Annotated in this window: 47 protein-coding genes (2 of these 47 only partly in view); 17 read left to right on the forward strand and 30 right to left on the reverse strand. The window is 26.5% G+C overall.

The features are described 5' to 3' along the window. Positions 1-2,096: the 3' portion of a BspA family leucine-rich repeat surface protein gene (locus BRSU_RS08440; protein WP_048594903.1), read on the forward strand. The gene continues 274 nt to the left of window position 1, outside the view; 2,096 of the gene's 2,370 nt are visible here — the last part of the coding sequence; the start codon falls outside the window, past its left edge; it ends in the stop codon at positions 2,094-2,096. A 58-nt stretch (positions 2,097-2,154) separates the two neighbouring features. On the opposite strand, the gene BRSU_RS08445 is transcribed toward BRSU_RS08440, so the two are convergent. Beyond that, a complete protein-coding gene (locus BRSU_RS08445) occupies positions 2,155-4,140 on the reverse strand; it encodes a tetratricopeptide repeat protein (protein ID WP_048594904.1) in 1,986 nt (661 codons plus the stop codon). A gap of 140 nt (positions 4,141-4,280) precedes the next feature. Between BRSU_RS08445 and BRSU_RS08450 the strand changes: the two genes are divergently transcribed. After that, positions 4,281-4,943, forward strand: a complete 663-nt coding sequence (locus tag BRSU_RS08450; RefSeq protein WP_048594905.1) for a suppressor of fused domain protein — start codon at positions 4,281-4,283, stop codon at positions 4,941-4,943. A 4-nt stretch (positions 4,944-4,947) separates the two neighbouring features. Here BRSU_RS08450 and BRSU_RS08455 read toward each other — a convergent pair whose 3' ends face one another. Together BRSU_RS08455 and BRSU_RS08460 are read right to left on the reverse strand one after the other, a co-directional pair. Next, the gene (locus tag BRSU_RS08455) at positions 4,948-6,498 is read right to left on the reverse strand and encodes an FAD-binding protein (RefSeq protein WP_245158068.1); all 1,551 of its coding nucleotides are present in this window, start codon (positions 6,496-6,498) and stop codon (positions 4,948-4,950) included. 430 nt (positions 6,499-6,928) lie between these two features. Further along, complete coding sequence (locus BRSU_RS08460) at positions 6,929-8,272, reverse strand: MATE family efflux transporter (protein WP_048594906.1); 1,344 nt, start codon at positions 8,270-8,272, stop codon at positions 6,929-6,931. A 220-nt stretch (positions 8,273-8,492) separates the two neighbouring features. Between BRSU_RS08460 and BRSU_RS08465 the strand changes: the two genes are divergently transcribed. Then, positions 8,493-8,975, forward strand: a complete 483-nt coding sequence (locus BRSU_RS08465) for a GNAT family N-acetyltransferase (protein ID WP_048594907.1) — start codon at positions 8,493-8,495, stop codon at positions 8,973-8,975. Between the two features lie 69 nt (positions 8,976-9,044). On the opposite strand, the gene BRSU_RS08470 is transcribed toward BRSU_RS08465, so the two are convergent. The 6 genes from BRSU_RS08470 to BRSU_RS08495 form a co-directional block, all read right to left on the reverse strand. After that, positions 9,045-9,887, reverse strand: a complete 843-nt coding sequence (locus tag BRSU_RS08470; RefSeq protein ID WP_048594908.1) for an RnfABCDGE type electron transport complex subunit B — start codon at positions 9,885-9,887, stop codon at positions 9,045-9,047. A gap of 38 nt (positions 9,888-9,925) precedes the next feature. Further along, complete coding sequence (gene rsxA / locus BRSU_RS08475; protein WP_008727194.1) at positions 9,926-10,507, reverse strand: electron transport complex subunit RsxA; 582 nt, start codon at positions 10,505-10,507, stop codon at positions 9,926-9,928. Continuing rightward, on the reverse strand, positions 10,500-11,159 hold the full coding sequence (rsxE, locus tag BRSU_RS08480; protein WP_008727193.1) for an electron transport complex subunit RsxE: 660 nt from the start codon (positions 11,157-11,159) through the stop codon (positions 10,500-10,502). The genes rsxA and rsxE overlap by 8 nt, the downstream gene beginning before the upstream one ends. Before the next feature lie 145 nt (positions 11,160-11,304). Continuing rightward, on the reverse strand, positions 11,305-13,233 hold the full coding sequence (locus tag BRSU_RS08485; protein WP_048594909.1) for a methyl-accepting chemotaxis protein: 1,929 nt from the start codon (positions 13,231-13,233) through the stop codon (positions 11,305-11,307). A gap of 637 nt (positions 13,234-13,870) precedes the next feature. Continuing rightward, positions 13,871-16,000, reverse strand: a complete 2,130-nt coding sequence (locus tag BRSU_RS08490) for an ankyrin repeat domain-containing protein (protein WP_048594910.1) — start codon at positions 15,998-16,000, stop codon at positions 13,871-13,873. Between the two features lie 180 nt (positions 16,001-16,180). Next, a complete protein-coding gene (locus BRSU_RS08495; protein WP_048594911.1) occupies positions 16,181-18,322 on the reverse strand; it encodes an ankyrin repeat domain-containing protein in 2,142 nt (713 codons plus the stop codon). Positions 18,323-18,560: 238 nt separating this feature from the next. Between BRSU_RS08495 and BRSU_RS08500 the strand changes: the two genes are divergently transcribed. Next, positions 18,561-19,958, forward strand: a complete 1,398-nt coding sequence (locus BRSU_RS08500) for a hypothetical protein (RefSeq protein WP_048594912.1) — start codon at positions 18,561-18,563, stop codon at positions 19,956-19,958. A 281-nt stretch (positions 19,959-20,239) separates the two neighbouring features. Continuing rightward, complete coding sequence (locus tag BRSU_RS08505; RefSeq protein WP_048594913.1) at positions 20,240-21,112, forward strand: flagellin N-terminal helical domain-containing protein; 873 nt, start codon at positions 20,240-20,242, stop codon at positions 21,110-21,112. Positions 21,113-21,225: 113 nt separating this feature from the next. On the opposite strand, the gene BRSU_RS08510 is transcribed toward BRSU_RS08505, so the two are convergent. The 5 genes from BRSU_RS08510 to dnaG all read right to left on the reverse strand — a co-directional run bounded on the left by BRSU_RS08510 (position 21,226) and on the right by dnaG (position 27,215). Then, positions 21,226-21,603, reverse strand: coding sequence for a helix-turn-helix transcriptional regulator (locus tag BRSU_RS08510; protein ID WP_048594914.1), 378 nt, complete (start codon positions 21,601-21,603; stop codon positions 21,226-21,228). Positions 21,604-21,607: 4 nt separating this feature from the next. Beyond that, positions 21,608-21,832, reverse strand: coding sequence for a hypothetical protein (locus BRSU_RS08515; protein WP_048594915.1), 225 nt, complete (start codon positions 21,830-21,832; stop codon positions 21,608-21,610). A gap of 217 nt (positions 21,833-22,049) precedes the next feature. Continuing rightward, positions 22,050-23,147 (reverse strand): glycosyltransferase family 61 protein, encoded by a 1,098-nt coding sequence (locus BRSU_RS08520; protein ID WP_083997877.1) that lies wholly within the window; start codon positions 23,145-23,147, stop codon positions 22,050-22,052. 505 nt (positions 23,148-23,652) lie between these two features. Continuing rightward, the gene (gene rpoD / locus BRSU_RS08525) at positions 23,653-25,416 is read right to left on the reverse strand and encodes an RNA polymerase sigma factor RpoD (protein ID WP_048594916.1); all 1,764 of its coding nucleotides are present in this window, start codon (positions 25,414-25,416) and stop codon (positions 23,653-23,655) included. Further along, the gene (gene dnaG, locus BRSU_RS08530) at positions 25,413-27,215 is read right to left on the reverse strand and encodes a DNA primase (protein ID WP_048594917.1); all 1,803 of its coding nucleotides are present in this window, start codon (positions 27,213-27,215) and stop codon (positions 25,413-25,415) included. Before dnaG ends, rpoD begins: the two co-directional genes overlap by 4 nt. Before the next feature lie 241 nt (positions 27,216-27,456). Between dnaG and BRSU_RS08535 the strand changes: the two genes are divergently transcribed. The 3 genes from BRSU_RS08535 to lepB are packed head-to-tail and all read left to right on the forward strand — an operon-like array spanning position 27,457 to position 29,641. Then, positions 27,457-28,503: a hypothetical protein gene (locus BRSU_RS08535; RefSeq protein ID WP_048594918.1), complete on the forward strand. Its 1,047-nt coding sequence runs from the start codon at positions 27,457-27,459 to the stop codon at positions 28,501-28,503. Beyond that, a complete protein-coding gene (locus tag BRSU_RS08540) occupies positions 28,487-29,053 on the forward strand; it encodes an NUDIX domain-containing protein (protein WP_048594919.1) in 567 nt (188 codons plus the stop codon). The genes BRSU_RS08535 and BRSU_RS08540 overlap by 17 nt, the downstream gene beginning before the upstream one ends. Before the next feature lie 51 nt (positions 29,054-29,104). Next, the gene (gene lepB, locus BRSU_RS08545) at positions 29,105-29,641 is read left to right on the forward strand and encodes a signal peptidase I (protein ID WP_048594920.1); all 537 of its coding nucleotides are present in this window, start codon (positions 29,105-29,107) and stop codon (positions 29,639-29,641) included. A gap of 5 nt (positions 29,642-29,646) precedes the next feature. Here the strand turns inward: lepB and BRSU_RS08550 are convergent, their stop codons facing one another. Genes BRSU_RS08550 through BRSU_RS08560 form a run of 3 tightly spaced genes read right to left on the reverse strand, consistent with a single transcriptional unit; the run spans position 29,647 to position 31,427 of the window. Further along, positions 29,647-29,976, reverse strand: a complete 330-nt coding sequence (locus tag BRSU_RS08550; protein WP_048594921.1) for a branched-chain amino acid transporter permease — start codon at positions 29,974-29,976, stop codon at positions 29,647-29,649. Next, positions 29,969-30,688: an AzlC family ABC transporter permease gene (locus BRSU_RS08555; RefSeq protein WP_048594922.1), complete on the reverse strand. Its 720-nt coding sequence runs from the start codon at positions 30,686-30,688 to the stop codon at positions 29,969-29,971. Before BRSU_RS08555 ends, BRSU_RS08550 begins: the two co-directional genes overlap by 8 nt. A 1-nt stretch (position 30,689) precedes the next feature. Further along, on the reverse strand, positions 30,690-31,427 hold the full coding sequence (locus BRSU_RS08560) for a copper homeostasis protein CutC (protein WP_048594923.1): 738 nt from the start codon (positions 31,425-31,427) through the stop codon (positions 30,690-30,692). Between the two features lie 113 nt (positions 31,428-31,540). Here BRSU_RS08560 and BRSU_RS08565 point away from each other — a divergent pair, with 113 nt between their 5' ends. Further along, a complete protein-coding gene (locus BRSU_RS08565) occupies positions 31,541-32,632 on the forward strand; it encodes a hypothetical protein (protein ID WP_048594924.1) in 1,092 nt (363 codons plus the stop codon). A 69-nt stretch (positions 32,633-32,701) separates the two neighbouring features. Continuing rightward, positions 32,702-33,568 (forward strand): Rpn family recombination-promoting nuclease/putative transposase, encoded by an 867-nt coding sequence (locus tag BRSU_RS08570; RefSeq protein WP_048594925.1) that lies wholly within the window; start codon positions 32,702-32,704, stop codon positions 33,566-33,568. 157 nt (positions 33,569-33,725) lie between these two features. Here the strand turns inward: BRSU_RS08570 and BRSU_RS08575 are convergent, their stop codons facing one another. The 4 genes from BRSU_RS08575 to BRSU_RS08595 all read right to left on the reverse strand — a co-directional run bounded on the left by BRSU_RS08575 (position 33,726) and on the right by BRSU_RS08595 (position 37,340). Further along, on the reverse strand, positions 33,726-34,211 hold the full coding sequence (locus BRSU_RS08575; RefSeq protein ID WP_083818252.1) for a glutathione peroxidase: 486 nt from the start codon (positions 34,209-34,211) through the stop codon (positions 33,726-33,728). A gap of 106 nt (positions 34,212-34,317) precedes the next feature. Further along, positions 34,318-34,815 carry a thiol peroxidase gene (gene tpx, locus BRSU_RS08585; protein WP_048594926.1) on the reverse strand — a complete coding sequence of 166 codons (498 nt, stop codon included), beginning with the start codon at positions 34,813-34,815 and terminating at the stop codon, positions 34,318-34,320. Between the two features lie 114 nt (positions 34,816-34,929). Next, positions 34,930-35,583, reverse strand: coding sequence for an RluA family pseudouridine synthase (locus tag BRSU_RS08590; protein ID WP_048594927.1), 654 nt, complete (start codon positions 35,581-35,583; stop codon positions 34,930-34,932). Positions 35,584-35,612: 29 nt separating this feature from the next. Further along, complete coding sequence (locus tag BRSU_RS08595) at positions 35,613-37,340, reverse strand: motility associated factor glycosyltransferase family protein (RefSeq protein ID WP_048594928.1); 1,728 nt, start codon at positions 37,338-37,340, stop codon at positions 35,613-35,615. Between the two features lie 122 nt (positions 37,341-37,462). Here BRSU_RS08595 and BRSU_RS08600 point away from each other — a divergent pair, with 122 nt between their 5' ends. From BRSU_RS08600 to BRSU_RS08610, 3 genes are all read left to right on the forward strand, one after another. Then, entirely contained in the window at positions 37,463-37,888 is a 426-nt protein-coding gene (locus tag BRSU_RS08600) for a response regulator (RefSeq protein ID WP_048594929.1), read from the forward strand. 196 nt (positions 37,889-38,084) lie between these two features. After that, entirely contained in the window at positions 38,085-40,589 is a 2,505-nt protein-coding gene (gene gyrA, locus BRSU_RS08605; protein WP_048594930.1) for a DNA gyrase subunit A, read from the forward strand. A gap of 260 nt (positions 40,590-40,849) precedes the next feature. Next, the gene (locus BRSU_RS08610) at positions 40,850-41,200 is read left to right on the forward strand and encodes a PepSY-like domain-containing protein (protein ID WP_048594931.1); all 351 of its coding nucleotides are present in this window, start codon (positions 40,850-40,852) and stop codon (positions 41,198-41,200) included. 1 nt (position 41,201) lies between these two features. Here the strand turns inward: BRSU_RS08610 and BRSU_RS08615 are convergent, their stop codons facing one another. The 3 genes from BRSU_RS08615 to BRSU_RS08625 all read right to left on the reverse strand — a co-directional run bounded on the left by BRSU_RS08615 (position 41,202) and on the right by BRSU_RS08625 (position 43,084). Beyond that, positions 41,202-41,876, reverse strand: a complete 675-nt coding sequence (locus BRSU_RS08615; RefSeq protein ID WP_048594932.1) for an ABC transporter ATP-binding protein — start codon at positions 41,874-41,876, stop codon at positions 41,202-41,204. Then, positions 41,873-42,436, reverse strand: coding sequence for a hypothetical protein (locus tag BRSU_RS08620; RefSeq protein WP_048594933.1), 564 nt, complete (start codon positions 42,434-42,436; stop codon positions 41,873-41,875). The genes BRSU_RS08615 and BRSU_RS08620 overlap by 4 nt, the downstream gene beginning before the upstream one ends. A gap of 123 nt (positions 42,437-42,559) precedes the next feature. Then, on the reverse strand, positions 42,560-43,084 hold the full coding sequence (locus tag BRSU_RS08625; RefSeq protein WP_048594934.1) for a hypothetical protein: 525 nt from the start codon (positions 43,082-43,084) through the stop codon (positions 42,560-42,562). 174 nt (positions 43,085-43,258) lie between these two features. Here BRSU_RS08625 and mfd point away from each other — a divergent pair, with 174 nt between their 5' ends. The 4 genes from mfd to BRSU_RS08645 all read left to right on the forward strand — a co-directional run bounded on the left by mfd (position 43,259) and on the right by BRSU_RS08645 (position 50,774). Then, the gene (gene mfd, locus BRSU_RS08630; RefSeq protein WP_048594935.1) at positions 43,259-47,002 is read left to right on the forward strand and encodes a transcription-repair coupling factor; all 3,744 of its coding nucleotides are present in this window, start codon (positions 43,259-43,261) and stop codon (positions 47,000-47,002) included. Positions 47,003-47,181: 179 nt separating this feature from the next. After that, on the forward strand, positions 47,182-47,922 hold the full coding sequence (locus BRSU_RS08635; protein WP_048594936.1) for a DeoR/GlpR family DNA-binding transcription regulator: 741 nt from the start codon (positions 47,182-47,184) through the stop codon (positions 47,920-47,922). Between the two features lie 20 nt (positions 47,923-47,942). Continuing rightward, positions 47,943-48,860, forward strand: a complete 918-nt coding sequence (gene pfkB / locus BRSU_RS08640; protein ID WP_048594937.1) for a 1-phosphofructokinase — start codon at positions 47,943-47,945, stop codon at positions 48,858-48,860. Positions 48,861-48,893: 33 nt separating this feature from the next. Further along, the gene (locus BRSU_RS08645; protein ID WP_048594938.1) at positions 48,894-50,774 is read left to right on the forward strand and encodes a PTS fructose transporter subunit IIABC; all 1,881 of its coding nucleotides are present in this window, start codon (positions 48,894-48,896) and stop codon (positions 50,772-50,774) included. Between the two features lie 78 nt (positions 50,775-50,852). Here BRSU_RS08645 and BRSU_RS08650 read toward each other — a convergent pair whose 3' ends face one another. From BRSU_RS08650 to BRSU_RS08670, 6 genes are all read right to left on the reverse strand, one after another. Beyond that, positions 50,853-52,454 carry a peptide ABC transporter substrate-binding protein gene (locus BRSU_RS08650; RefSeq protein ID WP_048594939.1) on the reverse strand — a complete coding sequence of 534 codons (1,602 nt, stop codon included), beginning with the start codon at positions 52,452-52,454 and terminating at the stop codon, positions 50,853-50,855. 32 nt (positions 52,455-52,486) lie between these two features. After that, entirely contained in the window at positions 52,487-52,804 is a 318-nt protein-coding gene (locus BRSU_RS15020; RefSeq protein ID WP_280642054.1) for a periplasmic substrate-binding domain-containing protein, read from the reverse strand. A 71-nt stretch (positions 52,805-52,875) separates the two neighbouring features. Beyond that, entirely contained in the window at positions 52,876-54,114 is a 1,239-nt protein-coding gene (locus tag BRSU_RS08655; protein WP_280642055.1) for a peptide ABC transporter substrate-binding protein, read from the reverse strand. A 67-nt stretch (positions 54,115-54,181) separates the two neighbouring features. Beyond that, positions 54,182-55,507 carry a PDC sensor domain-containing protein gene (locus tag BRSU_RS08660; RefSeq protein ID WP_048594940.1) on the reverse strand — a complete coding sequence of 442 codons (1,326 nt, stop codon included), beginning with the start codon at positions 55,505-55,507 and terminating at the stop codon, positions 54,182-54,184. A 35-nt stretch (positions 55,508-55,542) separates the two neighbouring features. After that, the gene (locus BRSU_RS08665) at positions 55,543-56,940 is read right to left on the reverse strand and encodes a PDC sensor domain-containing protein (RefSeq protein WP_048594941.1); all 1,398 of its coding nucleotides are present in this window, start codon (positions 56,938-56,940) and stop codon (positions 55,543-55,545) included. A gap of 22 nt (positions 56,941-56,962) precedes the next feature. Then, on the reverse strand, positions 56,963-57,671 hold the 3' portion of the coding sequence (locus BRSU_RS08670; RefSeq protein ID WP_048594942.1) for a methyl-accepting chemotaxis protein. The gene runs 1,241 nt beyond the window's last position; the window shows 709 of its 1,950 coding nt (coding positions 1,242-1,950); its start codon lies beyond the right edge, outside the window; the stop codon is at positions 56,963-56,965.

Genomic DNA, 57,671 nt, shown 5'->3' on the forward strand with positions numbered 1-57,671 from the left:
AAAAATTTAATCAACCTTTGAATGATTGGGATGTAAGCAATGTTACAAATATGAATAGCATGTTTATGAATGCTAAAAGTTTCAATCAGCCTCTTAATAATTGGAATGTAAGTAAAGTTCAAAGTATGAGCGATATGTTTAATCGTGCTGAGAGTTTTAATCAAAATATAAATGATTGGAATGTAAGTAATGTAGAAAATATGAATCATATGTTTTCATCTGCATATAAATTTAATCAGCCTCTATTTAAATGGGATACTTCTAAAGTAAAAGAAATGTCTGGTATGTTTTCATTAGCTTATGCATTTAATCAGTATATTAATAATTGGAATGTAAGCAATGTTACTAATATGAGATGCATGTTTATGTTTGCAAGAGATTTTAATAAGCCTATTAATAATTGGAATACAAAAAAATTAAAAGATGCAGGAAGCATGTTCTCAAATACATCAGCATTCAATCAAAATTTAGATGATTGGAATATTGATAATCTTTCGGATATGAGTAATTTTAATAAAGATTCTAAATTAGAATTAACATTTAAATTCAAAATTTATTTATATGCATTGACTTTGGATAAAGAAGAAAAAAATAATTTAAATGATTTTATAAAAAACAATGTAAAAAAGATATATAAAATTATAGAAAATCATAAAAATAAAAAAGTTAATCTCCTTAAAAGATATTTAATAAATAATTTTTATAATGAATTAAAAGAATTAATACCAGATTATATTGAAAGTTTTAATAGCATAGAAGAAGTTTATAATTATATAGACAAAAACTATAATAAAAAAGATAATAAAAAAGTAAAATTTATAGATGATATAAAAATAGAAAATATAGATAAAAGAATAATAAAATATATTTACTTATCATATTTAGAATTGAAAAGAGAAGCCTACAGAATAAAACAAATAGATTATATTATAAATTTAATTGATGAAAAATCTTTTATAAATGCAATTAAAACAATGCACACAAGCACCAATAAAGAAACATCTATTATTATGTATGGAATATATGGAGGAGATGAAGCATTAAGAGAGATTTATAAAAAAGAAAAAGATTCAAAATTATGTTTACTTGTATTTTCTATCAATAAAAACAGTAAATATGCTGTTAATATGCTTTATAATGTGTTTAAGAAAAGTAAAAAATATGAAGTAAAAGAGATGGCAGAAAAAATTATTGAGGATATAGCAAAAGAAAATAATTTGAGCGTTTATGAATTCGGATTAAAAGCTATACCGAATTTTGGATTCGATAGAAACGGCGAGAGAATAATAAATAATAATCAATATAAAATGATTTTGAAAAATGATTATACTATAGAGTTTTTTGATATCAAAGAAAATAAAATATTAAAACAAATACCTAAAGACTTTGATGATAGTACAAAAGAAGAAATTAAATACATAAAAAAAGAAATTCCAAATATTATAAAAAATCAAAGCAGAAATTTAATAAAAATTCTATTAACAGGCAAAAAGTATGATTTTAATTTTTTCAAAGAAATATTTATTGATAATACAATAATGAATAAATTTGCTATTAATTTAGTTTGGAATTTATTTGATGAAAATAATAATTTTATAACAACATTCAGATATTCAGGCGATGGAAGTTATACCAACTGCGATGATAATACAGTGAATATAAATAATAATTATTTTGTAAGTTTATCAAGCCCTATAGAAATGGAAGAAGAAATTATAGTAAAATGGAAAAAACAGCTTGAGGATTATGAATTATCACAGCCAATAATGCAGTTTACAAATATAAAAATAAATAATTTACAAGAAGCATTAAAAAAATTACAAAATATGGAAATAAGTTATGGAATGGTAAAAGCATTTTCTCAAAAGTATGATATGAATACCGAACGTAAAAGCTATTATGAAATTAACGGATATTCATTTAAAGACTCATACAATAATCAAGAATTTTATATAAGAACAAAAATTATCAATACTGAAACCAATTATAATGATAAAATAAAAATTAATATCGAGTTTAATAATGCTAATGACAGATTCATATATACTTGGCTTATACTTTTAATATGGGATTTTAGATTAACAGAAATATACTGAAACAAATAAATTTTGAAAAACTTAAAAATTTGGGGTATATACTAATTTGTATATTAGCTTAATAATCAATATTATTATTTTTTAAGAACTCTATTGCAGGCTCTATATTTTCAGCCGCTAATTCTTTCATGTTATCCATAATTGCATTCATTTCATATTCATCATTATTTTTTAAAGCTGTTTGATAAGATTTATTAAAATACTCTAATGCTTCACTATTTAATTTATTATAATTTTCTATATTGTTTTTTTCTTTTAAAGCCAATCTTGATTTTACTTCACCTATATTATTATAAGGTAAAGAAAGTTCAGAATTTATTTCTAATGCTTTATAAAAATTCTCCAATGCCTTGTCATATTCTTTTAGCCTCACATAGCACCCGCCCAAATTATTAAAAGCATAATCATGTTCTTTATTTAATTTTATAGTAGTTTCATAATCTTTAAAAGATTCTTCATAATTTTTCAATGCCTCATTAGCAATACCCCTATTATAATATGCTTCATCATAATTCGGATTTAACTCTATAGCCTTATTAAAATCTTTAATAGCATCTTCATACAAAAATAAATCAAGTTCCGCATTTCCCTTATAACTATATATTTCATAATTATCAGGCTCCAAATCTATAGCTTTATTATAATCATTGATAGCCTCTTTTACTAATCCAGCATTATGTTTAGCAATAGCCCTCTTATAATAACATTCATTTCCAAGATCTATTGCCTTAGTATAATTATCTATGGCCTCTTCATAATCTTTTGATATTTCATTTAAAGCAGCTTTTAAAGTATATAAATAAGCTTTATCAGAATCTGACTCTGCATTATATAAAGCTTCATCAAAATCTTTCATAGCCTCATCATATAAATTCAAATTAATCTTTACCATAGCTCTTTCATAATAAGCATCTATATGATCATTATCTAATTCTAAAGTTTTATTATAATCTTCAATAGCTTCTTCATAATGTTCTAAATCAAACTTAGCATTTCCTCTATAATAATACGCATCAGCATAATAAGGATTAAACTTTATAAATACATCAAAATAATCAATAGCTTCTTCATATCTTTTTAATTCTAAATGACAAATACCTAAACTATAACAAACAAATTCATTATCAGAATCAATAATAGAATCAAAATCTTCTATAGCTTCCTCAAATAAATCTAAATTTTGTTTGCATAAACCCTTATTATAAATAGCTTCTGTATCATCAGGATTCAATTCTAGAACTTTATTATAGTCTTCTATAGCTTTATCATATTCTTCTAATTTAAAGTATGTCAAAGCTCTGTTATAATAAGAATCAGCATCCATTTCATTAAGCTCTATAGCCTTAGTATAATCATCTACAGCATTTTTAAACATATTTAAATTGGAATAAACTAAAGCCCTTTCATAATATATATAACTTTCATCAGGAAAATAATCTATAGCAATGGTAAAATCTTCAATGGCTTCTTCCAATAAATTCAAATTATATTTAGATAATCCCCTATAATAATAATATATATAATTAATTTCATTATATTCTATTAATAATGTATTAAAATCATCGACAGCCTCTTTATGTTTATCTATTTTGGCATAAGATAAAGCCCTAATAAAATAAGCATCTTTAAAATCAGAATCTAATTCTAAAGTTTTATTAAAATCTTTTATAGCATCTTCATATAATCCTAAACTATATTCAGCAACTCCTCTGCTATAATATGCATTGCTGTGTTCATCATTAAGTTCTATAGTTTTATCAAAATATTCTATAGACTCTTCATACATTTTTAAATTACATTTAGAAGTACCTATATTATAATAAGCACTGATCAAAATATTATGCATATTATTAATATCTTCATCACTAGCTTCATCATTATCATCATCACTATAAATAATAAATTCATCATCAGAATAAAAAACTAGATCCTTATTATAAATATCAATTATCTTCTCTAAATTCAAAATAGCTTCTTCATATCTTTTTTCTTTAAAAGCATTCTTTCCTAATTCAAATAATTGCTGTATTTCTTTTTTTATCATTTATTTATCCTGAATAAAAAATTTATAATTCACATATTAGAATATTTTTATAATTTTTCAAGTAAAACTATAATAAAAAATATTATTGATATATAAATTGTTTCTGTTATACTACTTAACATAATAATTTGGAGTACAAAATGAATAAAGAAGAGCTAAGTAATAATGAAGAAATAAATACTTCAGGTTTTGATGCTATAACTGAAACATTTGAGAAAATATATCCTGAACAAAAAGATCCTCTGCATTACAGACCTATAATATCTTATCAGTTTGGAGGAAAAGACCCTCTTGACGGAATAAGTATTTACAGAGGTAAAGGATATTATCATTTTGTTACTTACGGATTCAGCGAGCTTTATGAAAAAGAATCAGAAAATAAAGACTACAGCGGATTCGGTTTCGAACTTACTTTCAAATTAAAAATGAATGAAAAACAAATTAATAATACTAAAGATGATGATAGCGCTGATAATGAAATAAAAACTGTTGTAGGATTTTTACAGCAATTGGCAAGATATGTATTTGAAAGCGGTTCAGTTTTTAATCCTTATGAATATATATGGACTAAACAAAAAGAAGGAATAGATGCTGAACAAAAATCTAAAATAACAGGATTTATAACTATACCAGATGAAGCAGGTGAAATAAATACTCCTAATGGAAAAGTTATTTTTGTTGAGCTTTTAGGTGCTGCAGATCCAGAGCTTAATGCTGTATACAATAAAAAAATCACAGTAAAAGAATTGGCTCAAAAAATAGGAACCGATATAACAGATTATAACAGAGAATCTTTATTATAATTTCTTAATTGTAAACTCTTTCTATTACTGTTTTATTATTTTCTCTCTTTACCTGAAGCTTATAAATTTTATCAGATGAATCTTTAAAATCTTCTCTGTAATGTGCCCCCCTGCTCTCATCTCTCTCAAGCATACTCAAGGCAATCATCTTAACACTTTCGATAATCAAATAAATTTCTATAGAACCGTCTTTGATATTTTCTTTTATGCTGTAATTGCTTCTAATCTCATCAATCTTTCTTAAAAATTTTTCTATTTTTTCTCTGCTTCTTACAACGGATAAATTTTCACTTACTAATTCTCTTATTTTTTCAAGCACCTCATTTTTTCTACAATTGTTTTCTTTATCATCTTTTGAAATATCATTGATCCAATCATTAAATTCTTTTTCTATACTATTTAATTTTTTATTATCATGAAATTTATTATTTTTAATATATCTGTAAGCATCTTTAACAGCATTATTTCCAAATACCAAAGCACCGCCAACAGAATTTCCGCCTAACCTATTAGCTCCCTCTATAGCAGATGATAATTCACCAATAGCATAAAGCCCATTAACACCGGTAAATCCATTGCTGTCTATTTTTATGCCCCCATTACAGCTATGAGCAAAATGAGTTATTAAAGTTTCATCTTTAAGTAAATCAATATTCATTTCTTTCTTAAGCCAATCCAAATAAACAGTATAAAATTCTTCTTTGTCTTTATACAAATCTTCAGAATATTTTAATTTTACTCCGCTGTAAGGTATTTTTAAATCTATTTCACTGCTTTCAAAATCTATGCTGAAAGGAGCATAAGCACTTCTTTCAATCCATAATTTTTTATTTTTATCATCGTTTATTCCGTCTAAAATTAATTTATTATCTTCATCATACATGCCAATACAATATTTTAAAGTATGCTCTCCAAACAAAACATTATATTTAGGCTTTAAATATGCAGGTATAAATTGAATAAACTCCATATTTTGTGCATAAGCTCCAGCATCTAATGCAGTTATATGACAAGTACCATTAATTTTTTTGGGATACAAGCTATTTTTATAATTTCCTGCAATTCCTCCTGCCGCTAAGATTATAACTTTAGATTTTATAAAGAAAAATTTATCTTTATTTTGAAATACTGCCACATAAACTTTATCATTATTTTTTATGATTCTTATTAAAGAACTTTCTTCAAATATTTTAAGTCTTTTATTTTTTCTGAAAATTTTATTAGCTCTTTTTCTAGCCACATTCCAATCATTAATCAAAAAAATATTTCTTGAGTATTTAGCAAAACATGCAGGTCTTGAATCTTTTCTAAGCCAAGGTTTAAAACCTATTCTTTTTAGAAGATAAACATCTCTTTTAATATTTTTTATATAAGTTTTTATGAGCTCTGGATTTTCAACACCTTTACCCATATTGGTTATATCTTCATAATATTTATCATAATCATTTTCACTTTTTGTTGCCTGTATGCCTAATGTAGCTTTTAAAGGAAAATAAGAAGCTCCAGAACAAATCTTAGAAGAATCAGCAATGCATACTCTTTTAAAAACTTTCAATGCTCTTTCAGCTGCAATAAGCCAGCTATTCCTCCGCCTACAATCAATACATCACAATAAAATTTTTTGTTTATATTCATACTATCACTCTTAAATAGTTTTTATATATAATTGAATATACCTAAACAATTACATTTTGTCAAAAATTATTTTCTTATTTTTACTATCAGTGGTGGCTTTGCCCACTACTGTACGTGCCTTCGGCGAAAGGCTATATTTGCTATTAAATTTAATAAATTATTTTACATGTAATGCAATTTTAGTATGATTTAACACTAATTTTATACTTGCACTTTCGCGAAGCGTGCCTGCGGCAGCAACTTTTTGCGGCGGGAAAAAGTTGAATAAAAAATTGACAAAGTTAAAAATTTTCAGTATATATTAACACTTCATTATCTCATTACAATATTATAATATTTTTATAAAATAATCATTCTGTAAGTAATATATCAGCACTTCTATTTTTATATAATGCAAAAGATACTATCAAAGTAGCTATCTCGCTTATAGGCAGAACCAAAACCAAACCTATAAATCCGAAAATATTTGGAAGAGTTAATACCAATAAAACAGGCAAAATCATACTCCTTAAAGCAGCAACAATTGCAGAAGCACCAGCCTTTTGAACGGAAGTATAATATGCACTCATTATAATATTTATTCCAACCCCTATGAATGTAGGTATAGAGGTTCTTACAAAAAATAAAGCATCATCAAAAGTTTGATTATCAACATCTTTTAAAAGCGTATTAACAAGAAGACTAGGATCAATTAAAAGTATAATAGAACTTAATACCGATATAAAAGTAATTAAAAATACAGATATCTTTAAAAAATCTTTCATTCTGTTTTTATTTCTAGCACCATAAGAAACACTTACCAAAGGTTCTAATGCCTCGCCTATTGAATATGCAAGCATTATAAAAAACATTATCGCATAATTAGCAACTGAATATACTAGTATGCCCCTGTTTCCTGAAATATTATATGCTGTTATATTAAAAAGCCAAGGAATGAGTCCTGATGAAAAATTGCTTAAAAATTCAGAAAATCCATTAAATGCAGATTTTAGTATATATATCCAGCCTCCATAAATTTTTATTATCTTTAATCGGCAATTAGGTTTGAAGAAATATAATAATCCCATCAAAAAAGCTATTATCTGTGATATTGCAGTAGCCCAAGCAGCTCCGGCAATTCCGAAATGAAAAACTATAATGAAAAGAGGATCCAATACCATATTAGCCAAAGATGATACTATAAACATTGCAGAAGCAAATTTAGGAGAACCATTGAGTCTTACAAACTGACTTAAAACATAAGCCATTCCCCAAAAAAATGTTGCAAATAGCACACCCTCTACATAATCTAATGATAATTCATAAACTTCGCCATGTGCTCCAAAAAAAGGAAGAAGACTCTCTCTACATATATATGCTATAATCAAAGGAAAACTGGCTATAGTAAGAACTACAATTAAAGTTTGAGTAAATATTAAATTGGCACGTCTTATATTATTCTCACCTATGCATTTTCCAGCAAGAGCAACAGAACCTATAGTAAGCATTACATAAATACCGAAAGACAAAGCAGTTATAGGCCATACTATATTTATTGCAGTAAAAGCTTCTGCCGATATAAAATGTGCTACAAAAAAACCGTCTACAAATACAGCAGCACTTCCCATTATCATACCCAATATACTAGGTATTGCAAATTTTGAAAATAAATTGATACTGCTATTTTCTATTAAAGTTGTATTATTAAGTTCCATTAATTATTCCTTTAAAATAAAAAGAAAAAAATATTATAAGGATTATAAAAACATATACTAAAGAAAAATGATTAAGATATAAAAAATAAATTATTAATAGTATGTTTTTTGACTAAATATATTATAGTCATATTATTATTTTATGTCAAGATAATAAAATCTTATTGCATAATAATATTTTATTAATATAATGATTCAATATTAATAAAAGGAATAAAAAATGCAAATAATTAAATACGATATAAAATATATTAAAGAAGTTTTAAAAATATGGAATGACATCATAGAAAAAGGTATATATTTTCCTCAAATAGAAACATTATCTAACGAAGAAGAAGCCCATAAATATTTCAGCTCTCAAGACTATACAGGTATTGCTATAGATAATAATAAAGTTTTTGGCGTTTACATACTTCATCCTAATAATATAGTCAGATGCGGACATATATCAAATGCATCATATGCTGTAAGTAAAGAATCAAGAGGAAAAGGAATAGGAGAAGCTTTGGTTAGAGATTCTATGGAGCAAAGTAAAAAATTAGGATATAAAATACTTCAATTTAATGCTGTTGTAATATCAAATACTAATGCCCATAAATTATATGAAAAAATTGGTTTTAATAAAATAGGCATAGTTAAAAAAGGATATATGAATAAAAATAATGAATATGAAGATATTGTACTTTATTATATAGATTTATAAATATAAAAAAACAAGGAAGATAATTATTTAATTACCGCCCTTGTTTTATAATTTTCAATTAAATAGTTTTTATGCTTTTTTTAAAGGCACAGGAAGGCTTTTTACTGAATTTACTTTTTCATCAGTAATAGCTTTAGTAGGACATTTAGCTATACTTTCATTTGTAACAGCGTAGTCCTCATAATTAACTATAGCAAGATAATTATCAACTTTCATGCCGCCTTCTTTAGTATTTTTAACACATATACTACATCCAATACATGCCCTATCACAAGCTTTTTTAGCTATAGGACCCTTATCTTTAGATTTACAATAAACATGTATATCTTGAGAAGCAGGGTGAATCTCAATAAGTTTCTGAGGACAAGCCTTAACACAAGCACCGCAAGAAACACATTTGTCTTCAACTATAACAGGCATTCCTGTTTCTTCATCTTTAATAATTGCACCAAAATCGCAAGCGTTCATACAATCATAAAAACCAACACAGCCATAAGAACATTCTTTATTTCCGCCAGCCATAACAGCAGAAACACAAGTAGGTGCACCTTTATAAACTCTGTTAGATTTAGCTATGCCATTATGTCCATGACAGAAAATATATGCTCTTGTTTTTTCTTTTTGTTCAGGAGCTACTTTACCTAAGAAATCAGCAACTTTAGCAGCAGTATCAGGACCTCCAACAGAACAGCCGTCTACAGGAGCTTTATCATCAACTAAAGCTTTAGCGAACTGAGCACAACCTGGAAAACCACAACCGCCGCAGTTAGCACCAGGAAGCATTTCAGTAAGTGTTGTAACTCTTTCATCAACTTCAACTTTGAAAATTTTTGAAGAAAATATCAATAAAACAGCCAATATCAAAGCAATTAAGCCTGAAGATATTGAAGCTACTAAAACAGATGTCATCATTTTTATTATCCTTATAAAATACTTCTAACACTCAATAATCATATTTTTATTATGCCGGAAAAACCATAGAAAATAAGAGCAAGTATGCCAGCAGTAATGAAAGGCATAGCAGGACCTTTGAAAGCTTCCGGTATATCTGCAGTCATTAAACGTTCTCTTATGCTAGCCATTATAACTAAAGCCAATGTAAAACCAACTCCTGCACCTAAAGCAAATACTATATTTTGTATAAAGTTATATTTATATAAAACACCAAATAAAGCTAATCCTAATACACAGCAGTTAGTAGTAATAAGAGGAAGGAATATACCTAAAGCTAAATATAAACTTTCACTAGTTTTTCTTACTACCATTTCAACAAATTGTACTAAAGCTGCGATTACTATAATGAAAAGAATAGTTTGTAAAAATTCGATTTTAAAAGGAACTAATATATAATACTGTATCATCCAGCTAACTGCAGCAGTTAAAACCAATACAAAAGTAACTGCAATACCCATACTAATTGCTGAATCTAACTTGTTGGATACTCCTAAAAACGGACATATACCCAAAAATTTAGTTAAAACGAAATTATTAACTAAAACAGTTGCTACAAATAATAAAATTAAATTAACCATTAGCTTTTCCTCCTCTAGCATCTATAGCTCTTTTAATTGCGATTAAAGTTCCTAAAGTGAAGAAAGCACCAGGAGCCATAATCATAACAACCCAAGGAGTAGTAATTTCATTATATGCATTTAAAGCAAAAGGCATAGCAGACTCAAAGAAACCTCTTAAAGTACCTACTATATCAAATCCAAGCCAAGTACCATTACCTAAAATCTCCCTAATAGAAGCAAGTAATGTCAAAGCAATAAAGAAACCTACACCATTACCTAAAGCATCAAAAATACTAGGTATGATACCATTTTTATTAGCAAAAGCTTCTGCCCTTCCCAATATGATACAGTTTACAACTATAAGCGGTATATACGGACCTAATGCCAAAGATAATGTATAAAACTTAGCTTTCATAACAATATCTGTTAAAGTAACGAAAGCTGCGATAACCACTATGTATCCCATAATTCTAACTTCATTAGCATAAATCTTCTTAATAAGAGATATTAAAGCAGATGAACAAACCAAAACGAATATAGTAGCTACTGACATACCTATAGCATTCATTACGCTGCTTGTAACTGCTAAGCTAGGACACATACCAAGAACCTGAACGAAGGTAGGATTATTTTTCCAAACACCTTCCATAAATACCTGAGAATTTTTCATAATAATTTAACCTTGATTTAATTAAGATTACATATAATAATTTTACCATAAATAATAATTTTTTCAAGTGAAATTATGATTTACAGTGTTTTAATTATAATTTTAAAATACATATGATTATGCATAAAATATATTTTTATATATTTTATTGATTACTGTCACCTTTTACTTTGAAAAAAGACATAGCATCTTCTAATTTTATAGATAATTCCTCTAATTCCTCAGAAATTTCACTTACATCTTCTGCTAATTTAGTATTATTCTTAGAACTATCTTCTATATTAATTATATGAGAATTTATAGAATCTATTCCATCTTTTTGTAATTTTAAAGCACTGCTAAAATTAGAGAGTAAAGAATATGCTTTTTCGATCTTTTCTTTCATATTGTTAAATAATTCTTTAGATTGATTTGTAGAGTTGGCTGCTAACTCTATACGTTTCTGACTTTCCTCTATAAGGGCAGATATATCTTTTACAGATCCTGATGTGCTTTGTGCCAAATTTCTAACCTCATTTGCTACAACAGAAAAACCTCTTCCATTTTCTCCTGCTCTTGCCGCTTCAACAGATGCATTTAAAGCTAATATATTTGTTTGAAAAGCAATATTTTCTATAACATTTGTAATATCTTTTATTTTATTACTAGCCTCGCTTACTGAGTTAGCATTGTCAGCTGCTTCTGTAATACTACTGTCTGCCATATCTATAGAATTGTTAGCTTCTTTCATTATATTAATAAGCTCGTTAGCATAATTAGTAGTTTCCAATACAGAATTGCCTATATTATTAGTGATACTTGAAGTCTCCTGCATTTTATAAGAATTACTTTCTGTTTCTGCATGAAGTTTAGTATTTTTTGATGATATCTCTCCGGCCTTATCCTTTGCATCAACTGCTATACTATTAGCAACATTAACCGCATTTATCAATGCTGATTTCATATTATAAAAACTGCACATCAATTTTCCTATTTCATCTTTTCTAGTACTACAAGAAACATTATCATTATTAACTATATAACCTTTAGATATATTATCTGCCTCATTTACAACCATATTTAAAGGTAAAATTATAGATCTGGCTATCAATTTACCTATAAAACAAATAATAACGGCCATAATAATAGCTATAATTACAACTATTTTTGTAAGTCTATTTTTGTCTCCATAAATTTCATCTTGGCTATAGCTTACTATCAAGTACCAAGGTGTATTATGTATAGGATTAAATAATGCTATCTCTGATACACCATTATCATCTACATATTCCAAAATACCCTCTTTAGCATCCAAAACATACTGAAAGAATTCATCTTCTTTTTCTCTTATAGTTTCAGGTTTTCTCTCATAAGCTGAAGTACCTATTATATTACTTTCATATATATATAATTTATTTGTATCATTATGAGCTATTATATTCCTATTTTTATCGATTATCATTATAGAACCGGTTTCTCCTAATTGGCTAGGCATGATATAATCTGATATAAATTTCATCCAGTTAATAGAACTATTTAAAACTCCTACCACTTTTCCATTTTCATCTTTAACACCTTTCCATATAACACATATAGCATTAAGAGGATTAGCTGAAGAAGGCTGAATCAAATCTCTTCCTGCAAAATCAAATCCTGAATCTCTAAATCTAGTCCAGTCTGATGAATTTTTTCCATAATTAATATGAAGTAATTTACCGCCTATAGAATCAAGTACTATATTAGCATCAAAATTAACTAAAGAATAATTATAAAAAACCTGTGTATCAGCAACCTCTCTTGTAAATTCTTTCAACGATTCTTCTGCAGCTAATTTATTTTCTTCACTTGGATCAACTAGATATTTTGAGAGATTAGGGTCTTTAGAATATAAATCCATAACTAATCTTTTTTCAGTAAAATATAAATCTATCATATCTGAATATGATTTTGCCGCAACTCTTAATCCCTTTATAGCAGTATCTTCTATAGATTTAGAGCTTATTATTGTAATTATCATTACAATGATGAACATACATAAAATAAAAGTAATTGAAATTATAAAAGGTATCCTAAAAGAAAGATTATTTATTCTCATAATAATAAAACCATACTAAAAAAAATTTAGATATTTTTAAAAAAACTAATTAATTTTTATAATTTGTAATATAGTATAAAAAATAAAAAAAATCAAATTCTAAATATAAATAATTTAATTATAATACATAAAATACATTATTAGAGTAATTTATTAATAAAAAAACATATTTAATGTAAATAAAAAACAATAAATAATTAACAAAAATTTAATTACTTAAATACTAATTTATAAAAATAATTCATATTTAAATAATTTTTGCAATGTATTCAAAATCAATTTACATAACGCACCCCATAAACTTTAAAACTTTTTTATGATTTTGTAATCATATTATTCTATTATATCAACTTAGAAACAGTACACCCAGCCCAATTTTATTTAAATTAACAATTTCCACACCACACGCAGAGTAAGGCTATAAATATATGCCAATTGTGAATTCTAATTTTTATTATATTTGAAATTTTGATAAACATGTGTATATAAGCTTTTTAAGTAGAGAAGATTTTTAAATTTGAAAAAATCTAGGGTGGGCAGCTATAATTTCTAAATAAAACATTAAGAAAATTACTTGTAAAAATTTCAAAATAAATAACAAACCTAAAGGGTGGGGAATGAGAAAAAATTAAAAAACTTATTTACTGTATTTTTTGAATATACTTTCCATTTCATCATTGCAAACTATCATCAACTCTATATCTTTATTTATAGATAGATCCGCTCCATTTTTTAATAGAAGCTCAAATATGTAGGCATTTTTCTTTTGGGCGGCTATAACCAATGCAGTATTTCCTTCAGGGTCTGTAATATTAATATCAGCATTATTTTTTATAAAGAATTCGGCAAGTTTTATATGGTTTTTCTTAATAGCAACCATTAGAGGAGTATATCCATATTTTCCTCTTTTATTAATATCTGCATTATTATCCAATAACATTTTTGCAATTTTTCTCTTTTCAACAAGAGTTAAAGGCGTATCTCCAAAATCATCTTGAAAGTTAACATCTATTCCTTTTGATATATATTTAGCTACTTTATTGATTTCTCCATCTGAAATAAAATCAAGAAATCTAGAATTTTTCTTATACTCTTTATCATGATAGATTGTAAAAATGTCAAACATATCATAATTTTCATTTCTGCTAACATAATATAAGCCTCTTCTTCCATAAGCATCTCTTGCAAATACATCAGCTTTATTTTTTATTAAAATTTTTACTATATTAATATGATTATGCATAGCAGCAAGAATTAAAGCATTAAAACCAGATTTACTTTGAATATTGATATCAGCATTATTTTCTATTAATAAATTTAATATTTTTTCAGCATTATAAGAAGCAGCATACATTAAAGGTGTAATGCCGTCATTATCAATAGCATTTACATCAGCCCCTCTTTTTATAAACTCTAAAGCTATATCAAAATCATCGTCATTATTAGAAATATATTCTAAAGCGGTATTATTTGAATAACTTTTGAAATTAACATCAGCATTATGTTCTAATAATATTTTTATTATTTCTTTATAATGATTATGTGAAGCTAAAAGCAATGCATTAAGTCCGTTTGACCCATATATAGTATTATTAATGTCAACACCTTCAGAAATATATTTCAAAACATCATATATTTTATTTTCAATAACTGCATATAAAAATTTTATTTCTTTAGACGAAGCATCTAGTATCAATTTTCCTATTTTCTCTTTATAATGATTTTGATTATATGCCATATCTAATGCAGTTTCTCCATATTCATTTTTTAATGTTAAATCAGGATTATACTTTAAAAGAAGCTCAACCATTTTCACATTACTTTCATATACAGCATACATTAAAGGAGTTTCTTTTCTGTGATCTGATAAATTTATATCAGCATTATGCTCTAACAATATTTTTGCCATATCATAAGAATCATAATCACAGGCAATTATCAAAGGAGTTTTATCTAATTTATTTTGTACATTTGGACTTGCATTATATTCAAGTAAAGTGTTAACCATATCAATATTTCTATCTTCACATGCATATAGTAAGGCAGTATTTCTTTCGTTATTACTTATTTCTGTATCAGCATTATGCTCTAATAAAGCTCTTACAAAATCAATTTTTCTAGCATAAGAAGCATATATTAATGCTGTAGAACCTTTATTATCCTTTGCATTTATATCTGCTCCATACTCTAATAATATTTTTATTATTTCTGTACTAGGTTTATCATTTTTTATAAAGGCACAATATATTAATGCTGTTTCTCCTCTTTGATTTTTATAATTAGGGTCATAGCCATTTTCAAGTAATATTCTCACTATTTCAGTATGATTTTGACTGCAGGCTATCATCAAGGTAGTTAAATGATTATTTTCTAATTTAGTTTCTATATACATATTGGCTTTGTGTTCAAGAAGAATTGTTACCACATCTGCTCTACCATAAATACATGCATATATCAAAGCTGTATAATTATCATCGTTAGTAATATCTACAGAGGCATTATATTCTAATAAAAGTTTTATTATATCAGTATTTCCTTTATAAGAGGCAATCATTAAAGGAGTATATCCATCTTTATTTTTAAAATCAATTTCAATATCTTTTTTTTCAATAACATCTTCATTATTTTCATGTTCAATTAATATTTTTGCTATTCCAAATACATTTATATCTACATAATTATTTTTATTCAATAAATATTTTATTTGCTGAATATTACCTTCTTCTACAGCATTGAAAAATTCAATTTTTTCTTTATTTGTAAACATCATAAACCTCTAATAATATTACTACACCATAGTATAGTAAAATTAATAATTTTAGTCAATTTAATTAAAGCTTGGGCGGGCATTTATAATTTCTTGATAAAGCATTAAGAAAATTGTAAGTAAAAATGTTAAAATATATAACAAACCTAAAGGCTTGGGAATGAGAAAAAATTAAAAAACTTATTTACCATATTTTTTTAACATATCTTTCATTTCATCTTCTAACTCTATATAGAATTCTAAATCTTCACTATTTATAGATGGGTCCGCTCCGTTTTTTAATAAAAGCTCAAATATATCATATTTGTGATTTTTAGCAGCTACAATTAATGCAGTATTTCCTTCTGGATCAAACATATTAAGATCAGCATTATTTTCTATAAAGAATTCTACAAGATTGATATTATCTCTCCTTACAGCCATCATTAATGGAGTATATCCATCTCTTCCTTTTTTATTGATATCTGCATTATTATCTAATAATATCTTTGCAATCTCTATTTTTTCTACAACAGTTAAAGCTGTAAGTCCGTTATCATCTTGAAAGTTAATATCCCCTCCTTCAGATATATATTTATTTATTTCATCAGTTTTGGAATATAAAACATCAAAAATAAATTGACTACTTTTTTTATATTCATCATCATGATACTTACTAAAAATTTCATGCATCTCAGAATTCCAATTTTCGTCAGCATAATATAAACATCTTCTACCATAACCATCTCTTGCAAATACATCAGCTTTATTTTTTATTAAAGTTTTAACTATATTAATATGATTATGCATAGCAGCAAGAATTAAAGGAGTGTAGCCCAATTTAGTTTGAATATTAACATCAGCATTATGCTCTATTAATAAATTTAATATTTTTTTAGCATTATATGAAGCGGCATACATTAAAGGTGTAGCATTTTCATTATCTACAGCATTTACATCTGCTCCCCTCTTTATAAACTCTAAAGCTATATCAAAATTATTATCATTACTAGCAACATATTCTAAAGCTGTTTTATTTAACTGATTTTTAAAATTAACATCAGCATTATGATCTAATAATATTTTTATTATTTCTTTATGATGAAACTGTGAAGCCAAAAGCAGTGCATTAGAACCTATTGAGTCATCTGATTCATCTATAGTATTATTAATATCAATTCCTTCAGAAATGTATTTTAAAACCTTATCAGCATTATTTTCAGCAGCGGCATATAAAAATTGTATTTCTCTTGATGATGATTCTTTTATCAAATCTGCTATTTCTTTTAAATAATTATTTCTTTTATATGCTATATCTAATGCAGTTTTTCCAGATTCGTTTTTTAGTGTTAAATCAGGTTTATATTTAAGAAGAAGCTCTACAATTTCTGTATTTCTTTCTTCTACCGCATACATTAGAGGAGTTTCTTTTCTGTGATCTGACAAATTAACATCAGCATTATGCTCTAACAATATTTTTGCCATATCATAAGAATCATAATCACAGGCAATTATCAAAGGAGTTTTATCCAATTTATTTTGTACATTTGGACTTGCATTATATTCAAGTAAAGTGTTAAGCATATCAATATTTCTGCCTTCACATGCATATAGTAAGGCAGTATTTTTTTCATTATTACTTATTTCTGTATCAGCATTATTCTCCAATAAAACTCTTACAAAATCAATTTTTTTAGTATAAGAAGCATATATTAATGCTGTAGAACCTTTATTGTCCTTTGCATTTATATCTGCTCCATACTCTAATAATATTTTTATTATTTCTGTACTAGGTTTAGCATTTTTTATAAAGGAATAATATATTAACGCTGTTTCTCCTCTTTGATTTTTATAATTGGGATCATAACCATTTTCAAGTAATATTCTCACTATTTCAGTATGATTTTGACTGCAGGCCATCATCAAGGTAGTTAAATGATTATTTTCTAATTTAGTCTCTATATACATATCGGCTTTGTGTTCAAGAAGAATTTTTACCACATCTGCTCTGCCATAAATACATGCATATATCAAAGCTGTATAATTATCATCGTTAGTTATATCTACAGAGGCATTATATTCTAATAAAAGTTTTACTATATCAGCATTTCCTTTATAAGAGGCAATCATTAAAGGAGTGTATCCATCTTTATTTTTAAAATCAATTTCAATATCTTTTTTTTCAATAACATTTTTATTATTTTCATGTTCAATTAATATTTTTGCTATTCCAAATACATTTATATTTATATAATTATTTTTATCCAATAAATATTTTATTTGCTGAATATCTCCATCTTCTACAGCATTGAAAAATTCAATTTTTTCTTTATTTGTAAACATCATAAACCTCTAATATATATATTACCTCACTATAGTATAGTAAAATTAAAAAATCTAGTCAATAAATATAAAATTATAAAACATAAAATATTATAAATAATTTAAACATATTACCTTAATTGTTAATATAATATTTTATATAATCATTTATAGCTGGATACATACAAGATACAATAATTGACATACAAATAATTTACTATATAATTAGCAAAAATACATTTTATATTTGAGGTTTTTTATGAAATTTAAAAATTATGTTATAATTATGCTATTTTTTATAAGCATACATACTTTATTTTCACAAAATTTTAATGGCAGCCCTAGCATGGTTATATCTTTTAATTTTGGAACAATAACAAAAAAAATTAATACTACTCCTAAAGCAATTATTGAAGAAGCCTTAATGAAAGAATCATCTTCAATAAGTATAAAAGACTATCTATCATTCAATAAAATAATGGATTCTATAGATTTTTATTCCGATATAAGCGTAGTTTTTCATACTATAGATATGGAAAATTTTTCTATAATGATACCGTATAAAAATTTGAATTCCTTAAAAAACGGATTATATAATTTAATTGATACTCAAAACATAGAAACATACTACTCTGATGGAATTGAATATGTATATTTAGGTGAAGATGGAGTTATTGCTTCATTTTATAATGGAATATTATGTATAAGTTTTTCTAGTTCAGGAAATTATGCTGCAATGGCATATAATAAAAAACTATTAAACGGGGTTCTTTTAAGAGATAGAGGTTATTCAGAATTGCAAAATAAAACATCTGATATTAAATTATGGGCTGATTTATCATTATTTGATTTAGAAAATAACTATGATATAGATACAGAATATCTCAAAGATTCATCAATATCTTGTTATTTAGATATAGGTCAAAAAAATGCTACATGCGGTTTTAATGTCTATATGCCTCATATAAACATATCATCTTTGGATAAAAGATTAGATGAAAGAATGCTTAAGTTTATTGATGATAGTATATTATTTTTTACTCTATCATTAGATAGCAATGAAGCCCTTAATATTCTTAATAGATATTTTCCTAATATGAAAGAAGAAATTGAACATGAATTAAGTTTTTTTGAAACAGATTTTAATATGCTTGGAGGTGATTTAGTATTTTCTATGTTGGATAAAGATAATTATATTATGGCTTTATCTTTAAATAACTATAATCAATTTCTTAATTTAATAAAAAACAATAATGAATATTCTTCTATAACAAGTTTAGGAAACAATTCGTATTTTATAGAAGCATATGATTTTAATATGTATGTAGATCAAGATATTGTTTGTGTATTTAGCGACACTATGAGTTACTATGATATATCTAGAATAATTAATAATCAAAATAATAACTTTTCTAGAAAAAATTTAGGCTTTTTTATGAATAATAATATGACATTTTATTTTAATGTACAAAATATTTATAGACTTATGCAAGATGAATATTATGAATATGATGATATCATAAAGGAATTAAAGTATATTAGCGGAAGTCTAAACATAAAAGATAATAAAATAGAATCTAATTTTAGAATAGATTTCAAATATAGTACAGAAGAATTACTTCTTAAAACATTAAATTCTTTTGCAGAATCATTATAATAATCATAAATTAATAAAAAACTGTCTTAAAATTAAAATATAAGGCAGTTTTTTTATATATTAATTTCTAATCAAATATCATTATACCACATTCATTTGTTTTTAATGTATAAAATATATTAACATAATTATATTAACATAATATTAAGATATATTTTTTAATAAAACTGAAGAAAAAAATTTTTATTTAACTAAAAAAAAATTAATAATTAATACCCAACAACCGATAATAAGTCTGTGTTCAAGGAAGAATACATACAAATAATTCATGGAGGAACCATATGGTTATCAACAATAATATAAGTGCTATAAACGCACAACGCACTTTAAAATTCCGCCAAGTAGATCTTAAAAAAGATGCTGCTCAAATTTCTAGCGGTATGAGAATCAATCAAGCAGGAGACGATGCTTCTGGATTAGCAGTATCTGAGAAAATGAGAACTCAGATTCGTGGTTTACGTATGGCTGAAAGAAATACTCAAGACGGTATATCTTTCATTCAAACTACTGAAGGATACTTAGAAGAAACTACTAACATTCTTCAAAGAATTCGTGAATTAGCTATACAAGCTGCTAACGGTATCTATACTGACGAAGACAGACTTTATGTACAAATCGAAGTTTCTCAGTTAGTAGATGAAATCGACAGAGTTGCTTCTCAAGCTCAATTCAACAAACTTAACATGTTAACTGGAAGATTCGCTAGATCTACAGGTGAAAACACTCCTACAGCTTCTATGTGGTTACACATCGGTGCTAATATGGACGAAAGAAAACGCGTTTATATCGGTACTATGAACAGCCAAGCTCTTGGACTTAAAAACCCAGTTGGACCTGCTGTTACAGCTACATTTATCAGCGTTTCTAGCCCAGCTAAAGCTAACTCTGTTATCGGTATGGTAGACGAAGCTCTTCTTAAAGTATTAAAACAAAGATCTGACTTAGGTGCTTATCAGAACAGATTAGAAATGACAGCTCAAGGCTTAATGGTTGGATTCGAAAATATGCAGGCTTCTGAAAGCAGAATTCGTGATACAGATATGGCTGAAGCATCAGTTAAACTTGCTAAAGATCAAATTCTTAACCAAGCTAACTTGTCTATGCTTGCTCAAGCTAATCAGTTACCACAAGGTGCTCTTAGATTATTACAATAATTAATATTCAATTAATTTTGTAATATTAACCATATTATAAAGGGGGACATTCTTAATTGAATGTCTCCCCTTTTATTTTTAAACCTCTTATAAAATTTCTATCATCATATTAATTATATATTTATTACCATATTAAACTGTTTTGATATCTCTCTTTTTATAGCACTTAAATATTGAGATACTGCTGACTGTGTTACATTAAGTGTTTTTGCTAATTCCTCCTGACTTTTTCCTTCTGCAAATAATTTCATTATTCTTTTTTGTTTAGGTGTAAGTATAGCTATTATTAAATTTGAAACCCTACTATATTCACTTTCTGTTAAAGCATTGGAATACAGTATATTATCCAAATCTTCATTTGTTAATACACTTTCTCTGCTATCTGTATTATCAGAATTAATTTTCCTAGTACCTAAACTTTTATTAATCTCTTTCAAAACATCATTACAAAGTTTTTTACAAGTATCATATTTAGAGCATAAATGACACATTATATCAATACTCCTTTAAAATATATAATATTCTGTCTAAAATTTCAGGTTTATAATTTTCTATATCGATATTTTCTAATTGCCTGATAGCATTCTTTATATCAACACGCATTATAACCCATTCCTCCCAATTAGTTTTTTTGTTGTAAAAATAATCATCCTCCTTAATGTTGTCTAATATGTTCTTTATAAGTTTCTTATAATAAAGTGTTTTTTGTAACCTTTTCATAATAAAAACTCCTAGTAAATAAATACAGTATTATAATATACTGTATTTATTTACTATAAACTATATAAAATAAATTACAATAGACACTAATGTATTTTTATACAATAGTTATTATAAAAATAACAATTCTAGTATTATAAGAATACATTTGATACAAATAAGCTTTTTATAATAAAATATTGAAAATCAAGATATGAATTTTTACTAATAAAATAAACTAATTAATATTTTCAAATTTGTCTAAGACTATTTTAAAATCATCAATATTTATATAGAAATCAAAATCATTTCCTTTATTATGCATATTTTGATACACATAATTTTTTTCATTATTTTCAATGTACTCTAAATATTGACCACCTATAGTTTCAACTATATATTTATATGTATCTTCAGCTCTAATATTAGGTACGATACCAAGTACAGATATAGTTTCTTTTGAACAAACAAGATTTGTAAGCCCACTTCCTAATATTGAAATTATTTTATCAGCATTATAGAACATACAAAGTTGTTCTTGTAAAGAATATTCTTCAGGACATATCATTTTATAACCTAATTTAGATAATATATCCATAAGATTATCTTCATTTAAAATTCTTCTAGTTTTTACATTTCTTCTAGTTAAATATATTTTTTTTGGGAAATTATTAATATCATAATTTTTTATTAATTCTTTTGATAATTCTCTATACTTATTGCATATCCAAATATCAGGATAATGAGTATTTGTACTTGGAAAAGATGATAAATATAAATTCTCACACAAAATTTCTGTTTGATCTGAAATATATATTATTTTTTTATTATCAATTTGAAACATATCCAAACTATCTTTATGAAATTTTGAGTTACACCCATCTCCCAAAATAAAAGCATCTATTTTATCCAAATATCCTGCATCTTTTAATATAAAAAGTCTAGGTAAAGTTTCATGCATCCAATGCCCAAAACAAACATTCCATATAGACTGAAGACTAAATACATTTAAGTTAGTTTTCTTTCTAAATCTAAATTTATAGAATGCAAATCTTCCGCCTAATTCTGCTTTAAGAGTCAAAATTTTATTAAAAGGTAATGACTCTTTTATTATTTTATTATCACTTGTAAAACAAAATCCCCAACTAGAATATATTTTAGCATCTTTTAATTTACAAAGAAAATTATCAATATTTGAATTTTGATATTTTATAGGAATATATAAATCTGTTTTTATATCTTTTATAGAAACAGAATTATTTTCTAATTTTTTAGAAACTTTTTCACCTATTTTATTTCTTATATTACCGTTTAAAATTTTATTTCCAAAACCCATAAAAATTCCTATAAACTATCTTTATGTATTATGATATATTATAATGAAATTAAGTCAATTATATATTATATAATTATCTAATAGTAAAATAAACTTTTATAGTTACTTAATTACTTATTATAAACATTGTAATACAATCTTTATAATAACTATAATGCTTTATCTACAGTCAATAATAAATATAATATGAATAGAATTTTTTTATATAAAAAGCTAATGTATATATTATAACTAATCATACTTAATTATAATAAATTAGAAGCATTATTTTATATATTAATATTCATACAACACAAAAGCGTATATATAAAAATAAAATTAAAAAATTACTTACATACCCCACCATTTATTCTTTTTATATAAATTTATATTTTTAACTTTATTAATACTTGATAGTTATATAGAAAAAGTATCCCCACCCAAGCTTTTTTTAAAATTTAGGACCTATATACAAAAAGGAAGCAGAAAACTGCTTCCTTTGTATATTTTTATTTTTTAATTGATATTAAGAGTCAAGAAAATCTTTTAACTCTTTTTTCTTAGACTGCGCTCTCAATCTTCTTATAGCCTTAGCCTCTATCTGACGAATACGTTCTCTAGTAACCTTGAATACATATCCAACCTCTTCAAGAGTATGAGAATATCCATCAACAAGACCGAAACGCATTCTTATAACCTTCTGCTCTCTGTCAGGTAAACTATCTAATATAGAATCGATCTGCTTTCTTAATATTTTGAAAGTAGTAATATTTTGAGGACTTTCAAATTCTTTATCTTCAATGAGTTCACCTAAAATAGTGTCTTCTTCATCTCCTATAGGAGCATTCAAAGAAACAGGATCCTTAGCAACATTTCTAACACTCTTTACCCTGCTTTCAGGCCAGCTTAAAGCCTTTGCTATCTCTTGAATAGAAGGCTCTCTTCCATGCTGCTGCATATACTGTCTTAATACTCTCTGAACTTTATTAATTTGCTCTATCATATGAACAGGTACCCTTATAGTTCTAGCCTGATCACTTATAGAACGAGTAATAGCCTGGCGGATCCACCAAGTGGCATAAGTAGAAAATTTATAACCCTTTTTATATTCAAATTTATCTACAGCCTTAATAAGACCTATATTTCCTTCCTGAACTAAATCGAAGAAATGAAGCCCTCTATTAACATATTTTTTAGCTATAGCAATAACAAGTCTTAAATTAGCCTTAACAATATGATCTTTAGCTTGAGCAATCTTTCTTCTAGCAGAATCAATCTTTCTTACCCATTCCACTAAAGTTTCTTTATCAATACGAACTTCATCATAAATATCAGCCATACGAACCTGTGCTTTATGGAAACTAGTTATAACAGCTTCTATAGCTTCAGGAGTAATATTAAACTCATCTACAAGTCTTATATATATATCCTTATTACCAGATTCTATCTCTTTGTAATAATTTTCAAAGTCTGATATTTCTTTATAGTATCTTTTTTTAAGCTTTTCAAAATACTCTTCTATCTGATTTATTCTATGCAAATAGAACTTTAACTTTTCAGCTATTCTGTCTATCTCCATTCTATTTAATCTTACTTTTGTTAAAAGCTTAACTATACTATCTTTAACTTCCTCTTGTTCTTTAGTAAGAGATTTAATAGTTTTTTGAGTAGTAATCTTCTTTATTCTCTTATCCAAAGATAGGTATTTTTCAGCTAATGCTACATACTCTTTTTCAAAGTTTTTATACTTTCTTTCTAATTTTCTTTTTTCCTGAGTAGAAACATTATAAATTCTAGGAGGCTCTAATATTTCATGTATAGAAACCTTTCCTATCTGTACATTCTTGATGGTATTTAATACTTCCCCTACTACAAGATGAGTATTCAAGATTATATTTTCAATTTCTGATTCTCCAGATTCAATCTTTTTCGAATAATCTACTTCATCATCATGAGTAAGCAGGCTAACCTTTCCAATTTCTTTAAGATAAAGTCTTATAGGATCATCATTGTTCCCTACCTTATCCTCTACATGTATGAATTTGGCAGCATCATCAATTTTATTCTGATTTTTTGAAAGGCTTTCAAATTCTCTTTTATCTTCAACGATAACAATTTTTCTTGCAGCTAATAATTGAAAAAGTATATCCATCACATCGGTATCCATATTATCAATGGCACCATTAATCTCTTTAAATGTAAGATATTTATTTGTATTTCCTTTTTCAAGTAATTTTCTAATCTTTTCATTATTTTTAATCAAAAGATCGCAATCTTCTTCTGTCATCATAAATCACTTCCTTGATGTAATTTTTCTTTTTGCTTATTAAGTAAACTTATTTTACGAGCTGCTTCATAAATATTATCTAAATTATCCAAATTTATATTATTTTGTAATTCTTTTTTTTCGGAGTCTATGCAGCCGCTTTTAATTTTAATAATAAGCTCCTCCAGTTTTTCATATATATTTTCACTATATAGTTTCTTCTTGCTTAAAATCTGATTGGCTATATGCTCATTTCCTAATACATTAAGAGCATCTTCAACACTTGCTTCTTTATTAAGAGTTAAGAGCCTTATATAAAATTCTCTTGTTATATCTTTCTTAATAAGATCAACACTAATTTCTCTTTCAGCCTCTTTAATTAAAGAAGGATTCAAAGCAAGTAAATATATTAAACTATTTTCATAGTAAAATTTGTTATCTGTATTATTTTTTACTTTTTTATCATATTTTATACCGGAAGCATACTGATTTGCATTATATGTGTTCAAATAGTCTTTGTTAAAAGCTTCTCTATCAACATTAAGTTTCGAAGCCACGTATGAAATTATCATCTGTTTCTCTGTTTCACTTTTCACAGCATCTAAATACTTATAAAAACTATTAATAACATTTAGTTTTTCTGCTATAGATAAAGAAGAAATATCCTTTTTTATTTCAGTATCTATAACAAAATCATACCAATTAAGTTTATTATTATACAATATATCAAACCGGTTTCTACCATAAACTGTAAAAAATTCATCTAAATCTTTAGTTTCTTGTATAGAAAGTATAGTCAACTTTAAATCAAACTTCAAGAGCGTAATTATAGCAGATTTTGCCGCTTTTATGCCTGCTTCATCGCTATCTAGAGCTAATACCACATTTTTAGTGTATTTTTTTATCTCTCTGGCATGTTCTTCTGTAATTGCAGTACCTAAAGTTCCGACAACATTCTTTATACCCATTTTATGGCATGCTATTGTATCCATATAGCCTTCAACAAGCATTATTTCATCTTGCTTCATTATATATGATTTGGCGATATTTATACCATATAATGAAGATTTCTTTTTGAATATTAGGCTTTCTTTAGAATTTAAATACTTAGGCTCCTTACCATCTATACTTCTGCCTCCAAAACCTACTATCTCTTCACGTTCATTTATTATAGGAAACATTATTCTATTAACAAATGTATCATAATAATGATTAGGGTTGTTCTTGCTTACACTTACTAAACCTAATATATTCATATTATTTACTGTAATTTTATTCTCTGTTAATGCATTCATTAAGGCATTCCAACTAGGAGGAGCATAACCTATTCTAAATTCTTTTATAATGCTGAATGGTATTTTCCTTGATTTTAAGTATTTTTCAGCACCTTTATAGAAATAATCTCCATTTTTATCCTTTAAAAACAGGCTTTTACCAAAAAAGTTGCATGCTATTCTGTTAATTCTTCTGCTTTCTAGATATATTTTATCTTTTTGAGTAGTTTTTGCAGAAAAAAATCCGCTGACATCAACAGAAAACCTATTGCCTAAATACTGTACAGCCTCTTTGAATGATTTATTCTCTTTTTCTTTAAGATATGTAATAACATTACCTTTAGCACCACATGTAAAACATTTATATATGCCTTTAGCATCATCAACAGACATTGAAGGATTTGTCTCCTGTCCGTCTTTATGAAAAGGACATTGAACGGTATATTGACTTCCGCCTCTATGTACTACTTTATATCTATCTCTTAATATATCAATAAGAGATACTCTAGACAATAGATTATTTAATTTTTCAATAAATAAATTATCCACAATAAATAAGCTCAAATTTTAATATCTGTATATTAATCGGATATTAAAATATTAAAAATTATACATTATACCCATAAATAAATATCCATAAATATAAAAATATTTTAAAAAAAGTCAAGTATTTTTAATATTTTTTAATCAAAATAATATTAGTCAAAATCAATTTATTTTACATATTTATTACTTGACAAAATTCTGTTTTTTATTATTATAGTGTGAACATGTTTTGCGGAGACTTATTGTGTTTAGTTATTTTGAAAAAAGTCAGAGAAGAAGAAGGATCTTAAATAACATAAAATCAAGAAGGATTATAATAGATAAATTTAATATTCCATTAGGTATAGTACCTAGCGAATATGTATACCCAATAGAGGGTACAAAAATAGAATTAAAAAATACTGATAATGGAGATGTATATTCATATAAAATATCCGTTTCAGCAGAAAAAATATTTTCATTGTATATGAAATTATTAAAATTATTTCCATCTTATGGCACCATGATCATAGAAAGAATCAGCGAAGATGTTAACAGAGATTTCGATGTTCTTATGAGCGATCCTGATGTTTCATTAAATGAAATAAGAAAAGTATTTAGAAGATATAACGAATTATGGATTGAATGCGGTTTTGTAGGTTTTGGTGTTATAGATGAACTTACAGAGTTTGAAATTTTTATAAATTTAGATAAAGAAATAGAAATCAACACTTCATATAAAAATATGAAGCAAATTAATCGTATATTACGTTCATATAAGCTTTTAAATGATGATGTTTCTTTTATCAGCGACTATGAACATATGCATTATTCTCTTTCATCTATAGTTGCAGATGAAGGATGTTCTGAAGCTGATGAATATGTTTTTGATTATTATGATATTATAAATAATCTTAAATCAACTTATGGATTCACCACTATCAATTTAAATGATGTTAATAATATTATAAAAACTCCAAAGTGGTGGAATGTTACAGTTAAGGGTTTGGGTAAATGTCAGAAACGAACTTTTATATCAACTTATTATATAGTGGCAAATACAATAGAAGAAATGGAAACATTAATAGATGAAAAAATGAAAGATATGAACGTTGATTATTATTATATATACGATTTTTATAATGTTGATCCTAATGACTATAATTATGAAAGTGTGAACGTTACTAATATTCAAAATGTATCTTTTGAGAAAGCACCTTGTGGTATATGGGGACAATCTGATGTATTTATATGCAAAGCTAAAAATATAGCTTCATATTATATTAATAAGAATTATGCAAGAACATACTAATGATAATTTTATAAACGCTTTAAAAATAAAAGAACATATTAAATATCAATTTAAATATTGTCCATATTGCGGTGAAAAAGATTCTTTTATTTTTAATGATGTAAAAATCTTTAAATGCTCAAAATGTAAAAGAACATATTTTACTAATCCGGCATCCGCTGTAGGAGTTGTTATAGAAACTCCAAATGGAATAGTATTTGTAGAAAGAAAATTTGAACCTCAAAAAGGTTATATAGATATGCCAGGAGGTTTTTGCGAGCCTTATGAAAGAGCTGAAGATAGTGCTGTCAGAGAAGTTTTTGAAGAAACTAATATAAAATTAAATAAAGTGAATTTTCTTATTAGCGGATATAATGAATATATATATGATGGTATAATGTATATTACAACAGATATATTCTTTTATTCAAATTTAGATTATATCCCAGAGACAGCTGCAAATGATGATGCTTCAAAAGTTATTTTTATAAAAAGAGAAAATATTGATTTGGAAAAAATAGCTTTCGAATCTGCTAAAGAAGCTCTTTCTTATTATATAAATAATTTTTAATTTTTTATTAACAAATTTTTTTATTAACAATAATATTTAAATGCTTTGATTATGACAAATAAAAAACAAATTATAGAAATAATATTAGCTTCTTTAAGTGCTGTTTTTATAGCCGGATTTATTAGAATATTTTTCTTCGATACATATATTGTTACTAATAAATCTATGGAGCCTACATTTTTTGAAGGAGATCAAATACTTCTTTTAAAAAAGAATTTCATATTTAATAGAGTTAAAAATTTCGATGTTATAGTATTTAATTATAATGATACAAATCTTGTCAAAAGAGTTATAGGAATAGAAGGCGATAAAGTAGAAATAAGAGACGGCGGACTTTATTTAAATGATGAACTAATAGAACATAAATATTATATATTTTCAAATGAAGATAATGGACTTTATATTTTAGGAAATAATCAGTATTTCGTTTTGGGTGATAATATAAAGGTTAGCGAGGACAGCAGGTATTTTGGGCTTATAGATGAAAAAGACATAAAAGGACAAGTTATACTCATATTCAGCCCAAAAAAAAGATTTCAGCTATTTAATAATATTTTTCATCATAATGATAATAACATTTCTGAATAAATTTATTATACAAATATCACCTGCACTAAAAACATATAAATTACAGTGCCTGCTCCTATACTTATAAGTACATTTCTTTTTATTATATGCAAAACTACTATAACTGCTATAGATATTAATTCAGGTATGGCATAAGGAAATTTTATAATATTAATATCTTTAAGACAATACACTACAAGAAGTGCTATCATAGAATAAGGAAGTACTTTACCTAAAAACTGAACATATTTATTTTCAGATAATGATTTATTTATTATAATAAAAGGAAGAAATCTAAGAAAAGCAGTTCCAATTACAATCATCAAAGCAGTTATTAACATTTCTGTATTATTCATATATTTTTCCATCTTCATTATTATTATATTTATAAACTATGCTTATAGATATAAATATTAACACCATAGCAAGTATTATAAATATATTGGTTTTAAATATTAAAATAGGTATTGAGCATAAAAGCCCAATCAAAGCACCTCTATGATCTTTACTTTCAAGCCATTGTTCTGTAAATATCACAACGAATAAAGCAGTTAAAACAAAATCAAGCCCTTTAGTATTGAAAGTTATGAAAGAGCCTATTAAACATCCTAACAATGTACCTATATTCCAATACATATGATTTATGAAGGCCACAAAGAAAAGAAATGCATTTTTATTGATATTTTCCGGTATATCAGCAGAGCATAATATTGAAAAAGTTTCATCGCTTAAAGTATATATTAAATAAGGCTTTATAATTCCTGTATTTTGAAATTTTGATACAAGAGATATTCCATAAAATCCTACTCTTGAATTAACTATCAATGTGAGTATGAAAGCATATAGAGGATCAAAAGGGGCTAAAAATAAATAATTAATAGCCGTATACTGCATGCTTCCGCAATAGGCAAATAAACTTAAAAAAACTGCAAGCCAAGTATCAAGTCCTTTAGCTTTCATGAGTACTCCATAAGCCATACCCAAAAATATATAACCTACAAGAACAGGTATAGTATAAGGAAAAGCATATTTTAATGCTGAAATCAAATCATGTTTTTTAGTATTCATATTATAACTTTGATTTTATATTCTTCACTTTGTTTTCATCAGTATATTTAACGCTGAACTCTGGAGGTCTTAAGGCAGCACCCATAAATACATTTTCATTTCTATATTCCATTAAACTATTAACTGTTTTATTTGCTGTCATATGATATTCATTAGCTTTTACAGTATCTTTTATATATTCAATATTTCTTTCATTTATTCCGCTTCCAGGCATTATTATTATTTTATCATTATATTTTTCAACCAATTCTTTTAATTTGATTATACCGCTCATAACATTAGCCTCGCCGCCTGAAGTTAGTATTCTCTCAAAACCTAATGATATTATGTCTTCGCATGCTTCATTTAAATCACGGCTTACATCTATTGCCCTATGAAAAGTAGCCTTACTGCTTCCCCATAAATCTAATAATTTAGAGCATCTTTCTTTATCAACCCGGCCCTCTTTTGTAAGTATGCCAAATACTATGCCGTCAATTTTTAATTCTTTCATAAGTTTTATTTCTTTTTTCATTATTTCAAACTCAATATAATCATAGCAGAAATCTCCGCCTCTAGGACGAACCATTGCATATATTGTAGCATTTACTTTTTCTCTTGCTAATTCTAAAACGCCATAACTAGGAGTAGTGCCTCCCTCAAACATATTGCCGCAAAGCTCGAGTCTGTCGGCTCCGCCTTTTTCAGCACTTATGCAAGACTGAACAGAATCAACACATATTTCTATTTTTGTATTCATAATAATGCCTTTTATAAATTAATTAAAACATATCAATTATACTAGAAAATTGCCAATTGTCAAAATATATTATATAATCCATCTGCATCTATTTTATAATAAGGATTAGGTTTATGAAAAAATTATTTATAATGTTATTACTTAATATAATGTACATATCTGCCTTTGCTGATACTACCGATATAACAAAGCATTTATTTTTTACTTTTGAAGGCAGCATTGATAAATACCCTATTACAATAAATATACATATTGAAAATCCTGATAATATTACAGAAAATAAAAAGTCTAATATAGACGGATATTATAAATACAATAATGTTAATACTCCAATACCTATAAGCGGAGAAATGGATAAAAATACTATTAAATTTACTGCCTTTGATTATAATAATTCTGATAAAAAAGAAGAATTCAGTTTTAAAATAAATAATAGTCAGTTAAATAATATTATTGATTTAGGAAATGGTAAAAAGAATATTGATTTAAAAGGAAGCTGGAAAAATAATAATAAAAAATTAAGCTGTAATATAGATACTATAAAACCTTTAGGGGATAAAATACATACTGTTTATGATATATCTGTTTCTAAAGAATATAAAGATAAGACTTATGGTTTATCTGCACTTTATATAGAAAATTTAAAATCATCTATATATGAAGGTGAAATCATAAACAAAATAAACAATACCAATGAGATGATTAAAAAGATTAATGATGATATTGCTAAAGTAAATTTTAATGAAGAAGAAATTTTTCACGAAGTTAATTTTTATAATTTTTATAACAAATTTTTTAATGATAATATTTTATGTTTTACAAGCAGTACAGAATACTATTATGGAGGAGCGTATCCTGATACTTCAATATCACATTTGACATTAGATATTAATAAATTAGAAATAAAAATATTAACTTTATCAGATTTCGTAAATGACAGCGATAAATTTAGAAAAGCTTTGCAAAGCGAAATAGATAAACATTATAAAGAAATTGGAGAAGATGATTTTACTATTGATGTAATAAATAAATCTGATAGTTATTATGCTAAAAGTTTAATGTCAAGAAATGTTGCAATTAACAGATATTCTGACGGCATTAGTTTGCATATAAGGTTTGAGCTTCCTCATGTTGTTAGAGCACTTGATGATTTTGAAATATCTTTTGAAAAATTAAAGCCTTATTTAAAAAAGAATATCTATTGATTATTTTGCCGCTTTAATAATAAATAATCAAAACTTTACTTTTATAGTTATTTTTTGTATAATGATATTATGAGCAGAGATATTAATGTTTTAAATGATTATTTTGTGAGATATTTATTCTCATCGTCAGACAGTAATTTAATACTGCTTGATTTTATCAATTCAATAATGCTCGACTCTAATATGAAAACTTTTAGATCCGTAGAAATCCTTACACCTTTTAACTATAAAGAAAATTATCAAGATAAAGAAACAATAGCAGATGTAAAGTGTATAACTCAAAATGGTACTGTTGTAATTATAGAAATACAGTTGCAAGGTAATTCTAGATTTCCAGAAAGAATACTTTATTATTGGGCAGCTAATTATAGTAAGCTATTAAAGCATGGAGAAAAATATGATGCTTTAACTCCAGTAATTAGTATCAACTTACTTAATTTTAATTTAGATGATAATGATTCTATACATTCATGTTATATGATTTATGATACTAACAGCAAAAAACTGTTAACAGATCATTTACAAATTCATATAATTGAACTTAAAAAATTCAAATATAATTTATTACAGCCAGATTTAAACTGCTGGCTTAAATTTTTCACAATGAAAGAAAAAGATAATAAGGAGGTTGTTATGTCAGAATTAGTAAAAGAAAAGCCTATAATGGAAGAAGTGCAAAAAAGATATAATAACTTTATAAAAGACAGACTAATGATGAATGAATATGATAAAAGACAAGCTTATTTGTATGGTAATCAAATAATGCTTGATGAGGAGAGAAGATTAGGTATTGAAGAAGGAATTAAGAAAGGTATAGAACAAGGTAAGAAGGAACAGCAAATATCTATAGCTAGAAGTTTGAAAAATGCAGGCATAGATATAAAAATCATAAGCGAAAACACAGGATTAAGTATACAAGAAATAAAAAACTTGTGAGTATCTAGTAAATTTATTTACTAGACATAAATAGCGAGCGAATAATTTTTTTATAAATAAATTAAAGAAATAAAAAAATTATAATAGATATAGATTTGAATTTATTTTTAAAATAAAAAGAGCTTCTATATAACAATATATAAAAGCTCTTAATTTTTTATTCTTTTTTTAATAATTCGGCTACTATCTCATCAAGTTCTTCAGGCTTTACTCTAGGATCATAGCGTCCAACTATATTTCCTTGCCTATCTATTAAAAACTTACCGAAATTCCATCTTATTTTATCAACGCCTTCTTCAGTAGGCTTTTCAGTTCTTAAATAAGTAAATAAAGGATCAGCATTCTTACTATTAACTTTAACTTTGTCAAATAGCTTGAAAGTAATACCGTATTTCTCCTTTCTAAACTCAGCAATTTCTTCAATAGGTTCTTTAGCTTGTCCGCCGAATTGATTACAAGGAAAGTCTAATATTTCAAAACCATCCTTTTTATATTTTTTGTATAAATCCTGCAACGCAGAATATTGTTTCGTAAATCCTCATTTAGTGGCGGTATTAATTATAAGTAATACCTTTCCCTCATACTTTTTTAATTTTACATCTTTACCTTCAGCATCTTTAACTGTGTAGTCGTATATACTCATCTTATCCTCCGCTTATATAATATTTTACTAAAATAAAAAGGCATAGTACATTAATTAAATATTAATTACCATGCCTTATATATTTCAATTATAATTTAATCAAAAATTATAAAAGAGCTTTAGCAGCATTTAAAGCAGCATCATAATCTGGTTCATTAGTGATTTCTGGAACGTACTGAACATATTTAACAACATTGTCTTTGTCTAATACGAATACAGCACGAGTAAGAAGCTGTAATTCTTTTAATAAAGTACCGAATTTTCTTCCGAAATCTTTTTGATTGTAGTCAGAAGCTACGATATGAGAAGCAGCATTAGCAGCAGCACACCATCTAGCTTGAGCAAATGGTAAGTCAACTGATACTGTTACAACTGTTACTCCTTTAAGAGAAGCAGCTTCTTTATTGAATCTTTTAGTTTGTATATCGCATACAGGTGTATCCAAAGATGGTACAGAAGAAATGATTTTTACTGTATCACCAGCATCTTTTAAAGACCATGGGCTTAAATCTGTTTTTAATACTGTAAAATCTAAAGCTTTAGCTCCAACTGTTAATTGAGCACCTTCTAAATTTTGTGTTGCACCTTGAAATGTAACTGTCATATTTTTAACTCCTTAAACAATTATTTTTATTAAAAAATGAAAATAATTATTAATTTAATTATTTAAAGAAAATATATAATTATTAAAAAAAAAGTCAATAAAAAAATATTACAATTATATTCTTTTTGTAGATTCTAGTAATTTTAGTCTTATTAAAAATTCTTTATTGTGTTTTATATTTATATCAATATCTTTTTTTGTGAAAGGATGAACAAAATGAATCTCTTTGGCAATTAAAGCAAAACCTTTCATTTTGTAAATACCAGCATTTTTTGAGTATATTTTATCACCTATTATAGGATGTCCAATATATGAAAGATGTACCCTTATTTGATGAGTTCTTCCTGTCAAAGGTTTTAATTCAAGCAAAGTATGTTCATTTAATCTTTTTAAAACTTTATAATGAGTTATTGCTGATTCTCCGCCTTCTTTTACTGATAATGGAATTCTTCTATTAGGATTTTTTTTGTCAATGCCTATTGATATATCTATTGTGCCTTTTTCCTTTTCTACTTTTCCCTGAACTATAGCATGATACACTTTATTAATTGTTTTATCTTTAAAAGATTCTTCAAAATATTTTTTAGTTGCTTCATCTCTTGCAAGTATTACTATTCCTGAAGTAAATTTATCTATTCTATGAACTAAATATAAATTATCAATATGGGCATATTCTTTTTTTATTATATCTATTAAATTATTATCAACTTCAATTCCAGCTTCTTTATCAATAGCAATAAAATAATCATCTTCATAAATAATTTTCATTTCATATTCACTTTATAATTTTTATAATTTCATAATCTTTCTATAATCAAAGATATTCTAGTAAAAAAGTAATTCACATTCCTCAAACTTTCAGCTATAAGAAATATTAACTTTTCTCTGGTTTCTCTTTCTCCCCTTTCGCACATAAGTATAGTTGTAGAAAGAATAGTTTGAAGTATGCTTGCTTTTTTTTGATATTCTTTTACAAGATTCATAGTTTCATTATATAATTCATCTATATTATTCAAATTATTATTTATATTATTATATGTTTTTGATAAAATATTTCTAAACTCTTCTAATATATTTTTTAATTCTATATATGCTTTTTTTATATCAGTATCGGTATATTTTTTATATATACTATTAGCAATATTCAATGCCTTCTCTCTTATATTAACAACAGAAAAATTTTCAATACTTCCCTCTTCTATAGAATCTATCTTTACAGCTTCTTTAGTAATCCTCTTTATCTTCATATTTGAATATCTATCTTTGAATTCATTAAAATATTCTATCTGACTTTCAAACACAAACTCTGTAGGAGGATAATTATCTATATTTGTATTATTTTTTATAGCATTGAAATAGTACGATTCATAAGTTTTTAATTTATTAGTTTTATTCACCATATATTCATAAGAAAGTGCATGCTTAATATGTCTTTCATAAAAAGGATAGCTATTATCAAATCCTATTAATAATACTTCATCTAAACCAATATAATTAGCAAAATCTATCATAGTAGTTGCTACGGTACTTGAAGTTGTGAGGCATGATAATTCAGTGAAGCCTTGAATATATTTTATTATTCCCAAATTTTCAGAGGAAGTGAATCTTATAATATCAGCATTTATATTTCTAGGTATTATTTTATTTGCTGCTATATCCATAACTAAATATGGGAATGCTCTATTCTCATAAACAAAATCCAAAGAATTAAAAAATCCGCCGTCTACAGTAATTACAAAATCAGGAATTATACCATGTTTACATAATACACTGTAACTAGTATCCACACATATAATAAAAAAATTTTCTCTTTCTTTTTTTATATATTCTATGCTATACCTTAATGTAGGACCGGGACATATAAGTAATGCTTTAAATCCTTTAAATGCATTTTTGAAATAAATTATATCTGATGATTTCTTTATGTACTCGCTATTAAATATTATATTTTTAGTCCATATATTTTCAAAATACATATTAGTAAAAATATTGGATATTTCCTTCTCCATTATATTTAATATCTGAGTATAAAATATATTTGCATTATCCTTTTCTTCTTTGGTAAGAGATGGAAGAAGAACTAAATTAATACCGTTGATACTTTTATAATCAATAATTTTATTTATATAATCAATACTATCTTCTTTATAAACAAAAAATATATTATTATTATCAGTGTTATATATATTGTAATATGAATATTTAAAAACTGCAGCATCCTCTATAACAACTATTATTTTTAGAGTTTTTATGATTTCTTTATTAAAAAATTCATCAATATTTTCAAGAAGATATTTTAAAGTATATCCCAATCCATATCCGTATATTATGAGAAGATTTTTATTTTTATTTATATTTTCTAATGCTCTTTTGCATTCATTGTTTATATTATATTTACTATGTAAAGCTCTTCCATTTTTAGAGATTATTATAATATTATCTTTATTTTTCTCTATTTTGTATGAAGCGTCAAGTTCGCTCTGTTCTTCTTTTAATAAATTATGCAGTTTTACAGATATATTCATCTAATTATAATAACAAAAAAAATATAAAAATCAAATATATAGCAAAATATATAATAAAAAATAATTGACAATATTGATAATTATTATAAATTATAGGGATATAACATTTATGAGGTATTTTTATGTCAACTTCACCATTAGGATATAATACTAAAACAGGAAAACCATACAAAGTAATGGTTATAGATGATTCTAGTACTATAAGAATAGCTGAAAAAAAAATATTGTTATCAGAAAACTTTGAGGTAATATTAGAAGCTGACGGTGCTATGGATGCTTTGACAAAACTTAGAGAAGCAGTAGATAAACCGGATATAATAATGATGGATTTTGAAATGCCGCAGATGAACGGAATTGATTTATTAAAAAGAATAAGAGCATTAAATATAGACTCCAAGATAATAGTTGTTACTTCTTACGCCAATAAAGGCGTGTTAATGGAATTCTTGAAATTAAAAGTAGATGGATATGTTGTAAAGCCTGTTCAGCGTCAAACTGTAATGTATCATTTAGCTAAGGTAATAGGAAGAGAAGATTATTTAAAATAGAATTATTCTATTAAATCTATAGTTTATTTTTTATATAATTAAGAACTGAAAGCCCATTTTCAGAAATAAAAATATATTGCTGCAATAGTATAGTATGAATTATATACTTTCTTCTTTATTATAGTATAATTTATATATTGATAATTTTACGATAAAATGTTATAATTGTACGAATATTTTTTAAGGATATAGATATATGGCAGTAAAAAAGAATAAAGAAGATAATTCGGAAGAAAGACAATATTCCACACTGACAAAAGATATCTTGAAAAGAGTAGATCATATTTCAATAGAAAATGAATTAAGAGAATCTTATCTAACTTACGCTATGAGCGTTATCGTATCTAGGGCATTGCCTGATGTTAGAGACGGATTAAAACCTGTTCATAGAAGAATACTATATGCAATGTATGATGCTAATCTTACTCATGATAAGCCTTATAAGAAATCGGCAGCTACAGTAGGAGAAGTTTTAGCACGTTATCACCCACATGGAGATTCTGCTGTTTATGGTACTATGGTAAGAATGGCGCAGGATTTCTCTATGCGTTACTTGCTTGTAGACGGACAGGGAAACTTCGGTTCTATAGATGATGACCCGCCGGCAGCAATGCGTTATACTGAAGCTAGAATGACGCGTTTTGCTGAAGAAATGCTTAATGATATAGAAAAAGAAACTGTAAAATTCGTACCGAACTTTGATGATTCCAGAACTGAACCTTCTGTACTTCCTGCAACAGTACCTCAGCTTTTAGTCAATGGAAGTATGGGTATTGCTATCGGTATGGCAACTAATATGCCTCCTCATAACTTAAAAGAGGTTGTAAATGCTATAATTTATTATATAGATCATCAGGATGCAGAAATTAAAGACTTAATGCGTTATATACAAGGTCCTGACTTCCCTACTGCTGGAATTATATACGGTAAAGAAGGAATAAAAGAGGCTTATACTACCGGAAAAGGCAGAATTAAGCTAAGAGCCAGACTTGAAGTAGAAGAAACTAAAAGAGACAGAGAAGCTATAGTAGTAAAAGAACTTCCTTACGGAGTTGTAAAAACTACTTTGCATGAAAAAATAGCTGAATTGGTTAAACAAGGAAAAATTGAAGGCGTAGCAGATATAAGAGATGAATCAAGCAACAGAGCAGGTATTCGTCTTATAATAGAGCTTAAAAAAGGTGTTGCTACACAAATAGTTCTTAACCAATTATGGAAACATACTGATTTAGAAACAACTTTCGGTATAATAAACCTTGCTTTGGTTAATGGCGAGCCTAAAGTATTAAATTTAAAAGAACTTATCAAATATTTTGTTGATCATAGAGTTGAAGTAATCACAAAAAGAACAGAATATGATTTGAATCAGGCTAAAGCTAAGGCTCATATATTAGAAGGCTTATTAATAGCACAAGCTAATATCGAGGAAGTTATAAGAATAATAAGAGAAAGCGAAAATACTGATGCTGCTAGAAATACTCTTATGAATAGATTTAAACTTTCAGAAAAACAGGCTCAGGCTATACTTGATATGCCTCTTAAACGCTTAACTGCTTTAGAAAAATTAAAAATAGAACAAGAATTACAGCAATTAAGAGAATTTATAGCTTATTGTGAAGATTTGCTTGCTCATCCTGAAAAAATACTTGCTGTTATTAAAGATGAACTTAAAAAAATAGCTGAAAAATACGGTGATGACAGAAGAAGTGAAATAATAGGAAAAACTAATGATACTGAAATAGATGAAGAAGATTTGATACATGATGAAGATGTTGCAGTATCTATTACTACTCAAGGATTCATTAAAAGAGTACCGGCTTCAAGTTATCGTACTCAAGGAAGAGGTGGCGTAGGTGTTCAAAGCGGAAAATCTCAGGGAGAACATTATATAGAACATTTATTCGTTGCTTCTACTAAAGACTATTTATTCATATTTACAGATAGAGGCAAGGCTTTTTGGATGAAAGTGCATGAAATTCCTGCTTTAACTAAGATATCTCAGGGTAAAAGTATTAAATTTATACTTAACTTAGCACCTGAAGAAAAAATTACAAGCTACTTCACAGTATCCGAATTTGATCCTAAACAATCAATAATTATGGTTACTAAAATGGGTACTATAAAGAAAATGGAATTAAAGCATCTTGAAAACGCTAAAAAAAGAGGAATACTTGCTTTAACATTAGAAAATAATGATGAATTAGTTGCTGTTTCACCTGTAGAGACTGGAGATGATTTCATTATGACTACTGCTACAGGACTTGCTTTGAGAATCACTGAAGAAAAAATCAGAAAAATGGGAAGAGCTGCTGCAGGAGTTAAAGGTATTGCTTTAGATGATGATGATGTTTGTGTATCAGGAAATGCTATACATAAAGGAGAATCATTAATAGTTATTACAGAAAATGGAATAGGAAAAAGACTTTCTTCAAAACAATTCAATGTTAAAGGAAGAGGCGGAAAAGGACAAATATATATCAAACCAGACAATAAAACAGGAAATGTTGTCAGCGTAAAAACAGTAGGAGACAAAGATGAAATAATGGTTGTTACTACTGACGATATGACTATAAAGATTAAAGCTGATTCTATACCTGAACTTGGAAGAAATGCTAAGGGTGTCAAAATCGTTAATATTTCTGATGGTGCTAGAGTTAGTGATTTGGCTGTTGTACCTGCTGATAATGAAGAAAAGAAGTAATAAATAATTTTATTACTATATATTTTAAGCCTATATATTGTTATATAGGCTTATTTTTTTAAAGTTTGTAATTTTTCTAAATTTTTGTTATATTAATAATATAGAGGAATACGTATTCAGAAATATTTGAAATGAAAGTTATTTTATTTCTTAAATTTTTAATTTTGATTAATTACAATTTTTTCTATTAAAGAAAAAATTACTTATTAAATATATAAAAATATAGATAATATTAATATGTTGTTTTTTGGGGTTAAATTATGGATACTATGTTAAAACTTCCTTATGAAGCTGAAATATTTATAAAGAGTAAATTTCTTAAAGCACAAATAGTAGAAATCGAGAAAATAGAAAATATTTTCAAAGTAGAACTCGATAATGAAGTATTTATCACATTCGATGAAAATGGCAACTGGATTTCTATTAACAGCCAAAAAAGACTGCCGGAAGCTGTTATTCCAGATGTAGTACAAAATAAAGTAAGTAAGTTAAAAAGATCTGAAACAAAATATCAATATAAAAATTTAGACATTAATGAAATAAGGAAAATTATTAATTCATACAGAGTAATATTAGATCATTATTTGGAAATGCATATATATAGTAATTAAATCATTTCAAACAGCGAACTATTTTACCATTAGACATTTCATAAACATTATTAGCATAAGCTGCTATGTTATGAGCATGTGTAACCATGATTATGCTAGTTCCTTGTTTATTGATTGTTGTTAGTATTTCCATCAAAGTTTTTGTAGTTGCAGGATCAAGATCGCTTGTAGGCTCATCAGCTATTAAGCATTTACAGCCATAAGCTAATGCTCTTAGTATAGCAACCTTTTTCATTTCCCCACCCGAAAGATTAGATGCTTTAGAATATGTTTTATCTTTAAGAGCAAACAATTCTATATTCTCTTTAGTCTGATTTATTTTTTCATCTGTAATTTTATGTTTAAAAGCTAAAGGCATTAATATATTATCTATAACACTTATTGTAGGTATAATTACAGGATACTGAAATATATAAGAAAAATATTCTCTTCTAAAACTTGCAAGAACATCTTCACTAGCTCCATTCAATTTGAAAGAGTCATAATATATAGTTCCGCTTGTAGGTTTAAGTATACCGCCTATTATACTAAGCAATGTACTTTTACCGCTTCCTGTATGTCCTACAAAACTTATAAAATCACCTTGATTGATATCTAAACTAATATCCTCACAAGCATTGCACTGATTAACTCCCAAAGGGAAAACCTTTGATACATTGATTATTTTTATATTCATAGTGTTCCCCTCAAATCATCATAAGGATCTTTGTGTAAAAGTATAGAATTAGAAATAAAAGCCCCTATCATAAAACCTACTATTAGTACAGCATTAACCAATAATACAACATAAGCACCATTTATTACATCAGAAAATTCTATTAAAGTTAATATATATGAACTGTATCTTAAATATAAGATAAACATTTCTATAATACATATTAAAAATGATACTAAAGGATATAAAAGACTTATTAATATAGCCAATTTTCTTATAGCTAATTTAGTAGCTCCAAATATACGCAAAGTAGAAAACATTCTGCTATTCTTTGAAAATATATAAGAACTAGATATTGCAGAATATAGTACCCCTATTATAAATATTCCTATGAATAAAGCATATATAGAAAACTCTCTGAAAAAAGGTATATTTTCATTTAATAATATTTCATATTTCCATACCAAACTGAATATAGAAGTTACAGCCATAAGCTGAGATAATGAAATAAATATAATTATTGAAAAAACAATACTTCCTTTAATGAGTTTTGAAGCATATCCTATAGTTGAATTATACACAATAAAAACCTTTTATTTTTTTTAACCTATTAGTAGTATCTTTGTAAAATATAATACAGGTCTTTCTAAATTCAATATCGATATTATTCATAATTACTTAAGTAAATTCTTTTTTAATATCAATTATCTTAAAGGGCCAAATTTTATTGTGTTAAAATTATCTACTTCTTCTATCATAGGTATAGGATATTCAGACATATCTTTGCCTTCTCTTAAAGTATTGTATATAGTTAAATTACTTTTTTTCCAATCATATAATCTTTGTTTGTATGCTTTAGTATATCCTGAAGTCATTTCTAATTTACCATTATTCAAAATAAAACCTACAAGCATATTTACTTTATCATCAGGTATAGAACCTTTCACATCATAAGCGACATAATTTAATGGCATTTTTTCATAATAATAAGCATTGGTAGCACTTTCAGCATATAGAAATATACCTGTTCCTCTTTTCATACCATTTACTTTATATTCAACATTTCCATTTTCTTTAAATGTATATAAATATCCATTAGGAGCTAATACACTTTTTCCTTTAACCGCTTTTATCCACACACTATTGTATTTACTTTGAGCAACTTTAACATTAGATGCACAAGATGTTATAGTAAATAACAATATCACTATACTATAGAATTTCAACATAAGAATCCTTAATAAAATATTTTCTATATTCTCGGCATCAAAATTAATTATTATATAAAATTATATTTATAGTGATTTTTAACAGTCTTTTCATTATATACTATTGCTATTTAATAAAATAATATTTATTATATATTAACATTTTTAATACCTTATATAAACGGTAAAAGTAATATGCATAATAGTGAATCAATATATACTGAATTAATAGAAAGATTTTCAAAAAGTGAAGAATTTTTAAATTTTGATATAAAAACTGCCAAAAGTTTAACAGGACTTAAAGGCGGAAGCGATTCTTTATTTTTTGCATCTCTTTTTAATAATAATGAAGAAAATATTTTAATAATAAAAGAAAATGAAAGCGATGCTATGCTTTTAAGCCAATCTTTAAATTTTTATAATATACCTAATTATTATTTTCCAGATTATGATACTGTTCCTTTTACCAAAATGTCTCCAGTTACAGATATAGCACAGGATAGAATAAATATTTTATATAAATTAATAAATAAAGAAAAATGTATAATAATAACAACTGTAAATGCTGTAACTAGAAAATTACCTAATAGAAATGATTTGAAAAAACTGCCTATATATTTAAATGTAGGCGATAAATTAGATTTGGATAATTTAAGATTAACATTATATGATTTAGGATATGTCATAGAGAGAGAAGTTGCTGAAAAAGGCACTGCTTCTGTGAGGGGAAGTATAGTAGATGTATTTTCTGTAGAATATAATAATCCTATTAGAATAGAATTATTTGATGAGGAAATAGAAAGTATAAGACTATTCAATGTAGAAGATGGAAGATCTTTCAAAAGCGTAGAAAATATAATTATTTATCCTGTGAGAGAAGCTATTTACAGTGATTCGGCGGTAAGTGAATTTTTAAATAATAACAACATTGAAGATGAACTTAAAGACAATATAACAAAAAGAAAGTATTTCGCCGGAAGTGAAAATTTACTGCCTATTTTTTATAACGAACTAGAAACTATATTTGATTATTTTGATTATGGTTATATATTCATTGATGATGCTTTAAAATTAAAAAATAAGCTCATAACTATTATAGATACTATAAAAGAAAATTTTAATGATATAGATAATATGTTTACTATAATAGGAGATATTTATAAACTATATATTGATAATAATTATTTTTCTGAAATAGTAAAAAAATCAATAAATATATCGCCTTTCATAACGGATATAGATATATATAAATTTCATTTTGAAGAAGGTGTTTCTTTTAAATCGAGATTAACAGATTTTCTTGATTATGTTAAAGAATATAGAGAGAAAGATTATTTAATTATACTCTCTACAGGGCATCATGATCAAGCATTCAGATTCTATAAGATAATGCAGGATTTATCGCCTACTATCATAACTGAAAATGAAATAGAAAATAATAATGAAGAAAAAGATCATCAAGATAAAGAAATCACTGACAATAAAGAAATAAACAATGATAATAATTTAGAAAATTCTGAAATTAATAATGAAGACAATAAAGAAATAATTCTTGAAGATACTAATAAAAAAGAAGAAATAAAAAAAGATTATTCAAAAAATGAAAATAATTTTTATATAATAACTACTCAGGCATCATCAGGATTCATAAAAGATGATATAAAAACAATATTCATAGCGGACTGGGAAGTATTCGGAAGAAAAAGAAAAAAGGTAAGAAAGATACCTAAAGTTAATAAAAACTTAATAGAAACATTTGTAGATTTGAATGTTGGAGATTATGCTGTTCATGTTAATTATGGTATAGGAAAGTATTTGGGACTTACAAGAAAAATGTCCAATGGTAAAGAAAAAGATTATATCACATTGGAATATGCCAAAGGAGATAAACTTTATATACCTGTAGAGCAAATGAACTTCGTACAAAAATATATATCCGGACATGGAGAAGCCCCAAAATTAACACAATTAGGCGGAAGTGCTTGGGATAAAATAAAGAGCAAGGCAAGAGAAGATGCATTAGCTACTGCAAGGGAATTAATAAAACTTTATGCTATAAGATCCAATATCAGAGGAAATGTTTATGGACCTGATACTCAATGGCAGGACGATTTTGAAGCTTCATTTCGCTATGAGGAAACAGTTGATCAGTTGAGGGCTATAAATGATATAAAAGATGATATGGAAAGCGGCAAGATGATGGATAGGCTTGTATGCGGAGATGTTGGATTTGGAAAAACAGAAGTGGCATTCAGAGCGGTATTTAAAGCTATAATGGCAGGAAAACAATGTGCTATACTCTGCCCTACTACAATATTATCACAGCAGCATTATAATAACGCTAAAAAAAGATTTGAAGACTTCCCTATTAGAATAGAAGTTTTAAATAGATTCGTTACAAGCAAACAAGCTAAAAAGAATAAAGAATTATTAAAAGAAGGTTCATGCGATTTGATAGTCGGTACTCATATGCTTTTATCAAAAGACGTGGAGTTTAAAAATCTAGGGCTTATAGTTATAGATGAAGAGCAGAGATTCGGAGTTAAGCATAAAGAAGCATTAAAAAAATTAAGATTAGAAACAGATGTTCTTACACTTTCAGCTACTCCTATACCTAGAACTTTAAATATGGCTTTAACAGGAATAAGAGATATTAGCATAATAGAAACTCCTCCATTAAACAGAATACCTGTAAAAACTTTCGTTACAGAGTTCACAGAAGATGCTGTTGTAAATGCCATAGAAAGAGAATTAAAAAGAGACGGACAAGTATTCTATCTTTATAACAGAATAGATACTATAGAATCATTCGCACTTATGATAAAAAAACTTTGTCCTAAAGCAAGAATATGCGTTGCCCATGGAAGAATGACAGGACATCAGCTTGAAAAAATTATGGGCGATTTTATTAATCATAAATATGATATATTAGTATCAACTACAATAATAGAAAACGGAATAGATATACCTAATGCCAATACTATACTAATAGATAATGCAAATAAATTAGGATTATCCGAGCTTTATCAATTAAGAGGAAGAGTGGGAAGAAGCGACAGAGAGGCTTATGCTTATATGTTCTATCCTAGCGATTTAGCATTAACAGAAGTTGCATATAAAAGACTTGAAGCTATATCCGAGCATACTGATTTGGGTGCAGGTTTTAAAATAGCTATGCGTGATTTGGAAATTAGAGGTGCAGGAAATATTTTAGGTAAAGAGCAATCCGGTATGATATATCAGGTTGGTTATGAATTATATACTCAAATGCTTGAAGAAGCTGCTAATGAATATAAAGGCGAAATAAAAGAAGTAACATTCGATACTGTTATAGATTTAAAGCATAATTTATTTATTCCTGATTCTTATATAGCCGATTCAAAAGAAAAAATATCCGCTTATAAATTAATAATGCGTTCTCAAAGCGATGAAGATATTGAATATGCTAAAGAGTTTATGATAGATAAATATGGAAAACTTCCAAAAGAATTGGAAGATATTTTCGATATAGCAAAAGTAAAAATCATATTAAAAAGAATGAGAATATTATCCGTTATAGAAGGGCATTACAATATATATCTTAAACTTGATAAACTTTCAAAAATAGATACTGATAAACTTGTAAAATTAATCAATACAAAAAATTCAGGAGTTTATTTCGATAAAGATAATCTTAATCAATTAATAATACCGGTTATACATGAAAAAGAAAATGATATAGAATGGAAATTAGAAAAAATAAAAAATGTCATCCTAGAAATAGAAGGCGAAAATTACACAGCAGATACTAATTCAAAAAATGATAAGAATATAAATGATAATCAAGAAGAGCATTCTAAAATGAGCATAGCAGAAGCTAATATAAAAAATAACAAAAACAATAGAAAAAGGACCGTATCAAGAAGATCTCCTAAATTAATAAAAGTAAATAAAAAATAATTATAAATTTGATTCATTTAAACTATATTAAGTATGATAATATGCTACAAATTATACTTAATATAGTTTTTTTATGTATTTTTTGATTGAAATTGATTATTTTTGATTGATTTTGATTGATTTTTATCGTTTTTTTGATATAATTATTAATATAAAGATTAGAAAAAGGAATGATAAAGGTGCTGAAAGTAAGCAGATACGAATTGATTTTTGAAGTTATAAAAGAGAAAAAGAACATCAAAATTGAAGAATTGATTGAAAGGCTTAACGTTTCAGAGGCAACAATTAGAAGAGATTTAACTTTTCTTGAAAAAGCAGGAAAGATAAGAAGAGTTCATGGCGGTGCTATATTAGTTGATACTCAGGAAGAAAGTTTAATATACAAAAAAGAAATATACTCAGATGAAAAAGAAAAAATAGGAAAATTTGCTGCTTCATTAGTTGAAAGCGGTAATACAATATATTTAGATGCAGGCACTAGTGTTTTTGCTATGATTAAATATTTAGCCGGCATAGAAAACATAAAAGTAGTAACTAATGGATTAAGTCATATAGAAGAGCTTTATAACAAAAAAATAGAAACATACTTGATAGGCGGAAAAATGAAAATGCTTACAGGAGCCTTAGTTGGAGCTAGTGCCGTTTTATCAATAAAGAATTTTAATTTTGATTTAGCATTTATGGGAGCAAATGGAATAGATATTGACGGCTACTCTACTCCTGACAGCGAAGAAGCTTTAATCAAAAGTGAAGCTGCTTCAAAAGCAAATAAAACTTATTTTCTATGCGATGAATCAAAATTAAAAAAGAAAAGTTTAATTAATTTTTATAACTTGGAAGATTCTTATTTGATAACAAATGCAAAAAATATAGAAGATAATATAAAAAACAAATTAAAAGATTTATACATTGTCAATTAATAAAAAGTGAGGGATTATTTATGATATATACTTTAACATTAAATCCGGCTGTAGACTATTATATAGACATGAATAACTTTGAAGAGGGAGATCTAAACAAAGTTAATAATGCCTATACATTAGCCGGAGGAAAAGGAATTAATGTTTCCAAAGTTTTAAAAAATTTCAATATTGATTCTATTGCTTTAGGATTCTGCGGAGGCTTTACAGGAGATTATATAAAAAAGCATCTTAAAGGATACGGCATAAAAGAAAATTTTATTTATTTAGAGGAAGATACAAGAATCAATATAAAATTAAAAACAAATAAAACAGAAAGCGAAATAGCAGGAAAATCTCCTAACATTTCAAAAGAAAAAGTTAATGAACTATTAAACTATATAAAAAACAATATAAAAGAAAATGATATATTAGTTTTATCCGGAAGTGTTCCTAATTCTATTGACAGTTCTATATACAAAGACATCATATCAAATGCAAATAAAAATATAAAAGTAATATTAGATGCCAGAGATGAAGCATTCAAATTCGGATTGAAAGAAAAAGTATTTCTCACAAAACCTAATAAAAAAGAATTAAGCGAATACTTTAATAAAAATATAGAATCAGCAGATGACATCATAAAATATGCTAGAGAACTAATAAAAGAAGGAAGCGAAAATGTAATAGTTTCTTTAGGAAAAGATGGTTCTGTACTTGTAACAAAAGATGAGGCATATATAGGAAATGCTCCTGATGGCAAATTAATAAGTTCTGTAGGTGCTGGAGATTCTATGGTTGCTGGAATAGTTTACGGCATAAGTAATAATTTAAATATAGTTGATTCTTATAAATATGCTATAGCAAGCGGAAGTTCTACAGCATGTTCTGAAGGCTTAACTACATTTGAAAATATGAATAAGTTTCTAGAAAAAGTAGAAATAAAAAAAATTAATTAAAGTTTATAAAGTTAATATAAATGGAGGCTAAAAATGCTAAAAGATGTTATAACTTTAGATTGTATTAACATAGATCTAAAGGGAACAACTAAATCAGAAATTATAGATGAAATGGTAGATATTCTCTATAATAACGGTAAATTAAATGACAGAGAAGAGTATAAACAAGAAATACTAAAAAGAGAAGCACAAAGCTCAACAGGTATGGAAGAGGGAATAGCAATACCTCATGGTAAAACTAAAGCCGTAAAAATTCCTACTGTTGCAATAGGTATTTCAAAAAAAGGCGTTGATTATGAATCATTAGACGGAGAACCTTCTCATTTATTTTTTATGATAGCAGCTCCTGAAAACTCAAATGATTCTCATATAGAATTATTATCAAAAATCACTACCCTTCTTCTTGAAGATGATATAAGAGAAGCACTTTTAAATGCAAAAAGCAAAGAAGAAGTTTTAGATATATTAATAAAAAATGCTGAAAAAGATAATGAAAACTCATCATTAAATCAGGAAAATAATAATAGCAGCGATTCATATCAAGTATTAGCCGTAACAGCCTGCCCTACTGGAATAGCACATACTTATATGGCTGCTGATGCTTTGCTTAAAAAAGGTAAAGAACTTGGTATTACTATCAAAGTAGAAACTAATGGTTCAAGCGGTGTAAAAAATGAACTTACAAAAGATGAAATAAAAAATGCCAAAGGTATAATAGTAGCTGCTGATAAAAATGTTGCTATGGAAAGATTTGCAGGAAAGAATGTTGATATAGTTGGAGTAAAAGAGGCAATAAAAAATCCTGAACAATTAATAAAAAATGCTATGAATCAAACAGCTCCTATATATCATAGCAGCGAAGATAATACTCAAACTTCAAATAAATTTGCTAAGAAGCCAAAAACAGGCGTATATAAACATTTGATGTCAGGCGTATCAAATATGCTTCCATTCGTTGTAGGCGGAGGTATATTAATAGCATTTTCATTTATGTTCGGTATTAATGCCAGCAATCCGAATGATCCTTCATACAATTATTTTGCTAAACTTTTAAATGATATAGGAGGAGGAAATGCATTCTTCCTAATGGTTCCTGTAATGGCAGCATTCATTGGTATGAGTATAGCTGACAGACCGGGATTTGCTCCTGCTATGGTTGGAGGATTAATATCATTAAACAGCGGCGGAGGATTTTTAGGCGGTTTGATAGGAGGATTTTTAGGCGGATACATCACTCTTTTATTAAAAAAAGTATTTAATAAATTGCCTGAAAGTTTGGACGGAATTAAACCTGTTTTATTATATCCTTTATTTGGTATATTTATTACAGGTGCTGTAATGTATTTATTCATTGTTAATCCAATAGCTGCAATCAATACAGGAATTTCAAATTTCTTGAAAAACTTAGGAACAGGAAACTTAATATTATTAGGTGCTTTACTCGGTGCTATGATGTCCACTGATATGGGAGGCCCTATAAATAAAGCTGCTTTCACTTTCGGTATAGCTATGATAGCTTCAGGACAGTACGCTCCTCATGCCGCAGTTATGGCTGGCGGAATGGTACCTCCTTTGGGAATAGCTTTGGCTACTACAATATTCAGAAATAAATTCTCTGCTGATGAAAGAGATGCAGGAAAAACATGCTATGTTATGGGACTTTCATTCATTACTGAAGGTGCTATACCATTTGCCGCATCAGATCCTATAAGAGTAATTCCTTCCTGTATGATAGGTGCTGCAATTTCAGGTGCTTTGACTATGGCTTTTCATATAGAACTTAGAGCCCCTCATGGCGGAATATTCGTTTTGCCTATAGTTAATAATCCTATAATGTATTTACTTGCCATAGTAGTTGGTTCTGTAATAACTGCTATTATACTTGGATTTATTAAGAAACCTGCGGAAAATTAACATATATCTTCTTAAAAAGGCTGTATCCTTAAATAAAGATACAGCCTAACTTTTTTACTTTATAATAAAACTATAAAACTATTCTAAATAACAATGATGGAATCTATGAAATCCTAGAGGATCATAATAAACGCCTTTTAATTTAGGAGATACAAGCAAAGGTTCTGTATAATAATATATAGGTATTATAGCTTCTTCTCTCATTAGCATTTCCTCTGCCTTATGCATAGTCTGCATTCTGAATTTTTGATCTCCTGAAAGCATAACTTGATTTATTATATCATCATAAGCCTTATTACTATAAACACTATAATTATTAGGAGAATAACTTAAACATAAAGTCATAAAGTTTATAGGATCATCAAAATCTCCATTCCATGCCCCTCTTGCCATAGTGATATTTCTATCATATCTAGTCTGCAAAAATACGGCCCATTCTTCCTGAGTCAAAGTTACATCAATACCAAGATTTTCTTTCCACATCTGCTGAACTGCTTCAAATATTTTTACATGCAGTCCCGGATCTGTTTTAAACTCCATAACAGGAAAGCCTTCTCCATTAGGATATCCTGCCTCAGCCATCAACTTTTTAGCTTCCTCAACATTTTTAGTATATCCGTCTTTAGTTATATCTATATATTCCCCGCCGTTTTTTCTGAAATCTCCTTCATAGTCAGATATTCCAAAAGGAACTAAAGCACCTGCAGGTTTCTCGCCTCCTCTAGTAATTTGCTCTACTATATAATTTCTATCAATGGCAAGAGATAATGCTCTTCTTACTCTTACATCTTTTAATATATCATTTGTTAAATTTAAACAATAATAATATGAAGATATTCTAGGTTCTATCACTATAAGTCCTTCATCTTGAAGTGTCTTTATATCTTGTCTTGGGAAAGATCTTGCAAAATGCAAAGAACCTGCTTTAACTCCTGCAACAGAAGCAGTTTCATTTTCCATAAGAACAAATGTAATCTTATCAGGAACTATATCTTCTACATTCCAATAATTAGTATTTTTTACCATTACAAGGCTTTCATCTCTGTTTCTTTCTATAAGTTTAAAAGCTCCGTTTCCTATATAAGTATTAGCATTTAAAGTCCATTCATCTCCATACTGTTCTATAATATCTTTTCTAAGAGGATAAAATGTAGGAAAACTTAAAAGCTCTAAAAAATATGCTGTAGGAGCTTCAAGCTGAACTTCTAAAGTATAATCATCTATTGCTTTTATACCTAAACTTTCTTTAGGCATAGTACCTGCTGTTATAGCTTTAGCATTTTTTACAGGTTCATGCTGATATCCATATTGACTTCCTGTAGCAGGATCAACAACCCTTTGCCAAGAATATACAAAATCACCGGCAACAACAGGGTTACCATCTGTCCATTTTGAATTTGTTCTAAGTTTGAATGTATAAGTAAGTCCGTCCTTGCTTATCTCCCAGCTTTCAGCCACACCCGGAATCAATTTTCCTTCAGAATCTTTTTCTATCAATCCTTCAAATGTATGCATCAAATAAAATACTGCATCTGAAGTTACATTTATACTGGGGTCTATAGTATTTGGTTCCGGTCCTGTATTAATAAATATAGATATACCATCGTCTGCTTTATTTTTATTAGAACATGATATAATAAATGATATAAAAATTATAAATAAAATAAATATTTTTTTCATTGATACTTAACTCCTAACATTTATATATAAAATTAATCTTCTAAATACGCTCTCATAAAACTATGCTGTCCCATAGAATCATATAAAACGCCTTTCAATTTAGGGGATACTAATATAGGCTCGCTTGAGAAATATATAGGTATCATTGCCATATCAGCTATTAATAATTCTTCAGCTTTATGCATGGTCATCATTCTATGAGATGAATCTGTAATTAATGTAGCTGTTTTTATCAAATCATCATATCTTTTATTAGTATAAAGACTATTATTATTTGGCGAAGTACTTAAAAATACTGAAAGGAAATTAATAGGATCATTAAAATCTCCATTCCATCCGCCGCTTGCCATTTCAAAATTTTTATCGAATCTTTGATTAAATAAATCTGATAATTCTAATTCTTCTATATTTACATCAATACCTAATTATCTTTCCACATTTTTTGTATAGCTTCAAATATTTTTCTATGTGCTCCATATGTAGTTTTTAAAGTCATAACAGGAAAACCGCTTCCATTAGGATAGCCTGCAAGAATCATAAGTCTTCTTGCTTCTCTAATATTATTTTCATAATTTTTTTTACTTATGTCTATATAATCTCCTCCATTTTCTCTGAAATCTCCAAAGAATCCTGGTATTCCATAAGGTACAAAAGCAGCTGCTGGTTTTTCTCCATTTTTGATAACATTTTCAACTATATAATTTCTATCAATTGCAAGAGATAAGGCTTTTCTTACATTTATATCAGATAATGTTTTATTTGTTGTATTTAAAAAATAAAAATATGTTGATATTCTAGGTACATTATGTATATATCCTGCCCTTTGTAATGATACTATATGTTCTATTGGAAAATTCCTTGAAAAATGAAGTACTCCGTTTTTAACTGAATTTAAAGAATATATAGGATCATTTTTCAATATAAATTCTAATCTGCTTGGTATAACTTCTCTATTATTCCAATAGAATTCATTTTTTTCCATAATAATAACTTCACCTATTTTTCTCTCTACAACTTTAAATGGTCCGTTTCCTATGAAAGTTTCTGCTTTTTCTGTCCAATTATCCTCATACATATTTATTATATCCTCTCTCAAAGGATAAAATGTAGGATAAGATAAAATTTCAAGAAAATAAGTTAATGGCATATCCAGAACTATTTCTAATGTATAATCATCTATAGCTTCTACACCTAAATATTTTGTTTCTATTTCACCATTAAGAATATTTTTAGAATTGTTTATAACATTATATTGATATGCGAATTTACTTTTAGTCTTAGGATCAAATAACCTTCTAAAAGAGTAAACAAAATCTTTAGCTAAAACAGGATTACCATCAGACCAGTAAGCATCTTGTCTAAGATTAAATGTATATACAAGTCCGTCAGCACTTATACTCCAACTTTTAGCAGCAGCAGGTATTATTTTACCATCTTTATCTTTACTTACCAAACCTTCAAATATATGATTTAAATATATTAAACTATCTCCTGTTACATTTTTACTAGGATCCATAGTGTATGGTTCCTGACCTATATTTATAAGTAATGAAAAATACTTTCCTTGAGGCGGAGTGTGATTAATACTTTCTTCTATTTTTGTACAAGATATAATTACAGGTATCAAAATAATTATGAAAATATAATATTTTTTTAACATTTTAGTATCCAAATGATATTTTATTTCAACTAAGTATATATTTTATAACATTTAATGTCAAATAATATTATTTTATTAGTTTAAAATATTCTATTATATTTTTTAATTCTTCAGATTCCTCAGAAATAGATTTAGAACTTTCAGAAGCCTCATCTACAATTTTATAATTACTATTTGATTTGTTACTATGTGAAATTACTGATTTTGAACAATTATTTACTTTATAATTTTTTCCTTTTATGGTATTAATAATATCATTTAAATATCTTATAGTATTATCATTATCATCTGTATTCATGTCTATAATTTTATCATCATTGAATTGAATATCAGGTTTATTTTTATTAAAAAAAGTTATTACAGGTATTACCTTTTTATTTATAATATTCGGTATTATAATTATCATTAAAATAATCATCACAGAAATCATAATTCCAATCATTATTGATATTTTATAACTATTTTTTAATACCATAATTGATGGTATTGCCACTTCTAATCCCCAATACACATTATCAAACACATTTATAGGCTTTACAATATAAAAATACCTATTTGATTTTTTAACATTATATTTTTCTATTATTAAGCTTTCATTAGAATTTACTATTTCTACTGCATTATAATTATGATAAGGATGATATAAATTAGTAAAATTCTCCCCTATGATTTCCATATCAGTATTACAGTATATAATATTTCCTTTTTCATCAAATAAAGTAGTTGAAATATCATCCCCTATACTGAAATTCATACTATCTGAACTTACATCCAAACCAATTACACCTATAATATCATCATTTGAACATATAGGCATCAAACAAGTTTGAACTTGCTTATACTTATTTTGTATCTGAGCGGTATACATAGGAGTTATGCATATTGCTCTTTTTTCTATTGTATCATCAATAAATGATAATTTTAAATCTAAATTTTCAATTCCGAATCTTGATATATTACCGTCTTCATCTTTAGCCATATATATTCCAAATCTTCCATCTATATTTTTATATAAACTATTATTTTTATACGTATTGTCATTACCAATTACATTTGGAAGAAATAATAAAAAAATAGCCTCAGCATTTTTACTCATTTTTTTAGAAAATTTATACATAAAATTTTCATATATTTTTCTATTTTTTACATTACTATTGTATAATTCTTCAGTAACAAATTTTATATTTTTTATATAATTCAATTCATTATTAATTAAATCTCTCATATTTAATAATTGAACTTCAGATATTTTATCTATTATTACTAAAGAATCGTTTTTAGAAATATTAAATGTATGTATAATGGTTACAATGCCAAATATAACTATTATTATTATTGTAGGTATAATAATAAATAAACTTACTTTTATATTTAAACTATTTTTACTATTCATAATACTATAAAATTTAATATAATATGTTTATACATTTATTCTTTTAGTTTAAAATATTTTATTATTTTTTGCAATTCTCTTGATTCTTCCAAAAGAGATTTCAAATTTTCATTTACATTATTTATAAGCTTAAAATTATGATTTTGTTCTATTTCATTGTTATTGCAGCAATCATTAATTTGATCTACAACTTCAGATATATTATTTGAATCTTCAGAAATTTTATTAGCACTACCTTTTACAGCAGTAATCAAATCATTTAAATATACAACCGTATTATTAATTTCTCTGCTCATATCTCCCATTTCATCATTCATTTTTAAATAGTTTTCAGAAACACTCCAAGATATATCACCTTCTTTTATTTTTGTAATATTATCATTTAAATTATTCATTACTAATAATACTCTTTTATTAATAATAAACGGAACAATAATAAATATCAAAATAATTATTATTGCCACTATAATCCAGGTCATTATTATAATTTCATAATGATTAAAAAAATGTGCCTTACTATCAACAGCTAATTCTATTCCCCAATATAGATCATCAAAAATGTGTAGAGATGTATAAAAATTAAAATATTTACTCGAATTTTTCTTATTAAAAGATTCTTTCCAAATAGTATTATTAGAATATATAGTATTTTCTAAATCGCTGCTTTCATATACTTCTGATAAATTAGTAATATTTTCTCCTATACTATATATGTCTGTAGTACAGTACATAATATCACCTTTTTCATTAAATAGAGATATTGTGAATCCGTTTGTATCTTCATAAAATATTATATTATCTAAAGATATTTTCAATGATGATACAGCAAACATATTACCATCTTTAGAAAATATTGGTATTGAATATGTATACATAGGCATATATTTTCCTTGTATAGGATAGTAGTTTAATGTTGTAATATAAGGCTTTTTAGTTTCTACAATTGTATCAAAATAACTATACTGCAAATCTGATTCTTCCATATTGATTCTGTTTATACTATTTCCATCCTTAACAAAATATATTCCTAATCTACCTTCAATATCTTTATACAGAGGAGCATTAATATACATATTATCATTATCAATTGCATTAGTAAAAAAGATTAAAGATACAGAAACAGCATTAGTACTCATTTCATTTGCCATACTATTCATTAAATATTCATATGTATTTCTTTGTCTTACATTATAATTATATAAATTTTCTACAGAATATTTTAAATTATTAAGATAATTTAATTCCAAATTAATAATACTTTCTATTTCATATACTTCTTTTTCAGCCATCTGAGATATTATAAACAATGTCATTTGTTCTGTCATTTTATATGTATATATTGTATTTATAATACCAAATACTAATATTATTGTTATAACAGGTATTAAAATAAATAAACTTATTTTGATATTTAAACTTACTTTATTGTTCATAATATACAATCTTTTTTCTTAATTACTGCAATTTAAAATATTCAATGACATCTATAAGTTCATTAGCCTCATTAAGTAATGCTTGAGAAGCCGCTGTAGCCTCTTCTACCAAAGCAGCATTTTTCTGTACAGAAGAATCCATATTTGTAATAGCAGAATCAACTTGCTCTATTCCCTTTTGCTGTTCCTGAGAAGCTACATTTATTCTATCCATTATATTAGAAGCACTATCCATTTTTATAGATATATCTTCAAATATTTCTTTAGATTCTCTTACACTTTCAGAAGCCAAATTTGTTTTTTCATTACTATCAGCTATTAAAGCTGTAATACTTTTTACTGACTCTTGGGTATTCTGGGCTAAATTTCTTACTTCGCTGGCTACTACAGCAAATCCGCGTCCTTGTTCTCCAGCACGTGCCGCCTCTACTGACGCATTAAGAGCAAGTATATTAGTTTGAAAAGCTATTCCTTCTATAAGTTTAGTGATATCCATTATTTTAGCACTTGCTTCATATACATCATTCATTTTATTAACACTGTCCTCTACTATAGCCCCAGCTTTATTCAAAGATTCTTTAGCATCTGATACCATAGAAGTGCTCTGGGCAACACTCTCAGCTGATTCTTTTATAGCACTAGCCATTTCATTCATAGATGCTGCTGTTTCCTCCAAACTTGAAGCCTGAGACTCTGTTCTTTGAGCTAAATCATTATTACCTTCCAAAACC

The sequence above is a fragment of the Brachyspira suanatina genome (assembly GCF_001049755.1).
Lineage (GTDB): Bacteria > Spirochaetota > Brachyspiria > Brachyspirales > Brachyspiraceae > Brachyspira > Brachyspira suanatina.

Bases quoted from the DNA above. Each gene is read 5' to 3' on its own strand.
- BRSU_RS08445 (WP_048594904.1), bottom strand. From the start codon at position 4,140: ATGATAAAAAAAGAAATACAGCAATTATTTGAATTAGGAAAGAATGCT.
- BRSU_RS08450 (WP_048594905.1), top strand. From the start codon at position 4,281: ATGAATAAAGAAGAGCTAAGTAATAATGAAGAAATAAATACTTCAGGT.
- BRSU_RS08460 (WP_048594906.1), bottom strand. From the start codon at position 8,272: ATGGAACTTAATAATACAACTTTAATAGAAAATAGCAGTATCAATTTA.
- BRSU_RS08465 (WP_048594907.1), top strand. From the start codon at position 8,493: ATGCAAATAATTAAATACGATATAAAATATATTAAAGAAGTTTTAAAA.
- BRSU_RS08470 (WP_048594908.1), bottom strand. From the start codon at position 9,887: ATGATGACATCTGTTTTAGTAGCTTCAATATCTTCAGGCTTAATTGCT.
- rsxA (WP_008727194.1), bottom strand. From the start codon at position 10,507: ATGGTTAATTTAATTTTATTATTTGTAGCAACTGTTTTAGTTAATAAT.
- rsxE (WP_008727193.1), bottom strand. From the start codon at position 11,159: ATGAAAAATTCTCAGGTATTTATGGAAGGTGTTTGGAAAAATAATCCT.
- BRSU_RS08485 (WP_048594909.1), bottom strand. From the start codon at position 13,233: ATGAGAATAAATAATCTTTCTTTTAGGATACCTTTTATAATTTCAATT.
- BRSU_RS08490 (WP_048594910.1), bottom strand. From the start codon at position 16,000: ATGTTTACAAATAAAGAAAAAATTGAATTTTTCAATGCTGTAGAAGAA.
- BRSU_RS08495 (WP_048594911.1), bottom strand. From the start codon at position 18,322: ATGTTTACAAATAAAGAAAAAATTGAATTTTTCAATGCTGTAGAAGAT.
- BRSU_RS08500 (WP_048594912.1), top strand. From the start codon at position 18,561: ATGAAATTTAAAAATTATGTTATAATTATGCTATTTTTTATAAGCATA.
- BRSU_RS08505 (WP_048594913.1), top strand. From the start codon at position 20,240: ATGGTTATCAACAATAATATAAGTGCTATAAACGCACAACGCACTTTA.
- BRSU_RS08510 (WP_048594914.1), bottom strand. From the start codon at position 21,603: ATGTGTCATTTATGCTCTAAATATGATACTTGTAAAAAACTTTGTAAT.
- BRSU_RS08515 (WP_048594915.1), bottom strand. From the start codon at position 21,832: ATGAAAAGGTTACAAAAAACACTTTATTATAAGAAACTTATAAAGAAC.
- BRSU_RS08520 (WP_083997877.1), bottom strand. From the start codon at position 23,147: ATGGGTTTTGGAAATAAAATTTTAAACGGTAATATAAGAAATAAAATA.
- rpoD (WP_048594916.1), bottom strand. From the start codon at position 25,416: ATGATGACAGAAGAAGATTGCGATCTTTTGATTAAAAATAATGAAAAG.
- BRSU_RS08540 (WP_048594919.1), top strand. From the start codon at position 28,487: ATGCAAGAACATACTAATGATAATTTTATAAACGCTTTAAAAATAAAA.
- lepB (WP_048594920.1), top strand. From the start codon at position 29,105: ATGACAAATAAAAAACAAATTATAGAAATAATATTAGCTTCTTTAAGT.
- BRSU_RS08550 (WP_048594921.1), bottom strand. From the start codon at position 29,976: ATGAATAATACAGAAATGTTAATAACTGCTTTGATGATTGTAATTGGA.
- BRSU_RS08555 (WP_048594922.1), bottom strand. From the start codon at position 30,688: ATGAATACTAAAAAACATGATTTGATTTCAGCATTAAAATATGCTTTT.
- BRSU_RS08560 (WP_048594923.1), bottom strand. From the start codon at position 31,427: ATGAATACAAAAATAGAAATATGTGTTGATTCTGTTCAGTCTTGCATA.
- BRSU_RS08565 (WP_048594924.1), top strand. From the start codon at position 31,541: ATGAAAAAATTATTTATAATGTTATTACTTAATATAATGTACATATCT.
- BRSU_RS08570 (WP_048594925.1), top strand. From the start codon at position 32,702: ATGAGCAGAGATATTAATGTTTTAAATGATTATTTTGTGAGATATTTA.
- tpx (WP_048594926.1), bottom strand. From the start codon at position 34,815: ATGACAGTTACATTTCAAGGTGCAACACAAAATTTAGAAGGTGCTCAA.
- BRSU_RS08590 (WP_048594927.1), bottom strand. From the start codon at position 35,583: ATGAAAATTATTTATGAAGATGATTATTTTATTGCTATTGATAAAGAA.
- BRSU_RS08595 (WP_048594928.1), bottom strand. From the start codon at position 37,340: ATGAATATATCTGTAAAACTGCATAATTTATTAAAAGAAGAACAGAGC.
- BRSU_RS08600 (WP_048594929.1), top strand. From the start codon at position 37,463: ATGTCAACTTCACCATTAGGATATAATACTAAAACAGGAAAACCATAC.
- gyrA (WP_048594930.1), top strand. From the start codon at position 38,085: ATGGCAGTAAAAAAGAATAAAGAAGATAATTCGGAAGAAAGACAATAT.
- BRSU_RS08610 (WP_048594931.1), top strand. From the start codon at position 40,850: ATGGATACTATGTTAAAACTTCCTTATGAAGCTGAAATATTTATAAAG.
- BRSU_RS08615 (WP_048594932.1), bottom strand. From the start codon at position 41,876: ATGAATATAAAAATAATCAATGTATCAAAGGTTTTCCCTTTGGGAGTT.
- BRSU_RS08625 (WP_048594934.1), bottom strand. From the start codon at position 43,084: ATGTTGAAATTCTATAGTATAGTGATATTGTTATTTACTATAACATCT.
- mfd (WP_048594935.1), top strand. From the start codon at position 43,259: ATGCATAATAGTGAATCAATATATACTGAATTAATAGAAAGATTTTCA.
- pfkB (WP_048594937.1), top strand. From the start codon at position 47,943: ATGATATATACTTTAACATTAAATCCGGCTGTAGACTATTATATAGAC.
- BRSU_RS08645 (WP_048594938.1), top strand. From the start codon at position 48,894: ATGCTAAAAGATGTTATAACTTTAGATTGTATTAACATAGATCTAAAG.
- BRSU_RS08650 (WP_048594939.1), bottom strand. From the start codon at position 52,454: ATGAAAAAAATATTTATTTTATTTATAATTTTTATATCATTTATTATA.
- BRSU_RS15020 (WP_280642054.1), bottom strand. From the start codon at position 52,804: ATGGCAAGCGGCGGATGGAATGGAGATTTTAATGATCCTATTAATTTC.
- BRSU_RS08655 (WP_280642055.1), bottom strand. From the start codon at position 54,114: ATGTTAAAAAAATATTATATTTTCATAATTATTTTGATACCTGTAATT.
- BRSU_RS08660 (WP_048594940.1), bottom strand. From the start codon at position 55,507: ATGAATAGTAAAAATAGTTTAAATATAAAAGTAAGTTTATTTATTATT.
- BRSU_RS08665 (WP_048594941.1), bottom strand. From the start codon at position 56,940: ATGAACAATAAAGTAAGTTTAAATATCAAAATAAGTTTATTTATTTTA.